Genomic DNA, 56,700 nt, shown 5'->3' on the forward strand with positions numbered 1-56,700 from the left:
AGAGCCGGCGCTGACCGACCGGCGGTCGGGCTCTGCGATCAGATGGTCAGGCCGGCGTCGCTGAGGATCGGGCCCGCCAGCAGCAGGGCTCCGGCGACGAGCGCGACCACGTTGACCAGGGCGAAGAAGGTCACCCAGAAGAACGCCGGGAACGGGGTGAGCCCGGCGAGCTGATCGGCGTCGGAGGCGGGCATCCGGCCGCGGGAGCGCAGCCGTTGCAGCTCCACCACCGGCCGCAACCCGCCGAGCAGCAGGAACCACACCCCGGTGTACGCGAACGCGGCCTGCACCTGCGGGGTGGCGTACCACGAGACTGCGAGCACCAGGGCGCCGGTGACCAGCAGCGACACCACGCCGAAGGCATTGCGGATCATGACCAGCATGGCGAGCAGCAGCGCCACCGCGACCCAGAGCAGCAGGGTGATCCGGTTGCCGCCGAGCAGCCAGGCACCGGCCAACCCGACCAGCGGTGGGGCGACGTAGCCGGCGAGCAGGGTGAGGATCATCCCCGGCCCGGTGGGTCGGCCGGCGGAGAGCGTCAACCCCGACGTGTCCGAGTGCAGCCGGATGCCGCGCAGCTTACGGCCGGTGAGCAGGGCGATCAGCGCGTGCCCGCCCTCGTGGGCGATGGTGATGGCGTTGCGGGCGATCCGCCACGGCAGTCGGGTGCTGACCACCACCAGCGCGACGGCCGCGGTGATCAGCACCAGCAGCGAGGGCGGGTCCGGCTGTGCGCCGAACAGCGTGTCCCACAGGTCGCCCAGCCCGTCGATCGACATCATGGGGCGCGAGCCTACCGGCGGCGTTCGGTGTCGGTCCCGGGCCACCGCCTCGTATCGTGTGAGACTGATCGGGTGGCGAGCGGAGCGGGAGCTGAGCGCACGTGAGCGCAGCGCCCCTGGAGCCGCATGTCGGACTGTGGACCGAGGCCGACTACTTCGCCCTGGGCGAGACGCCTGACCGGATCGAACTGCTCGACGGGAGCCTGCTGGTCAGCCCTGCCCCGAGCCGACGACACCAGCGGGTGTCGCGTCGACTGGCGAACAGCATCGAGACGGCAGCAAATCCTCACGGTCTATCGGTCTACGATGTGATCAACGTCCGGCTCGGCATCGATCGGGTCGTCATTCCGGATCTCGTCGTGACTGATGTCGACGACGAGGGCACCTTTCTCGACGCCGATCGAGTGTCTCTCGTCGGTGAGGTCGTCTCGCCGGGTAACGCCGCCGCCGACCGCCTGCTCAAGATGCAGCTCTACGCCATCGCGCGGATCCCTTGGTACCTGCTGGTCGAACAGGACGGCGACTGGCACTCCCTGCGGCTGTTCCGGCTCGACGGCGGGCACTACGTCGAGGACCAGGTGGCCAAGCCCGGCGAGACGCTGACCATCGTGGAACCGTTCCGCTGGCAGCTCGACCCAGCCGCCCTGCGCTGACCCGGTTCACCGCGAAGTCGCCGGGCCACCGACACCCGTCGGTGAAAGTTTCTTCAGTAACTCTTGTGATCTAGGGCACTAACCTCCAAAGATGGGCGTCAATAGAAGACGTCCTTGGAGGCAGCCATGGCCCGTACCAGATCACCGCTGCGCCGCGTGCTCGCGGCCGGCCTCACCGTCCTCGCCACCGCCGCGGCGGCCCTGGTCGCGACCGCCGGTCCGGCGGCCGCGGCGACCACGCCCGGCATCGACGTATCCCGCTACCAGGGCACCATCAACTGGACGAGCGTCCGCAACGCCGGCATCCAGTTCGCCTTCATCAAGGCCACCGAGGGCACCAGCTACAAGGACCCGAACTTCAACGCCAACTACGTCAACTCGTACAACGCCGGGGTGATCCGCGGGGCGTACCACTTCGCCCGGCCGAACATCTCCGCCGGTTCGACCCAGGCGAACTACCTCGCGTCCAACGGCGGCGCCTGGTCGGCCGACAGCCGGACGCTCCCCGCCGCATTGGACCTCGAAGCCAACCCGTACGCGGGCGGCTACTGCTACGGGCTCAGCACCACCGGCATGCGCAACTGGGTGCAGGACTTCCTGAACACCTACCGCTCCCGCACCGGCCGCTACGCGGTCATCTACACCACGACCAGCTTCTGGAACCAGTGCACCGGCAGTTGGACCGGCCCGTGGGCAAACCACCCGCTCTGGCTGGCCCGCTGGTCGAGCACGCCTGGCACGCTGCCGGCCGGCGCTCCGGTGTGGAGCTTCTGGCAGTACACGAGCACCGGCGTCGTCTCCGGGATCAGCGGCAACGTGGACCGCAACTACTGGAACGGTGACCGCACCCGGCTGATCGCCCTGGCCAACAACACGCCCTGATCCACACGGTCCGCCCGCCTGGGGAGGCAGTTGGCGGCAGCGGGATCGGCTGTCACCTCACGGTCGACAATCGGTCCGGCTGCCGCCACGCCACCGGTACGGGGTCAGGCCCGCCGTCGGCTCATGACCGGCACCGCCACCGGCGCGTCCTCACGCACCAGAGCGCCCCGCCGGGTCAGCTTCCACACGCCCACCCCGCAGACGGCAACGGTCACGACGCTGAGCAGTGCGATGAACGCCCCGATGCCCGCGCTGACCAGCAGCAGGACCACGTCACCGAGTGCGACGAGCATCCACAGTGCCAGCCGGGGCCGAGCGTCCCTCCGTCGGTAACCCATGTCGTACCTCCTTCCGTCGTCGAAGGTCAGGTACCCAGGACGACGGAAGGTCATGCGAATCAGTTTCGTACCGGTGCGAATCCCGCCGCTCAGTCCTGGCGGTCGGGCACGAACCCCTTGGCGATCCGGTCGAAGTTCGGCAGGTTGGCCTGCCAGTCCTTCTCGGCGATCTCCCACCGCAGGGCGTACCCACGATTGCTGGCCGTCACGAAACCGCGGTTGCGGACGTGGATCCTGGTCCCGTCGCGGGTCTCCAGCCACTCCCAGTCCGCGCAGGTCTTCCAGAAGTCGCAACGCCTGATGTCGATGTACTGGTAGTCGTTGACGAGGTTCTTACGAGATCCCTCAAGGCTCTTCCAGTCGGCGTACGCGTCCTTCTTCGGCGTCGGCGTCCACTGCACGAGCAGCTCGCCCGGCCCGTTGGACTGGTCGAAGACGATCGTGTTGCCGTCGACCTGTCGGCGTACCCAGCCGTCGGGCAGCGGCAGGCTGAAACCAACGGGGTCCCGGTGCAGCTTCCAGCCCGGCGGCAACGCGTTCGGATCGACCGAGGGAGTTGCCGACGGCGTGGGACTCGGAGCGCTGCTGGTGGGCGGGGGCGCCGCCGGCGCGGACGTCTGCGCGGGCGCCGACGTCCCGGCGGCCCCGGTCGGGCCGGCCTGCGGGGTGTCCTCGTCCTTGCCGCCGAGCTTCGGCACGATCACCGCGAGGCCGATGAGCAGCAGGACCACCACGGCCCCGATCAGCAGGTTGCGTCGGTTGTTGTTCGGCTTCGTGCCGTCCGACGGCGGCACCGCCGCGCGCCCGACCGGGTCCACCGCCGCAGGCATGACCGACGTGGGAGTGGTCGGCCTGCGCTGCTCCGGTGCCACCGGTGGGCCGTCGACCGCGGTCGGCTCGTCGTCGGCCACCGTCGTACCGCCGCCGGGTGAGTCGTCCGGAGCCGCGGCGCTCGTCGCCGGCTCGGCGGCTGAGACCTCCGGGCGGTCGATCGTGGCGGTCGGTTCCGCGGGCACGGCCGCGGTCGGGTCAGCGTCCGCGCCGGAATTCACGACGGCCGTCGGCGTCGCGTCGGCGGCGGAGGTCGCGGCGGGGGTCGCGGCAGCAGCCGCCGGCGGCGGGGTGGGCGCCGGCGGTGACACCGGCTGGTCGGCGCGGTCCTCGGCAGGTCGCGGTGCCGGCACGTGCGGCGGGCGCGGTTCGCGTGGACCGTTCGGCCCTGGCCGGCGTACGCCATCAAGCAGCGAGATGCTGCGCGCCCGCTTGCCCCCGGCGCGGCGCAGAAGCCTCTCCGCCACCTCGGCGGTGATCCGCTCGTCCGGGTCCTTGCGCAGCAGTCCGTTGAGCACGGCCTTGAGCGGGCCGGCGTTCTTCGGCGGCGGTATCGGCTCGGTGGCCAGCGCGGCCAGCGTGCCGATCGCGGACGGGCGGGCGTACGGCGACTTGCCCTCGACCGCCGCGTAGAGCGTCGCGCCCAACGACCACAGGTCGGCCTCCGGCCCGGCGGTGCCGTCCCGGGCCCGCTCCGGCGAGATGTACGCGGGCGAGCCGAGCACCATGCCCGTGCGGGTGACGTTCGGGTCACCCGGAATGGTGGCGAGACCGAAATCGGTCAACACCACCCGCCCGTCGTCGCCGAGCAGCACGTTGCCCGGTTTGACGTCGCGGTGCATGACGCCCGCCTTGTGCGCCGCGTTGAGGGCGCCCAGCACGCCGAGCCCGATCTCGACCGCGCGGGCCGGCGACACCGGCCCGTCCTCGGCGAGGGTGTCCTGCAACGACTTCGACGCCACGTACTCCATGACGATCCACGGGTCGCCGTCGGTGCGCAGCACGTCGAAGATGCGCACGACATTGACGTGGTTGAGCCGGGCGATGGCCCGCGCCTCCCGCAGCGAGCGCTCGCGCATCTCGCGGCGCTCCTCGTCGGTGAGGCCGGGCGGCGGCACCAACTCCTTGATGGCGACGTCCCGGTGCAGCACCTCGTCGCGCGCCTTCCACACCCGACCCATGCCGCCCTGGCCGAGCGGCGACAGAAGCCGGTATCGGTCAGCGACAAGTTGGGGAAGCGCGTTCGACATCGGTGAGACGGTACCCGGAGCGCCCGACTGTCACACCGCCGGCACGCCACTGTGCGTTCCCCGCAACTTCGCGCCGCGTACCCTGGCGTCATGTCTGCCGAAGAGCCCCTGTTCCGGGTCGTCCGCGGCGTGCCCACCGCCGAGGAACTCGCGGCCCTGGTCGGGGCGATCGTCGTCCGGTCCCGCCCGGCCGCCGCCCCCTCGCCGGTGGCCGCGTCCACCTGGGCGCGCAGCGGTCGACCGGCCGGCACGGCGCTCGCGGCCGGTCCCGGCGGGTGGCGCTCCGCCGGCCTGCCCCGCTGACCCGAACCGCCGCGCGGGGGCTGCCAGGGTCGCTCCCAGCCGTTAACCTCACTCAGGGAAACGGTGCAGTGACGGTAGGGAGGATCGATGATCCCCGAAGAGGACCAGCCGACGGCCTGGCTGCGTAACTACGGCGGCATCGAGGCCGACATCCGACAGCTCCGGGAGTTCGCCGACCGGCTCGCCGCCGAGGTCGAGAGCAACTACGCGCCACACCTGTCGTACATCGCCGACGACATGTCCGCGAAGGTGCCCAACCCCTGCGACGCCTTCATCGAGCTCGTGACGTTCCTGCACGCACACCACGAGACGCAGCAGGCCACGACCGACATGGTGTACGCGGTCCGCGGCGCCACCGGCCACCTGGCCGCCGCCGCAGACCGGGTCGCCACCCAGTACGCCGACACCGACGCCTTCTCCGCCGCCCGGGTGGGGGACGTCCAGCGGGCACTCGCCGACCCGACGACGGTCCTGCCCGGCGGCCCGACGCCAATGCTCAGCGATCCAACCGGCCCCGGCAGCGAAAGGCCGGTGGTCCTGCCGTGATCGAACGGGGCAGCGGCCGCACCTCCGGCGTCACCGACTGGCAGCTGATGGACGTCAACAGCATGTGGGCGTGCCTACAGGACCACGACACCGCCAACCACTGGAAGCAGGTCGCCGGCTGGCGCAAGGTCTGCGACCTGGCGCAGATCCACCTCGGCCGCCTCCAGGAATACCGGCGCGGCCTCGCCGAGGCGTGGCCACCGCAAACCAGCGCCGCCTCCAGCACATACCTCGCCCAGCTCGACGAGCTGATCGACAAGGTGCGCCGCACCCACGACGCCGCGGCCGCCAACTACACCGCACTGTCCGCCGCCACCCAGGCCATCGGCACCACCCGCGCCGAACTCCGCAAGGTCTACGAGGAGTACGCGGCCAAGCTCCAGCAGAAGCAGGCGTACGAGGCGACGGCCGCCGACCCGAAGGCGATCATGGGCAGTCGGGTCACCGAATCACCCGTGGCCGACGGTGAGCTGGAACGGCTGAACACGCAGGCCCGCGCCATGATGTTCAACCTCAGTGGCGAACTCCAACAAGCCCAAGCCACTCTCCAAAAACCACCAGCGCGGCCTGCACCCCGAGTTGACGAACAGCTCTCTACTACGGCAGCAGATACAGCTCCGATAATCCCTCCGATTGTTCCGGTTCCCTTGTCGGCATCGAAGCCCAATATGGCGGTCGACCCGCAGTCGAGTACCCCGCGTGTCGAGCGAGTGCCGATCGCGACTGGAATGGGGCCCGTACTTGGCGGTGCCACTGCGGCACCAGCGACGCCAATCCAAGACCTGCCCCGCACCCCACAATTGGGCTCCGTTAACACACCATCTAGTGTGGGTCCGCCCTCAACGCTCGGACCTATGCCCAAGGTGCCGAGAGCGCTCAGGCCGTCAGCGGAGCAACGCGGGCCGATGGGACGATCAATGCCCGAGACCACGAAGGGTGGGGCCAACCCGACGGCATCACCCCGCCCGATGCCGCCAGGGGGTTTGATCGGTGGAACACCTGGGCTAGGGCTTGGCCAGCCAGGCATAAACCCTACGTCGCCTCGTCGCGTCAATCCCATAGGTGGTGTCATCGGTGGCGGCGGCGCTGGCACGGCGCCGGCAGGAGGAGCAGGCTCACGGCCTAGCGCTCCTCGCACTCACGGTGGCATGAATGGCTTTGCTCCCCTTGGCGGCTCCCCTGGCATAGGTACCGGATCAAGCATTAATAGCCCACATGGTCGACCTAGCCAGCGGGATCAGCGTGACGGCGACGGCGAGCCCCATCGGTGGGACCCGGACCACCCGTGGAAAACGGACCAAGGAGTAGCCCCAGTGGTACGCCCGCCGGAGGAGGACGGCCCAATCGACCCTGGCCCCGCCCTCGGCCTTCCTCGGTGAGATCCCATCTCGTCCTCACCCTTCTGGTTGCGTTGGGCCTTCCGGTGGGAGCCGCAACACCGACGTCACAACCGGCTCGCCAGATCAATGAGGACCAGTGGCACTTGAACTACCTCAAGGTTGCCGATGCACACAAGATTAGCCAAGGCGAGGGGGTAACCGTTGCGCTTCCTGATAGTGGCGTGGAGTTACATCAGGACCTGCGGGATAATGTCCTGATCGGAAAGGACATAATCGCTGGAGGCAGCGGCGATGGCCGGACAGACAGAGATGGCCACGGCACGGGGATGGCCGGTCTAATTGCCGCGCACAGCGAACGGGGCTTAGGAGCTTCCGGTGTCGCACCCAAAGCTAAAATCTTGCCAATCTTTTGCTCGCCCCCAGGCTTAGATGGAGACACAGACGCACTTGCGTCTGCGATCGAATATGCAGTCAGCAGCGGCGCGGATGTCATCAGCGTTTCGATTACTGGAGGATCTAGTGCACGACTGCAGCAGGCGGTCAGAATCGCCGCACAAGCTGACGTCATTGTCGTGGCCGGAGCCGGAAACGCACCTCGGGAACAGCTTGTCGGTTACCCTGCACGATACCCAGAGGTGATTGCTGTCGGTGGGATAGATCGAGACGGTAATCATGCTGCGATCTCCGTGACTGGACCGGAGATCGATGTGGTCGCGCCGGCGGTTGACATCTACAGCACGAGCATCAACGGCAAGTACCGCAAGGGCACCGGCACCTCCGACGCGACGGCCATCGTGGCGGGAGCCGCAGCCCTCATCCGGTCCAAGTACCCCTACCTGCCCGCGCAGGAGGTGGCGCACCGCCTGACGGCCACGGCCGTCGACAAGGGTCCGCCTGGGCGCGACGACGAGTACGGCTATGGCGTGATCGACCTGGTGGCGGCGCTGACGGCAGACGTACCCCCGTTGGGGTTCGAGTCGGCGAGCGCGCCGGCCGGCGGTGGCCCGACCACGACGGCCGCCGCCCGGCCGGGCGACGACGACGGCGCGACGGTGCGGGGTCTGGCGACCCTCGGCGTGATCGTGGCCGCCGGTGCGGTGTGGGCGCTGGCGGTGCGGCGGCGTCGGCGCGGCGACGATCCGCCTCCCCGAATCAGTCGCTGAGCGGGAGATGGCGCGGCGATCGACTCGGGATCATTGATGTCGGGGTGTCAGGGGTGGTGGGACAGCCCGATATCAAGGAAGTGGAGTGGATCATGGCGTGGGCGTGTATAGCGGGAGTGGCCGCGACCGCAGCCGGTTGGAAGGTCGTGGCGGGCGGGGTGGCCGGGGTGGTGAGCCGGTAACGTCGGTCGGGTGTCTGTTTCCCTGCCGCTCCGCCTCGTGCTCGCCTCGGCGAGCCCTGCCCGTCGCAAGTTGCTCCAGGCCGCCGGCATCGAGCCGGATGTGCTGGTCAGCGGGGTGGATGAGTCCCTGGTAGTGACCGAACGAGCCGAGGACCTGTGCCTGGAGTTGGCTCGGCTCAAGGCGCAGGCGGTGCTGACCCGGCTGAGCCCGGCCGCCGACCAGCGGACGCTGGTGATCGGCTGTGACTCCGTGCTCGCGTTCGATGGGGAGATCCTCGGCAAGCCGGCCGATCCTGCGGACGCCACCCGGCGGTGGCAGCGGATGCGGGGCCGCAGCGGCGTTCTGCACAGTGGGCACTGTCTGATCGACGTCGCCGCCGGGCGTCGGGCGGAGGCGGTCGCCTCGACCACCGTCCACTTCGCCGACATCAGCAACGACGAGATCGCCGCGTACGTGGCCAGCGGTGAGCCGCTGGCGGTGGCGGGCGCGTTCACCATCGACGGGTTGGGTGGGGCGTTCGTGGAGCGGATCGAGGGTGACCCGGGGACGGTGGTCGGGCTGTCGATGCCGCTGCTGCGCCGGCTCCTCGCCGAGTTGGGTCTACGGGTCACCGACCTGTGGACGAAGGTCGCGCCGGGCGGCCAGACCGTCGAGCCGCTCGGTAACGTCCCGTCATGACCACCAAGTCGATCCCGCTCACCGACGAACTGCACGCATACCTGGTCGCGCACGGCTCCCCGCCGGACGAGATCATCCGGGACCTCGCGGAGGAGACCCGGTCGGTGCTGCCGGAGCACGCCACCATGCAGGTGGCCCCGGAACAGGCCGCGTTCCTGACCTTCCTCACCAGGCTGCTCGGTGCGCGACAGGCCGTCGAGGTCGGCACGTTCACCGGGCTCTCGTCGCTGGCGATCGCCCGGGGCCTGCCCGAGGATGGGCGGTTGACCTGCTTCGACATCTCCGAGGAGTTCACCGGCATCGCCCGGCGCTACTGGTCCCGGGCGGGGGTGCAGGACCGCATCGACCTGCGGATCGGCCCGGCCGGGGACACCCTGCGGGAGTTGCCCCACGAGCGGTACCTGGACTTCGCGTTCATCGACGCGGACAAGACCGGCTACCCGATCTACTGGGCGGAGCTGGTGCCCCGGATGCGTGCGGGCGGGGTGATCGCCGTCGACAACGTGCTGCGCGGCGGCCGGGTGATCGCGCCGCAGAACGAAGCCGACCGGGCCATCGCCGCCTTCAACGACGAGGTCCTGGCCGATGTGCGGGTTGACCCGGTCATGTTGCCGGTCGCCGACGGACTGACCCTGGCCCGGGTGCGCTGAGCGCCGGTATCCCCTCAACGCGGATATCGGGGTGTCCCCGTGTGAGGACACCCCGATATCCAGTGAAAGCCAGAAGGCATGCGTCAGCGGACGCTGCGGGCGAACTGGCGGGCGGCCCAGACGACCCCCGCCGCGGCGAGCACCGCCGTGATGCCCAGGCCCTGCCAGACCTTGTCGCTGCCCAGGTCGCCGGCGAACAGCGCCCGGGTGCCGTCGACCGCCCAGGAGAACGGGTTCCAGTCGGCGATGCCCTGCAACCAGCCGGGTGCGAAGGTCAGCGGCAGCAGGATGCCGGAGAGCAGCAGCACCGGCTGCGCCACCGTGTTCATCAGCGGGGCCAGGGCGTCCTCGCTCTTGACCTTGAGCGCGACGCCGTAGGAGACGGCCGAGGTCATCAGCGCGATCAGAGCCAACATCAGGTACGCCAGCAGCAGGTCCCCGATGAACACCCGCAGGTCGAACAGGAGCGCCAGCAGGGTGATGATGACGGCCTGCGCCATGAGCGAGACCACATCGCGCAGCGAGCGGCCGAGCAGCAGTGCGAGCCGGCTGATCGGGGTGACCCGGGAGCGTTCGATGACCCCGGCGCGCAGCTCGGCGATCAGGCCGAAGCCCTGGAACAGGCCACCGAAGATGGCCAGCAGCACCAGCAGACCGGGTACGAAGATCTTGTAGGCGGCGGCCTGGGTGGGCGCGTTCAGCGCCGGCTTGAGCAGCGGGGCGAAGAGCAGCAGGTACATCACCGGCTGGAAGACGCCGACGAAGACCCAGACCGGGTTGCGCAGCAGCAGCTGGGTCTGCCGCTGGAAGATCAGCCAGGTGTCACGGGCGAATTTCATGAGTCGTCTCCGGGTGGTCAGGACTCGCGCAGCGAGCGGCCGGTCTTGGTGAGGAAGACGTCGTCCAGGCTGGGCCGGTGCAGCTCGATCGAGCGCAGGTCCAGCCCGGCCTGGTCGAGCCTGCGCAGCACCTGCGGGATCGCGGTGGCGCCCTCGTCGACGTAGAGGCGCAGGCCGCCCTCGTCGGCGGTCTCCAGCTTGTTGACGTACGGCTCGGCGTCGAGCAGCTGGGCGGCCTGTGGGGTGGCGGCCAGGTCGAGGCCGACCAGCACCACGTCGCCGGAGATCTCCCGCTTGAGTTCGGCCGGGGTGCCCTCGGCCACCACCTCGCCGTTGTCCATGATCGCGATCCGGTCGCAGAGCGCGTCGGCCTCGTCCAGGTAGTGCGTGGTGATGAAGACGGTCATCCCGTCGCGGCGGAGCCGTCGGATCTCATCCCACATGTGCGCGCGGCTCTGCGGGTCGAGGCCGGTGGTCGGCTCGTCCAGAAAGACGATCTTCGGCTCGTGGATGATGCCGAGCGCGATCTCCACCCGCCGTCGCTGACCGCCGGAGTAGGTCTTGCACTTGCGGTCGGCGTACTCGGTGAGCTGGAAGGCGTCCAGCGCGCGGGAGGCGCGCTGTTGCGCGTCGGCCTTGCCGATGCCGTACATCCGCGCGTGCAGCACCAGCTCCTCGCGGGCGGTCGACTCGTCCCAGGTGCTGCCGCCCTGCGGGACGTAACCGATCCGGCGGCGCACCTCGGCCGGGTCCTTGCGCAGGTCGGCGCCGGCGATGGTGGCCTCGCCACCATCGGGCTCGATCAGCGTCGCGAGCATCCGCAGCGTGGTGGTCTTGCCGGCGCCGTTCGGGCCGAGGAAGCCGAAGATCTCACCCTCGGCGACCTCGAGGTTGACGCCGCGCACGGCGTCCACCGTCTTCGTCTCTCGACCCGCGCGGGAGCGGAACGACTTCCGCAGCCCCCTGGTCTCGATCATCTCTGCTCCTGGTCGTCCGGGCCGGCGGCGGCCGGCCGTCGAGAGGGGACGACGCCGGACGGCGCACTCCCCCGCTGTGCCGACAGCAGGCTAACGCGATATAGCTCTTATGGTCAACGTTGATTATTTCGCGTCGGACGCTCCGTCGGTCCACTGCGGCCAAACCTCGGCGTTCTCCAGCTCAGCAGGCAGGTACGACACTCCGGATTCGATCTTCTCGGCGATCCGCTCGCACCAGGCCATCTCCGCCTCCGCCCGCGCCGACCAGAGCTCGAACATCCACCCCACGTGTACGGGCTTGGTGTTGCGCACCCAGTCCGACTGCAGGGAGGCGCGCATCGACTCGATGCCGGCGCGCAGCAGGTTGGCCCGGTTGCGCAGGGCCGCCGCCGCCTCCGACCGCGGCATCGCGGGCAGGAAGGAGAACGCCGCCGTGAACGGGTCCACCGGCTCGGAGAAGTTCCACCAGAGGTTGCGCAACAACGTCTCGAACTCGTCCTCCCCCTTGGCGGTCACCTCGTAGGTGGTACGTGCCGGACGGGCACCCACCTGCTCGATGGCGACGGCACGCAGCAGCCCTTCCTCGGTGAGTTTGCGCAGCGCGTGGTAGATCGACCCGGGCTGCACGTTGGCCCACTTGTCGGCGCTCCAGCTCAACAGCTCGCGGCGCACGTCGTAGCCGTGCACGGGCTGCATCCACCGCACCAGCCCGAGGATCATCATCCGAGTCGCAGACACCGCACAAGCGTATTAGCCAAGTTTGACTAGGGGCGGCAGGGACAGTGCGGCATCCCACACTGAGCGATCGTTAGGGCCGCCAGGGTGGCCGATACACTCCCGGTCAGTAACCTGCCGGGAGGAGCCACGAAGGTGCGCAAGGTACTTATCGCCAACCGCGGCGAGATTGCCGTCCGGGTGATCCGCGCCTGCCGCGACGCCGGCCTGGGCAGTGTCGCGGTGTACGCGGACTCCGACCGCGACGCCCTGCACGCCACGCTCGCGGACGAGGCGTACGCGCTCGGCGGGGACAGCGCGACCGAGACGTACCTGCGCATCGACAAGCTGCTCGACGTGGCCGCCCGGGCCGGCGCCGACGCCGTGCACCCCGGCTACGGCTTCCTGTCCGAGAACGCCGACTTCGCCCAGGCCGTCATCGACGCGGGGCTGACCTGGATCGGCCCCACCCCGCAGGCGATCCGGGACCTGGGTGACAAGGTCACCGCCCGGCACATCGCCCAGCGGGCCGGCGCGCCGCTGGTCCCCGGCACCCCGGACCCGGTGGCCAACCCGGACGAGGTGATGGCGTTCGCCGTCGACCACGGTCTGCCGGTCGCCATCAAGGCCGCCTTCGGTGGCGGCGGGCGCGGCCTCAAGGTGGCCCGGACCATGGAGGAGATCCCCCAGCTGTTCGAGTCGGCGACCCGGGAGGCCGTGGCGGCGTTCGGCCGGGGCGAGTGCTTCGTCGAGCGCTACCTGGACCAGCCGCGGCACGTCGAGGCGCAGGTCCTCGCCGACCAGCACGGCAACGTGATCGTGGTCGGCACCCGGGACTGCTCGTTGCAGCGCCGGCACCAGAAGCTGGTCGAGGAGGCACCCGCGCCGTTCCTCACCGACGCCCAGCGCGCGCAGATCCACGACAGCGCCAAGGCGATCTGCCGTGAGGCCGGCTACCACGGCGCCGGCACGGTGGAGTACCTGGTCGGCGCCGACGGCACCATCTCCTTCCTGGAGGTCAACACCCGGCTCCAGGTCGAGCACCCGGTCACCGAGGAGACCGCCGGCATCGACCTGGTCCGCGAGCAGTTCCGGATCGCCGACGGGGAGAAGCTGCGGATCACCGAGGACCCGACGCCGCGCGGGCACTCCATCGAGTTCCGGATCAACGGCGAGGACCCGGGCCGCAACTTCCTGCCCGCCCCGGGCACCGTCACCGCGTTGCGGCTGCCCACCGGCCCCGGCGTGCGGGTGGACACCGGCATCTCGGCCGGGGACGTGATCGGCGGCAACTTCGACTCCCTGCTGGCCAAGGTCATCATCACCGGTGAGACGCGGACCGAGGCGCTGGAGCGGGCCCGCCGCGCCCTCGACGAGATGGTGGTCGACGGGATGGCCACCGCGCTGCCGTTCCACCGGCTCGTGGTGCGGGACGAGGCGTTCACCGCCGAGCCGTTCACCGTGCACACCCGGTGGATCGAGACCGAGTTCCACAACACCGTGCCGCCGTTCGGCGCCGCAAGTGCCGCCGAGGCGCCGGCCGAGCGCGAGACCGTCGTGGTCGAGGTGGGTGGCAAGCGGCTGGAGGTCAGCCTTCCCGCCGGCTTCGGCGGGGGTACGACCACCGCGGCGCCAGCCACGCGCAAGCCGACCCGGCGCGGCGGCGGGGCCAAGGCCGGCACCCCGGTCGGTGGCGACGCGCTCACCTCGCCGATGCAGGGCACCATCGTCAAGATCGCAGTCGCCGACGGTGACACCGTGGCCGAGGGTGACCTGGTGGTGGTGCTGGAGGCGATGAAGATGGAGCAGCCGCTGCACGCCCACAAGGCGGGCACGGTCAGCGGGCTCACCGCCGAGGTCGGTGCCGTGATCACCGCCGGCGCCGCGATCTGCACCATCGCCTGAGCTGTCCGGAAGGCCCCTGACGGCCCCGGCGGAGGTCGGCCCGACGTACCGGGCGGGAGGCGTCGGCGGTCAGCGGAGGGTCTCGGCGGCGACCGCGCGGACGGCGGCGGTCAGGGCGTTCAGCACGTCCGACTCCAACCTCCAGTGCTGCCAGTAGAGCGGGACGTCCAGGTGCCGGCCCGGCGCGAGGTCGACACAGCGACCGGCGGCCAGGTCGGCCTCGGCGATCTGTTCCGGCACCAGACTCCAGCCGAGCCCGAGCCGGATCGCCTCACTGAAGGCCGGCACGGACGGCACGTAGTGCACCGGCGGGTCGAGCGGCCGGCCGGCCACCGCCCGGATGAAGCGGTGTTGCACCCGGTCCTTCCGGTCGAAGACGACCATCGGCGCGCCGGCCAGCGCGTCCGGGGTGAGCCCCTCGGCGAAGTGGGCGGAGGCCAGCTCCGGCGTGGCCAGCGCGCGGTAGCGCATGGCGCCCAGCGGTAGCACCCGGCAGCCCTGCACGGCCTCCCGTTGGGCGGTCACCGCCGCCGTCACCGAACCGTCCCGGAGCAGCTCGGCGGTGTGGTCCTGATCGTCCTGACGCAGGTCGAAGAAGAGCCCCGCCCGCTGCGGCAGTCGGGCCAGGGCGGCGGGAAACCAGGTGGCGAGCGAGTCCGCGTTGACCACCACAGCGACCCGGATGCGTCCGCCTCCGGCCAGCGGACCGCGGGCGTCGGCCAGCGCCTCCAGTTCGAGCAGCGTGAGCTGACCGGCCAGGCGCAGCAGCGGCCGGCCGGCCTCGGTCGCCACGCAGGGTCGGGTCCGGCGGACCAGCACCTGGCCGACGGTCTCCTCCAGTGCCTTGATCCGTTGGCTCACCGCGGACGGCGTGAGGTGCAGCAGCCGGGCCGCCGCCTCGAAGCTGCCCTCCGCGACCACCGCGGCGAGCGTCCGCAACTGCGCCGAGTCGAGACCTTCCATCAGATCAGCTTAAGCTACGTAAAAATGTTTAGCTGGACTGCATTCGCCTCGCGGTCCTAGCGTCGATGCGTGCTCACCTCCGCCGTCGCCGGCTTCTCGATCTCCATCGCGCTCATCGTCGCCATCGGCGCCCAGAACGCGTTCGTCCTGCGTCAGGGTCTGCGCCGAGAGCACGTCGTCGCCGTTGTGCTGACCTGCGCCGTGTCGGACGCGCTGCTGATCGCGGCGGGCGTCGCCGGGATCGGCACGCTGGTGACGGGCCGGCCGGGCGTGCTGACGGCGATCCGGTGGGGCGGCGCGGCGTTCCTGCTCTGCTACGCGGCGCTCGCCGCCCGCCGTGCCCTGCGTCCCGGCGCCCTGGTGCCCACCGAACGGCCGCCGGCCACGCTGGGGGCCACCCTGCTCACCTGCGCCGCCTTCACCTACCTGAACCCGCACGTCTATCTCGACACCGTGCTCCTCCTCGGCGGGGTTGCCCAGCAGCACCCACACCGCTGGGTCTTCGGCGCCGGGGCGGCCCTGGCCAGTGTGGTCTGGTTCACCGCGCTCGGCGTAGGCGCGCAGCGCCTCGCCCCGCTGCTGGCCCGTGCCGGGGCCTGGCGGGTGCTGGACGCGCTCATCGCCGTCGTGATGACCGGGCTCGCCGTGGCGCTCCTGCTGGGCTGACCCCCTGTGGCGGGGCGACGACGGCGGGAGTGTTTTCCGTGACCACCGGCGGCAGGACGGGCCACGAGCGGGAATGATGGCCAGGTGCAGTTCCTTCACGGCGCGGTCCCCGCGCACGACCTGACCTACACCGACGTCTTCATGGCGCCGGGCCGCTCCGACCTGGGTTCCCGACTCGATGTCGACCTGTCCACCGGCGACGGCACGGGCACCACCATCCCGTTGGTGGTGTCGAACATGACCGCGGTCGCCGGCCGGCGGATGGCCGAGACGGTGGCCCGGCGGGGCGCGATCGCGGTGATCCCGCAGGACATCCCGATCGAGGTGGTCGCCAACGTCGTCGCCTGGGTCAAGCAGCGGCACCTGGTCTACGACACCCCGATCACCCTGGGCCCGACCGAGACCGTCGGCGACGCCATCCACCTGCTGCCGAAACGCGCACACGGCGCGGTGATCGTGGTCGACGAGGCAGGCCGCCCGATGGGCGTGGTCACCGAGGCGGACACCATCGGCGTGGACCGGTTCGCCCAGTTGCGGCACGTGATGTCCACCGAACTGCACACCGTCCCGGCGGACGCGGACCCGCGTACCGGCTTCGACCTGCTCTCGGCGGGTCGGCGCCGACTCGCACCCGTGGTGGACGCCGACGGCCGGCTGGTCGGGGTGCTGACCCGGCAGGGCGCGCTGCGGGCCACCCTCTACACCCCGGCGGTGGACGACCAGGGCCGGCTGCGGATCGCCGCCGCCGTCGGGATCAACGGTGACGTCACGGGCAAGGCCGCGGCACTGCTCGAGGCAGGGGTGGACACGCTGGTCGTGGACACCGCGCACGGCCACCAGGCACGGATGATCTCCGCACTGCAGGCGGTCCGCAAGCTGGACCCGGGGGTCCCGGTGGCAGCCGGCAACGTGGTCACCGCCGAGGGGGTACGCGACCTGGTGGAGGCGGGCGCCGACATCATCAAGGTCGGTGTCGGCCCGGGGGCGATGTGCACCACCCGGATGATGACCGGTGTGGGCCGGCCGCAGTTCTCCGCCGTGCTCGACTGCTCCGCCGCGGCCCGCGAGCTCGGCCGGCACGTCTGGGCCGACGGCGGCGTGCGGCACCCGCGCGACGTGGCGCTCGCGCTCGCCGCCGGCGCCTCGAACGTCATGATCGGATCCTGGTTCGCCGGCACCTACGAGTCCCCCGGTGACCTGTACACGGACGCCGACGGTCGGCGGTACAAGGAGAGCTTCGGGATGGCCTCGGCGCGGGCGGTCAGCGCCCGTACCGCCGATGACAGCCCGTACGACCGGGCGCGCAAGGCGGTGTTCGAGGAGGGCATCTCCTCGGCCCGGATGCACCTGGACCCGGCCCGGCCGGGCGTCGAGGACCTGATCGACGAGATCATCGCCGGGGTGCGCAGCGCCTTCACCTACGCCGGTGCACGGGACCTGGCGCAGTTCCACGAGCGGGCGATCGTCGGCGTGCAGAGTGCCGCCGGTTTCACCGAGGGAATGCCGCTGCCCACCAGCTGGTGAGCCCAGGGGGCGTCCACGTCAGGTGACGAGCCGGCGCAGGACGGCTCGGGCGGCCTCGCGTGGGTCTTCGCCGACCCGGTCCGGCAGCGCGCCCGCCAGCCAGAGGGTCGCGAAGCCGTGCGCGATCGACCAGGCCGCGAGCGAGTCCCGGTCGGGATCGGCGGGCGTGCCACGGGTCGGCAGTGCGGCCACCCCGGCCCGCAGTGCCGCCCGGGCCCGCCCCTGGGCGGTGACCACCTCGGCGTCGTCGGTCCGGTAGAGCTCGGGCCGGAACATCACCTCGAAGTGCGCGCGGTGCCGGACGGCGAAGTCGACGTACGCGACACCGGCTCCCAGCAGGTCGTCCCGCGCCTCGCTCAGCGTCTGCGCCAACAGGTCGAAGCCCTGGGCGGCCAGCGCGGTGAGCAGGCCGGCCTTGTCGCCGAAGTGGTGCGCGGGTGCGGCATGCGAGACGCCGGCACGCCGGGCGAGGTCGCGCAGGCTCAGCGCGCCCGGCCCGACCTCCTCGATCGCCTCCAGTGCGGCGGCGAGCAGGGCGCGGCGCAGGTCGCCGTGGTGGTACGCGCGCGTTCCGGTCATGTTCGTGATCCTATCTTGCCATTGACAAGATGCCCCTCCGGACCGCAATCTTGTCACCGACAAGTTCGTGGAGGAGGATTCGATGGCACCCCTGATCGCCCTGGTGGTCGGCACCGCCCTGGCCCGGCTGATCGGCGTGGCCGGCGTCGACGCGCTGGACGGCTGGCACCCCGCCCTGCGGGTCGGGCTGGCCCTGATGTTCGTGGTGACCGGCATGGCGCACTTCGTCGGCCGACGGCGCGCCGACCTGATCGCGATGGTCCCGCCTCGCCTGCCCGGACCGGGACTGCTCGTCACCCTGACCGGCGTGCTGGAACTGGTCGGCGCGATCGGCTTGCTGCTGCCGGCGACCGCCCGCCCGGCGGCGGCCGGACTCGGCCTGCTGATGCTCGCGATGTTCCCGGCCAACGTCTCGGCCGCCCGCCGCGGGCTGACCCTCGCCGGGCAACCGGTCACCCCGCTGGGCACGCGCACCGCCCTGCAGATCGTGTTCGTGGCCACCGCTGCGGCAATTTCGTTTGGCCCCTGACTATCAGGGCGCTAACGTGCCTCTCGTGGAACTCGTCACTCTCCAGGATGTGCCGCTCGGCCGGCTGCTGGTGGTGGCCGGGCACCTCGTCGGGCAGCGGTGGAACCGCTACCTCGCCGAGGAGCACGGCCTCACCCAGGCCGGCATGGTGACGCTGATGACCCTCGCCCGACACGGCGAACTGCCCCACCGGGAGGTCGCCGAGAAGGGCTTCGTCCGCCCGGCGACCCTGACCGGCATCGTCGACACCTTGGCCCGCGACGGGTTGGTCGAACGGCAGCGCGACGACAGCGACCGCCGCAGCGTCCGGCTCGCCATCACCCCCGCCGGCCGGGAGCGGGTGGCCGCCCTCACCACGTTGATGCACTCCGGACGCCCGCTCACGTCGGTCGACGCCGACCCGGCGAAGGCCCAGGTGATCCGGGAGTTCCTGCTCGAAGTCATCGGCAGCGGGGACGACCCGCGGATGACCGGACGCGACACCGAACCGAAGGATCCGGCGTGCTGATCCGACTGCTGCGCGACAATCTGCGCCCCTACCACCAACCGTTGACGGCGGTGGTGCTGCTCCAGTTCGTCGGCACCATGGCCTCGCTCTACCTGCCCAGCCTCAACGCCGACATCATCGACCAGGGCGTGGCCCGGGGCGACACCGACTACATCGTGCGCACCGGCGGCTGGATGCTGCTGGTCAGCCTGATCCAGATCATCTGCTCGATCGCCGCCGTCTACCTGGGTGCGCGGATCGCGATGGGCTTCGGCCGGGACGTCCGCGCGTCGCTGTTCGGGCACGTCAACCGCTTCTCGGCCCGCGAGGTGGCCCGGTTCGGCGCGCCGTCGCTGATCACCCGCAACACCAACGACGTGCAGCAGGTCCAGATGCTCGTGCTGATGAGCTGCACGATGCTGGTCGCCGCGCCGATCATGAGTGTCGGCGGCGTGGCGATGGCACTCCGGGAGGACCTCGGGCTCTCCTGGCTGATGCTGGTCAGCGTGCCGGTGCTGGCCGTCGCCCTCAGCATGATCATCCGTCGGATGGTGCCCGGCTTCCGCCTGATGCAGACCCGGATCGACACGGTCAACCGGGTGCTGCGCGAGCAGATCACCGGCATCCGGGTCGTCCGCGCCTTCGTCCGCGAGCCGTACGAGACGGACCGCTTCGGCGTCGCCAACGCCGACCTGACCGCCACCGCCCTGCGTACCGGTCGACTGCTGGCCCTGATCTTCCCGGTGGTCATGCTGGTGCTGAACGTCTCCAGCGTGGCCGTGCTCTGGTTCGGCGCGCAGCGGGTCGACGCCGGAGCGATCCAGGTCGGCGCTCTCACCGCCTTCCTGCAGTACCTGATGCAGATCCTGATGGCCGTCATGATGGCCACCTTCATGCTGATGATGGTGCCCCGGGCCTCGGTCTGCGCCGAGCGGATCGTCGAGGTGCTGGACACCGACTCGTCGGTGGTCCCCGCCGCCGCCCCGGTCACCGAGCTGCCCACCCGCGCGGAGCTGGAACTGCGCGGAGTGCGCTTCCAGTACCCGGGCGCGGTCGAGCCGGTCCTGCGGGACATCTCCTTCCGGGCCACCCCGGGCACCACCACGGCGATCATCGGCAGCACCGGCGCCGGCAAGACGACCCTGCTGTCGCTCATTCCCCGCCTGGTCGACGTCACCGCCGGCGCGGTGCTGGTCGACGGCGTGGACGTGCGCGACCTGGCACCCGACGAGCTGTGGCGGCGCATCGGCCTGGTGCCGCAGCGGCCGTACCTGTTCACCGGCACCGTCGCCAGCAACCTGCGCTACGGCAACCCGGACGCCACCGACGACGAGTTGTGGGCGGCGCTGGAGATCGCCCAGGCCCGCGAGTTCGTGGCCGAGATGCCCGGCGGGCTGGACGCCCCGATCGCCCAGGGCGGCAGCACCGTCTCCGGTGGGCAGCGGCAACGCCTGGCCATCGCGCGGGCCCTCGTGCGGCAACCGGAGATCTATCTCTTCGACGACTCGTTCTCCGCGCTCGACCTCGGCACCGACGCGCGGCTGCGCGCGGCGCTGCGCCCGGTCACCGCCGACGCCGCCGTGGTGATCGTGGCCCAGCGGGTCTCCACGATCGTCGACGCCGACCAGATCATCGTGCTCGAGGACGGAGGGGTCGTCGGAGTGGGACGACACGAGGACCTGCTGGAAACCTGCCCGACGTACGCCGAGATCGTGTCCTCCCAGCAGACGGCGGAGGTGCCGGCATGAGCCAGCCCGACGAGCCGCGGACCGCGGCCGTACCCAGTCAGAAGCCGGCCGGCGACGCGCGGACGCCGGGAGGCGACGCACAGCAGCCCGGCGGCGGCGCGCCGACGCCGAAGCGGCTGCCGCCCGGCGGCCAGCGCGGCGGCCCGGGGTGGATGACCGCCGGGATGCCCGCCGAGAAGTCGATGAACTTCGGGCCGTCCGCCCGGCGGCTCCTCGGCCGGCTGCGCCCGCACCGGCTGCACCTGACCGCCATCGTCACGCTGGCCGTGGTGAGCGTCGGGTTCAGCGTCGCCGGGCCGAAGATCCTCGGCCACGCCACCGACCTGATCTTCAGTGGGGTGATCGGTCGGCAACTGCCGGCGGGCACCACCACCGAGCAGGCCGTCGCGGCGGCCCGGGCCAGCGGCAACGACAGCTTCGCCGACATGCTGGCCCGGATGGACGTGGTGCCCGGGACGGGCATCGACTTCACCGCCCTGAGCCGGGTGCTGCTGCTGGCGCTCGGGCTCTACCTGGCGGCGAGCCTGCTGATGTGGTGGCAGGGCTGGTTGCTCAACGGTGTCGTCCAGCGCACGGTGCTGCGCCTGCGCGCCGAGGTGGAGGAGAAGCTCAACCGCCTGCCGCTGCCCTACTTCGACCGGCAGCCCCGCGGCGAGTTGCTCAGCCGGGTCACCAACGACATCGACAACATCTCCACCAGCCTCCAGCAGACGCTGAGCCAACTGCTCACCTCGCTGCTGACCGTCGTCGGCGTGCTGGCCGTGATGTTCTGGATCTCGCCCCTGCTGGCCCTGGTGGCCCTGGTCGCGGTGCCGCTGTCGGTGCTGGTCACCCAGCGCATCGCCAAGCGCTCCCAGCAGCAGTTCATCGCCCAGTGGAAGCACACCGGCGAGCTGAACGGCCAGATCGAGGAGGCGTACACCGGTCACGAGCTGGTGAAGGTCTTCGGCCGGCAGCGTGAGGTGGAGGCCGCGTTCCACGCCAAGAACGACGAGCTGTTCCGGGCCAGCTTCGGCGCCCAGTTCATCTCCGGGATCATCATGCCGTCGATGATGTTCATCGGAAACCTCAGCTACGTGGCGATCGCCGTGGTCGGCGGGCTGCGGGTGGCCTCCGGGACGATGAGCCTCGGCGACGTGCAGGCGTTCATCCAGTACTCGCGCCAGTTCACCCAACCCCTCACCCAGCTCGCCTCGATGGCCAACCTGCTCCAGTCCGGGGTGGCGTCCGCCGAGCGGGTCTTCGCGGTGCTCGACGCCGACGAGCAGACCCCCGACCCGGCGAAGCCGGCCCGGGTCGCCGACCCGCACGGCCGCGTCGAGTTCGAGCACGTCTCGTTCCGGTACGAGCCGGACAAGCCGCTGATCGCCGACCTGTCGCTGGTCGCCGAGCCGGGGCACACGGTGGCCATCGTCGGCCCGACCGGCGCCGGCAAGACCACCCTGGTCAACCTGGTGATGCGGTTCTACGAGCTGGACGCCGGGCGGATCACCCTCGACGGGGTGGACATCACGACCATGCGCCGCGACGACCTGCGCGGACGGATCGGCATGGTGCTCCAGGACACCTGGCTCTTCGGCGGCACCATCCGGGACAACATCGCCTACGGCCGGCCGGACGCGACCGAGGAGGAGATCATCGCTGCGGCCCGGGCCACCTTCGTCGACCGGTTCGTGCACAGCCTGCCGGACGGCTACGACACGGTCATCGACGAGGAGGGCAGCAACGTCAGTGCCGGCGAGAAGCAGCTCATCACCATCGCGCGGGCGTTCCTCGCCGAGCCGTCCCTGCTGATCCTGGACGAGGCGACCAGCTCGGTGGACACCCGTACCGAGGTGCTGCTGCAACGGGCGATGGCCGCGCTGCGCTCGGACCGGACCAGCTTCGTCATCGCCCACCGGCTCTCCACCATCCGGGACGCCGACCTGATCCTCATGATGGAGAACGGCCGCATCGTCGAGCAGGGCACCCACGAGCAACTGCTCGCCGCCCGAGGCGCGTACCACCGCCTGTACCAGTCCCAGTTCACGGCCGCCGTGGTGGACGAGGAACCCGCGTCCCCCCAGCCCGCGTCGATCTAGGGCGGATCATCGTGAACGGAGATCCACTCACAACGATTCGCCCCGGATCGACGGGTGGGTCAGCTCGCGGGCAGGAGGTCGGTGGCGCGGAGGGCGACCTGGTTGGTGATCAGGGTCAGTGCGGCGGCGGCCGGCATCGGGGGCAGGGTGCGGCCGTCGCGCAGGCGCAGGGCGAGACGGTCGTCGGCCGCCTCACGGGCACCCAGCACCCCGAGGTACGGCACGCGCCGGCGGGCCGCGTCCCGGATCCGGGCGCCCAGCGAGCCGGCGACGTCGACCTCGACCCGCAGCCCGGAGTCGACGGCCCGGCGCGCCAGCTCGGCCGCCGCGTCGACCTGCCCGCCGTCCACCGGCAGCAGCACCAGTTGGACCGGCGCGTACCAGGCCGGGAAAGCGCCCTCGTGCACCTCGATGAGGTACGCGAACAGCCGCTCCATGCTGCCGACCAGGCTGCGGTGCACCATCACCGGCCGGCGTCGGCTGCCATCAGAGTCGGTGTACGACAGGTCGAACCGCTCCGGCTTGTCGAAGTCCAGCTGGATGGTGGAGATGGTCGACTCCCGGCCCGCCGCGTCGACGATCTGGATGTCGATCTTCGGGCCGTAGAACGCCGCCTCCCCCGGCGCCTCGACGTACTCCACCCCGGCCAGCGCACCCCGGAGCAGATCCTCGGCGCGAGCCCACTGCGCGTCGTCGCCGACGTACTTCCCACCCGGCCCCCGCAGCGACAGCCGGAAACCCGCCGGGCGGACGCCGAGCGCCGCGTGCGCGGAGCGGATCAGGCCGAGGATCTCCACCACCTCCTCGCCCACCTGGTCGGGAGCGCAGAAGGTGTGCGCGTCGTTCAGCGAGATGGCGCGTACCCGGGACAGGCCGCCGAGCACACCGGAGCGCTCCGAGCGGTACATCCCGCCCAGCTCCGCGATCCGCAGCGGCAACTCCCGGTAGGAGCGGCCCCGCGCCCGGAACACCAGTGCGTGGTGTGGGCACAGCGCCGGCCGGAGTACGAACTCGTCGTCGGCGCTCAGGCGCATCGGCGGGAACATGTCGTCGGCGAAGTAGCCGAGGTGCCCGGAGAGTTCGAAGAGTTCGCGCTTGCCCAACGGCGGCGAGTAGACGTGCTGGTGGCCGGAGCGGCGTTCCAACTCCCGGACGTACTCCTCGACGGCGTGCCGGGCGGCGGCGCCGGCCGGCAGCCAGATCGGCAGGCCGGCGCCGGCCAGCGGGTCGGAGACGAAGAGGTCCAGCTCCCGGCCGAGCTTGCGGTGGTCGATCATGTCGTGCTCCTGGATCGGGTACGACCCGGAGGCGACCTGGACTCCGAACGCCGCGCGGCCCTCGGGGGCGGATCGCCCCGGGGCCTGGTCGACGGTGGTTACGTCAGAGCGGCGCGCCGGGGACACCCGGCGTCGTGGTCACCACTACCGCGCTGCGCATGCGGCGACGGTACTCGTCGGGCGGTCAGGGACGCACCCGGATTTGTCATGGTGAGAGCGGGGGCGGGCCGCCGGCGCGGGACCCGCCGGCGGCCCTGGGCGGCCCGAATCGTCAGGAACGGGGGACCCGACGGGCGGGGCCGCGCGGACAACGGTACGCCGACGGACGCCGATCCGCCGACCCCGTCGGAGCGCGGTGGGACGGTCACCGGGCCGTCACCCGAGGACGGTTCGCCTCGTTGTACCGGGGTGGCCCGGCCGTGTCGACGGTCACGACCCTACGGGGCTGTCCACGGTGACGCCGGACACGCCGTCAGGCTCAAGACACCCAATTGGCCGCATCCGGCGAGGTGGCAGGCGTGCCCGAACTACTGACTGACGTCGCGTCGCCGACGTGGGCGTACCTCGCGCTGCTCGGCCTGCTGATCGCGGACGCCTTCGTCCCGGTGATCCCCACCCAGATCATCATGATCACCAGCGGCGCGCTCACCGTCTACGGGGGGCTCAGCCTGCCCGTCACCATCGCCGTTGGCGCGCTGGGGGTGTTCGCCGGCGACCTCGCCTGCTACCTGCTCGGTCGAGGTGCGCCGGACCGCCGGGCACCCCGGCACTCCGAGCCGAGCCGCGCCCGACGGGTTGCCAATCGCGTCACCCAGGGGCTGCGACAACCCGGGCCACTGGTCATCCTGCTGTGCCGGTTCGTGCCGGGCGGTCGCATGGCGGCCTGCTTCTCGGCCGGCCGCAGCCGCTACCCGTACCGCCTGTTCGTGCTCTACGAGGCCGTCGCCGCGCTGGGCTGGGCCACGTACGGCGCCCTGGTCGGCCACCTGGGCGGCACCGCGCTGACCGAGTCGGCATGGCGGCTGGCCATCATCGCCACCGCCGCCGCGGCCGGGTTCGCCGCTGCCGGGTGGGCCATGACCCTGGTCAGCGCCCGGCACGCCCGCGCGGCCGCCGGAGCCGACATCCCCATCGACTGAGTGTCGCCCAACTCTGCCGGTATAAGCTGGGCTTATATTGACAGGATGTGGGACGTCAAGCTTCACCCTGCGGTCGAGGAGTGGTTCCTCAACCTCTGCAGGACAGATCCCGCCAGCGCCGACCTCATCAGTGAGGCCATCGACCTCCTCGCCGAACATGGGCCGGCGCTCGGGCGTCCCTTGGTCGACCGTCTCAAGGGCAGCTTGTTTCACCACATGAAGGAGCTGCGGCCCGGTTCCGCCGGCCCCACGGAGGTACGCATGATCTTCGCCTTCGATCCACTTCGAGAAGCTGTCTTCCTGGTCGCTGGCGACAAATCGGACCAGTGGCAGAGTTGGTACCAGACGGCGATCCCGTTGGCGGACGACCGGTTCCAGGAGCACCTCTCCAGCCTGAAGGAAACACAAAGATGACCGGTGGAGCTGATTGGCGAGACGTCAAGGCAAAGGCCCGAGAGCTTGACCCGTCCTGGGAGCATCCAGACCGGGTCGCCCGACGGGCTCAGCAGCGCGAGCAGATGTTGGCATCGGTCAGCGGCGCGCAGCTGGCGGAGATCCGCAAGCATCTCGGGATGACCCAGGCCCAACTCGCCGAGGCGGCGGGCCTGACCCAGGCAAGGATCAGCCAGATCGAAAATGGTGAGCACACCAGTCTGGAGACCCTCCGTGCGTACGTCACCGGCCTGGGGGGCCACCTCGACATCGTCGCCCGCATCGGGAACATCCAACTGAACGTCGCCTGATTCCCAGAAACAGGTCTGGCCGCTGTCGGGGTGCCTCTAGGGGTGGTCCCGGGGAACGAATTCGGTGGCCGTCCCGGATCCGGCTGGGGCCTCCCCGACGACAGGCTGAGGCATGCCTGGAACCCGGAGCACCGGCCTGCTCGCCCTCGGCGGGATCGCCCTGGCGGCACTGCTCACCGTGATCGGCCACCTCGAAGTCAACGACGACCTCAACCCGTGGGCGCTGACCGTCAGCGACTTCGCGGTCTCCGACCGGGGTGGCGCCATCGACGTCGCGATGGTGGTGCTCGCGCTCGCCACCGTGGCACTGCTGTACGGGCTGCGCCGCACCGCGCCACCCCAACCGGCCCCCGGCCGACCGACGGAGCTGCTGCTCGGCGCGTGGTCGGCCGGGCTGCTGCTGGCCGCGGTGGTGCCGACGAACGAGCCCGGCACCGCCATGACCACCGCCGCCTACCTGCACCGGTACGCCTCGGTGGTCGCCTTCCTGGCGCTGCCCGCCGCCGGCTGGCTGCTCGCCCGACGGCGGGACCTGGCCCCCGCCGCCCGGACGCTGCGCACCCTCGTCGTGCTCAGCCTGGCACTGGCGGCGGCGATGATCTGGTCCGCCTACCCGGGTGACCGGCTGCTCATCGGCCTGGCCGAGCGTCTGCTCATCCTCACCGAGGTCGCCGTGCTCGGCACCGTCGCGGTGACCCTGACCCGGGCACCCGTCGCCCGGTGGAGCGTCACTCCAGCTCGTGGAGCATGAGCTGGCGGGCCGCCTCGGTGATCGAGCCGGAGAGGCTGGGGTAGATGGTGATGGTCTGCGCCAGCTCGTTGACGGTGAGGTTGTTCTCCACCGCCATGGTGATCGGCAGGATCAGCTCGCTGGCCTTCGGGGCGACCACCACACCGCCGACGACCTGGCCGCTGGCCGGCCGGCAGAACAGCTTGACGAAGCCGTCGGAGAGGTCGTCCATCTTGGCCCGGGCGTTGCCGGACAGTGGCAGCATCACCTGCCGGGCGGGCACCTTGCCGGCGTCCACCTCGTCCTGGGAGACACCCACGGTGGCCAGCTCCGGGTCGGTGAAGACGTTCGCCGCGACCGTCCGCAGCCGCAGCGGGCGGACCGCCTCGCCCAGCGCGTGCCACATCGCGATGCGGCCCTGCATGGCGGCGACGCTGGCCAGCAGCAGCACGCCGGTGCAGTCACCGGCGGCGTAGATGCCGGGCACGTTGGTGCGGGACACCCGGTCGACCGTGACGTAGCCGCCCCGGCCCAGCTCCACGCCGTACTCGGCGAGGCCCAGGTCGGCGGTGTTCGGGATCGAACCGACCGCGATCAGCGCATGCGAGCCGGAGACCTTGCGACCGTCGGAGAGCTCCACCTCGACGCCGTCGGCGGTACGCCGCACCGCGTCGGCCCGGGAGTTGTTGAGGATGCTCATGCCCCGGTTGCGGAACACCCGCTCGATGGCCGACGCGGCGTCGGCGTCCTCGTGCGGCATCACCCGGTCCCGGCTGGAGACCAGGGTGACCTGGACCCCCATCGCCAGGTACGCGCTGGCGAACTCGGCGCCGGTCACACCGGAGCCGACGACGATCAGGTGCTCGGGCAGCTCGGGCAGGTCGTAGACCTGGCGCCAGGTCAGGATGCGCTCGCCGTCCGGGACGGCGGTGGGCAGTTGGCGGGGCGTCGAGCCGGTGGCCACCAGCACGGTCGACGCCGCGATCGAGTATTCCTCGGCGCCGTCGGCCGGGGTGACGATGACCCGGTGGGTGTGCCCGAGGGCGTCCTCGCCGAGCCGGGCGGTGCCGGCCACGAAGGTCACCCCCGCCTTGAGCAGCTTGGCGTGGATGTCGGCGGACTGCGCCAGCGCGAGCCGCTTGACCCGCTCGTGCACCGCCCGCGCGTCGACGGTGACCGCCTCCAGGCCGTCCGAGTGCACCCCGAACTCCTCGGTGTCCCGGTAACCGGTGACCACCTGGGAGCTGGCGATGAAGGTCTTCGACGGCACGCAGTCGGAGAGCACGCAGGCCCCGCCCGCCCCGTCGGCCTCGACCACGGTGACATCGGCGTCGAGCTGGGCGGCGACCAGCGCCGCCTCGTACCCGGCCGGCCCCCCGCCGATGATCACGATCCGGCTCACAGCGTTCGCCCTTCGTTGATGCTCACAGTGACTTTCTTCTCCCGAACGCATCCGACACGCACAGTCGTATTCTCCCCCACCCGCCCGCCGGGCTATCGTCATCGCCGTGCGTCATCACGCCGCCTACGGCTCAAACCTCGACCCCGCCCGGATGCGTGCCTACTGCCCGCATTCGCCGATGGTGGGCACCGGCTGGCTGGAGGGGTGGCGGCTGACCTTCGCCGGGGCGGACCAGATCGGCTGGGAGGGCGCGGTGAGCACCCTGGTCGAGTCCCCCGGCGACCGCGTCTTCGTGGCGATCTACGACATCCACCCGTACGACGCGGCCCAGCTCGACGAGCTTGAGGGGGTCGCCGCCGGCACGTACCGCAAACTGCACGTCCGGGTCTCCACCCTCGACGGCGACGTGACCGCGTGGATCTACGTCTTCGACGGGTACGAGGGTGGCCTGCCGACGTCGTGGTATCTCTCGGAGATCGCGAACGCCGCCGAGAAGGCGGGCGCGCCGGACGACTACGTCACCGAGCTGCGGTCCCGCCCCACCGGCACCGCGTCGGCGTAGCGCGTATCGCACGCGCCCAGTCTGCTACCGTCACCGCCCGGACCGACCGTCGGCCCCGGCCGGGGTCGTCAATCACACACCGGCGGCCGGGACGATCACCTCGTACATGTCGGTCCACCGGATCTCCCGCAGGCCCACGGACCGGTAGAGCGACAGCGGGGCGGTCGGGTTGGTGAGGTCCACCCCGAGGCCGGCCGCCTGCCGGCCCTTCTCCGCGTAGCGGGCGAAGGCGCGGCGCAGCAGCGCGCCACCCACCCCCCGCCGACGGTACGCGGGCAGCACGGACAGGCTCCGCACGAAGCCCTCCTGCTGGTCGAGCGCCTGGTCCGAGGACTGCAACGCACCGGCCGGCATCCCGTCCACCTCGGCGACGAACCACTCGTCCCAGGCGGTCACGTCACCGATTCGGGCCCGCCACCGCTCGTACGACAGCGGCTCGTGGTCCGGCGTGTCGCCGAAGGCGATGTCGTGGATCCGGTGGAACTCGCGCAGGTCGGCCTCGTCGTCGGGGCGGACCTGTCGCACCGTCACGCCGGGCGGCGGGGGCGGGTCGGCGGGCAGGTCGGCCAACGGCCGGCTCATCCGGACGTACCGCTTCGCCAGGGTGAATCCGGCCGCTCGCAGGTCGCGTTCCCAGTCGCGTTCGGGCGCGAAGACCGCGCACCGGACGGCGAGCGCCGGCAGCCCCCGCTCGGCCGCCCGTTCGGCGACCCGGTCCAGTTGCCGGGCGAGCAGCGGCGCCCGCACCGCGGCGGCGCGCTCCGGGTCGACGTAGACCTCCACGAACTCCCGGCCGACACCGGTGGGATTGTCCACGGTCGCCCAGCCGACGACGGTGTCGTGCGGGTCCACCGCCAGCCAGGAGTCCCGGGACGGGTCGAAGAAGGGGGCGGTCAGCGACTGCGCGACGTCCTCGGCGTCGAAGTCGGGATGGCCGATGGCGAAGGTGTCGGCGGCGTGCACCACGGCGAGGATGGCCGGAACGTCGTCGAGGGTGGGCCGGCGCGTGGTCCAGCCAGCGGGAAGCGTCACGGCAGGTGATCCTGGCAGCCGGCCGCCGCGGGCGCCGCTCATTTTCCCGGTTCAGGCGGCGGCGAGGTCGGCCCGGGTGCGGTGCAGCAGCTCCACCAGCTCCGCGCCGTCGGCGGGGCCGAGCGCCGCGAACGCCGGCGCGGCCAGCCGGTTGGTCACCGCCTCCGCCCAGAGCCGCCGACGCACCAGCGGCCCGACCGGCGGGTACGGCGGCGGCCAGCCGCAGGCCACGGCGCCCGCCTCCCCCTCCGGCCCGGCCAGTACGGCCTCCAGCGGCGTCATCCCGGCGGCACGCACCGCCAGCAGGTAGGCGCCCGTGAAGTGTTCGCGGAGCAGTCGCAGCCCGGCGGCGCTGCGGGCACCGGCGGAGAGATCCGGCAGTGGCATGGCCCGCCACGCGGCGAAGAGTGGCATGCCGCTGGCGTCCGCCGCCGCCACCGCCCGCTCGACCAACCCGGCCAGCCGCTCGGTGCCGGGCAGCGCGCCCAGCCGTTGCGTCCCCCACCGGCAGCACTCGCCGAGGCTCGCGGCGGCCACCTCGGCCGGCCGCAGGACCCGGGCGGCAGCGTCCCAGCCGTCGGCGACCGCGTCCGGCGCGACGAAGCCGAGGGCGGCGGCGGCGGTCTCGGCCCGTACGTCGCCGAGCGCGCCGGCCCTGCCGCTGATGTAGAAGGCCCAGCCGGAGATGCCGAGCAGCCGGGCCCGGCGCAACGTGGTCGGGCACCGGCTGAAACCGTCGCCCAGGTCGAGCACGACCGGTTTGCTGGCGGCGGCGACCTGCTCCGGCGTCATCCGAGGGCCGCCCCTGGGCGCACCGGCCCGCCGGCCACGGCGGCTTCCCGATCAGGGACGGCCAGCCCGGGACGGCCCGCCCACTCGTCGTCGTCCATCGATGGTCAGTCTGCCGGGCCACCGCCCGCGTCCGCAGCCCCCTCTTCGGCCGCCAACGCCTCGACCGCCGCCTCGACCTCGCCCGCGCGTCGTCGGGCCACGGTGACCGCCCGCTCGGCGGCGCGTCGGGCCAGCTTGGCCCGGCTGAGATCCTGTTCCGCGACCGCCCGCCGCCTCTCCAGCTCGGCCAGCTCGGTCTCGATCTGGTCGAGTACGTCGGCGCCGTCGCGTTCCTGCCCGGTCGCCTCGGTCAACTCGGCTTCGGCCCGTTCCTGGTCGGTGCGGGCTCTGGCCAACTCCCGATCGAGTGCCCGGCGCTGCCGGTCCCGCTCGGCACGTGCTGCCCGCTGCGCCGCCCGCTCGGCGCGCTCGGCGGCCCGATCGGTGCGCGGGGCCGCCTCGGGGCGGGTCCTCTGGGCGCCGGGCCGGCGGGCCGGGCGTTCCGCGGCCGGCTCCTCCTCCTCGTCGGCGGTGACCAGCCGCAGCTGGGGCCGGGGCACCTCGCCGAAGCCGGCGTAGTTGGCCGCCCGGAGCAGCCGCCCGGCACGGACCTGCTCGGCGACCTCGGTGTCCGAGAGCGCGGCGTTCAGGGTCGCCTCCACCTCGGCCAGTGGCAGCTTGCCGGCCGGCGGGGCGTCCGGCTCCGCCGCGGCGAGCTTGCGGACCTCGGCGACCAGGGAGGCCACCACCGCCCGACGCTGCGCGGACAGCTCCCGTAGGCGCGGCCCACGCAGCTCCCGCTGGGCGGCGCGCATCGCGTCGGCGAGCTGGACCAGGTCGGTGACCAGTTCGGGACGGTGGATGGCGAGCAGGTTGACCAGCCAGGCGGCCACCGTGGGGCGGCGGAGCCGGGCCAACTGCCGGGCGGTGGCCGGGTCGCCGGCGCGGCGGGCCTCGGACACGGCGGCGTCCCGGGCGGCCACGAACCGCTCCGGTGGGGTGCGGTAGAGCTGTTCCACCAGCTCCGGTGAGGGGCCGGGCATCGCGTCAGACGTCCACCCGGCTACCGGGTTCCAGACGCTGGTACTCGGTGCCGGACAACGCGGTGTACTGCCGGTTGAGCACGCCCAGCCCGTTGTCGTTGAGCAGCGCGTCGTGTAGCGCGTACGCCCGGCGTGGGGCGACCGCCCGGATGAACTCGACCACCTCGGAGAACTTCGACCAGGGAGCGTGGATCGGCGCGAAGAGCGTGTCGATCGGGGTCTCCTCCGGCACCACCAGCGAGTCGCCCGGGTGGTAGACCACGTCGTTGATCAGGAAGCCGACGTTGTCCACCACCGGGATGTCGGGGTGGATCACCGCATGCTGACCGCCGTACGCGCGGATGGCGATCCCGGCGGCGGTGAACGAGTCGCCCGCCGCGACCGGGTGCAGCGCCTCGGCGGCGTCACCGAGGGGGCCGGCGAGCGAGGCGGGGCCGTGGATCGGGAGCGGTCCCCGGTCGAGCCGCAGACGCACCGCCGCCAGGTCGAGGTGGTCGGGATGTTCGTGGGTGACCAGCACCGCGTCCGCACCGTCCAGCGCCGCGGGGTCGCTGAACACGCCGGGGTCGACGACGAGCACTCCCCCGTCGTGTTCCACCCGGAGGCAGGAGTGGGCGTACTTGGTGAGCCGCATCGTGACTCCTCGATTATCGAATCGTGACGTCCTCAGCGCAGTCTGCCGGAACCAGCGGGCGAGCGCGCCGCGTCCGAGGTATCGCACACGGGCTGACGACGATGGGAGCGGGGATGGACATACAGGCGGGTAGGCGCCACGGCGCACTGCTGGCGGCGACGGCACTGGCGGCGGCACTGGCGTTGACGGGGTGCGGCGCCGGTGACGACGGGGCGCGGGACACGGCCGGCTCGGCGGCCGAGGCACCGGCGGCGAACGGCGGCGGCGCCGAGAAGGACAGCGCCGCGGGCGCACCGCAGGCCGCCGGGGCCGGCGCACCGGACCTGCGGATCGACCAGCGGGCGATCATCTACACCGGAACGATGCGGGTCCAGGTGGACGATGTGGACGTCGCCGCCCGCGAGGTCGCCGCCGTGGTCACCCGGGCGGGCGGCTTCATCGGTGGCGATCAGCGGCGCAGTGCCGAGGCCGACGCGGTGGCGGAGTTGCAACTGCGGGTGCCGGCGGCGAAGTTCGCCGGTGCGGTGGAGGAGATCGCGAAGCTCGGCCGGCAGCAGAGCCGGGAGATCAGCACCCAGGACGCCACCGAGGAGACCATCGACCTGGACGCACGGATCACCAGTCAGCGGGCCCGGGTGGACAGTGCCCGCCGGCTGCTCGCCCGCGCCACCTCGATCACCGACCTGGTCTCGCTGGAGAACGAGCTGGGTCGCCGGGAGGCGGACCTGGCCTCGCTGGAGGCCAAGAAGCGGCGCCTCGCCGACCTGACCGCCCTCTCCACGATCACCGTGTCGCTGGCCGGCCCGGCGGCGAAGACGACCGAGGAGAAGGCCGAAACCGGCTTCCTCGTCGGCCTGAAGGGCGGCTGGGCCGCTTTCGTCGCCTCGCTGACCGTCCTGCTCACCGTGCTGGGCGCACTGCTGCCCTGGCTGGTGGCGCTCGGCGTACCGCTGGCGGTCCTGCTGCTGGTGCTGCGGCGGCGGCGGAAGGATCCGGCCCTGGTCGCACCGGTCAGCGCGCCGCCGCCAGTGCCCGTAGCGCGGTCTGCACCATGACGCGTACGCCGGCCGGGATGGCCCGCTCGTCCACGTCGAAGGACCCGCGGTGCAGGTCGACGTTGGGGCCGGAACGGCCGACGCCGAGGCGGGCGAGGGCGCCGGGGACGTACTCCAGGTACCAGGAGAAGTCCTCGCCGCCCATGCTCTGCGGCGTCTCGGCGATCCCGTCCGGACCGAGCGCGGCGGCGGTGGCGGCGGTCAGCACCTGGATGGCCCGGGAGTCGTTGCTCACCGGTGGCCGACCCCGCAGGTACTCCAGGTCGACCGTGGCGCCGGTCGGGGCGATCACGTCACGGACCACCTGAGCCACGATCTTGGGAGCCTGCTCCCATGTGTCGCGGTCCATGACCCGCAGGGTGCCGGAGGCGGACGCCTCGGAGGGAATGACGTTGTAGCGGGTGCCGGCCGAGGCGTGGCCGAAGACCAGCAGCAGTCCGCTGTTGGCCGGCACCCGGCGGCTGACCAGGGCGGGCACTTCGGTGATCAACCGGCCGAGCGCGTCGACCAGGTCGACGGTCAGGTGCGGGCGGGCGGTGTGCCCACCCGGGCCGGAGAGCCGGACCGTGACGTTGTCGGCGGCCGCGGTGATCGGGCCGACCCGCAGGCCGACCTGGCCCACCGGCAGGTTCGGGTCGCAGTGCAGCGCGAAGATCTGCACCACGTCGTCCAGGCCGCCGGCCTCGATGACCTCGAGCGAGCCGCAGGGCAGGATCTCCTCGGCCGGCTGGAAGATGAGCCGGACCCGGCCGTCCAGCTCGCCGAGGTCGGCGAGCTGGGCCAGCAGCATGCCGACGCCGAGCAGGATCGTGGTGTGCACGTCGTGGCCGCAGGCGTGGCAGACGCCCTCCACGGTGGACCGGTAGGGCACGTCCTTGGGGTCGTGCAGCGGCAGGGCGTCGATGTCGGCGCGCAGCGCGATGACCGGGCCGTCCGGGCGGCCGTCGACGTCGCAGATCACACCGTTGCCCTTGGGCAGCAGCCGTGGGTGCAGCCCGGCCAGCGAGAGCTCCCGGGCGATCAGGGCGGCCGTTTCGAACTCCGTGCCGGACAGCTCAGGGTGCGAGTGGAGGTGACGGCGCGTAGCGATCAGCCCGGGTACCCGGAGCGCGAGGAGGTGGTCCAGGTCGCGGGGCAGGGGCTGGGACCCGGGCGGCGTCTCCGGCCAGGACGACGCCAGCTGGCTGCCCGTGGGCAGCGTCAACGCACTCGTCACGTCGAATTCTCGATCACTAGAGATGGATGGATCATCGGGAACAGCAGACAGCCTAGACCTCCGGCGGTGACGCTGCGCAACCTCGTTACGGTAATGATCAGACCGCGAAGCGTCACGTATGCCCTGCTGAGGGCGCTCGGAGATCTGCGGGACAGCAGGTAGATCGCGGTCGAACGCCGTCATCTGCCCCTCACCTCCTACAACGCGTAACCGATCTCGGCGGTCACGAATCCGGCGCCACTCGCGGGCCCACGTTGCGAATTGTCGCATTAGTCGGGGTGATGAACTGACACTCCGACAATTAGCCGACCACGCTCCGCAACGAGCCGGAAAAGACGCTCACACGCGCTCGTCCGCCATGACCGCACACGGTGTGCGTCCCCGTTCACCCGGTCGGGTTACCCCCGAACCTGGTCGGCACACACCCGGACGCCGTCGGGGGCCGCGCCGCCTCCGGCCCGGCCGGGAGGATCCGCTTCCGACTGTAGCTCCGTCACGACCGAACAAACACGCGCTGACCTGGGGAAACGCTCGGACAGCCGATCAGAACCGATCGGTGGGACGGTACAGGCCCCACGCCTCGCGCAGCGTCCCGCAGACCTCGCCCACCGTGGCCCGGGCCCGCAGCGCCTCCTTCATCGGGTACAGCACGTTCTCCGTGCCGTCGGCGGCGGCCCGCAGCCGCGCGAGGGCACCCGCCACCGCGTCGGCGTCCCGCTCGGCGCGCAGCCGGGCCAGTCGCTCGGCCTGTGCCGCCTCGATCGTCGGGTCGACCCGCAGAGGCTCGTACGGCTCCTCCTCGTCCACCGCGAACCGGTTGAGCCCCACCACCACCCGCTCACCCGAGTCGATCTCCTGGGCGATCCGGTACGCGGACTGCTCGATCTCCCGCTTCTGGAACCCGGCCTCGATCGCGTCGACCGCCGAACCGTGGTCGGCCACCCGCTCCATCAGCTCGACGGCGGCGGCCTCGATCTCGGCGGTCATCGCCTCCACGACGTACGAGCCGGCGAACGGGTCGACGGTGGCGGTCAGGTCCGTCTCGTACGCCAGCACCTGCTGGGTCCGCAGCGCGAGCCGCGCGGCCTTCTCGGTGGGCAGCGCGATCGCCTCGTCGAAGCTGTTGGTGTGCAGCGACTGGGTGCCGCCGAGCACCGCGCCCAACCCCTGCACCGCGACCCGGACCAGGTTCACCTCGGGCTGCTGGGCGGTGAGCTGCACGCCGGCGGTCTGGGTGTGGAAGCGCAGCATCATCGACTTCGGATCCTTGGCGCCGAAGTCGTCACGCATCAGCCGGGCCCAGATCCGCCGGGCGGCGCGGAACTTCGCGACCTCCTCCAGCAGCGTGGTGCGGGCCACGAAGAAGAACGACAGCCGGGGTGCGAAGTCGTCCACGGCGAGCCCCGCCGCCAGCGCCGCCCGGACGTACTCCACGCCGTTGGCGAGGGTGAACGCGATCTCCTGCGCGGGCGTCGCGCCGGCCTCCGCCATGTGGTAGCCGGAGATGGAGATCGTGTTCCACTTCGGCACCTCCTTGCGGCAGTACGCGAACGTGTCGGCCACCAGGCGCAGCGACGGCTTCGGCGGGAAGATGTACGTCCCCCGGGCGATGTACTCCTTGAGGATGTCGTTCTGGATCGTGCCGTTGAGCGCCGAGCCGGGGACGCCGTTCTCCTCGGCGACGAGCTGGTAGAGCAGCAGCAGCACCGACCCGGGCGCGTTGATGGTCATCGAGGTGGAGACCTTGTCCAGCGGGATGTCGGCGAAGAGCAGCCGCATGTCCTCGATGGAGTCGATGGCGACACCCACCTTGCCGACCTCACCGTGCGCGATCGGCTCGTCCGAGTCGTAGCCCATCTGGGTCGGCAGGTCGAACGCGACCGAGAGGCCCATCGTGCCGGCGCGCAACAACTGGTGGTACCGCGCGTTGGACTCGGTGGCGGTGCCGAAGCCGGCGTACTGGCGCATGGTCCACGGGCGCGAGGTGTACATCGTGGGGTAGACACCCCGCGTGTACGGGAACTCGCCCGGGCCGCCCAGGCGGGAGTCCAGGTCCTCCGGAAGGTCGGCCGCCGTGTAGAGGCCCTTGATCGGAAAACCGGACTCGCTTGACCGCCGTTCGCTCATCCCCGGATGGTAGGACGCGTGGGCGCGTCGTCGGGTGAGGGATACCGCACAGTGCGTCTCCACGGGTCGACGGGAGGTGAACGGCTGGGCACGTTCTGTTGACTTAGGTAAACGTCCGCCGCGTCGGCTTTCGCATCGGGCGTCGGAACCAGCAAGATAGGGGGGTTGTGTCCCAGCCCCCCTCGATTTCCCCCGGTGGCTTTTCTGTGACTCAGATCCCGACGTGGAGCGGCGGACCCGTAGGTTCCGCCAACGGACGTGCGGCGCCCGGCACCACCATTGGTGGCCGGTACTCGCTGCGGTCCTCGGTGGGCAACGGCGGCATGGGTACGGTGTGGCGCGCCACAGACACACTGCTGCGTCGGGACGTGGCGGTGAAGGAGGTCGTCCTGCCCCCGGGGCTGGCCCCCAGCGACCGCGACGCCATGTACGAACGCACCCTGCGCGAGGCCCGCGCGGCGGCCGCCATCCAGCACCCCGCCGTGGTGCAGGTGTACGACGTGGTCACCGAGGCCGGCCGGCCGTGGATCGTGATGGAGCTGCTGGACGCCCGCAGCCTCGCCGACATGGTGATCGAGGACGGGCCGGTGGCTCCCCGCGCGGTTGCCAAGATCGGCATCGCGCTGCTCGGCGCGTTGGAGGTCGCCCACGCGATCGGCGTGCTGCACCGCGACGTCAAGCCGGCCAACGTGCTGATCTGCACCGACGGGCGCTGCGTGCTGACCGACTTCGGTGTCGCCCGGATGCCCACCGACGTGCAGCTCACCACCCCCGGCATGGTGCTCGGCTCGCCGCACTTCATCTCGCCCGAGCGGGCCATGGGCCAGGAGTTCGGGCCGCCGAGCGACCTCTTCTCGCTGGGCGTGACGCTCTACACGGCGGTCGAGGGGCGGCCCCCCTTCGACAAGGGCGACCCGATCGAGACCATGCACGCCGTGGTCGAGGATCCGCCCGCGCCACCGCAGCGCAGCGGGCCGCTGACCCGGGTGCTGATGGGCCTGTTGGAGAAGGACCCCGCCCGTCGGCTGGACGTGCACACCTCCCGCTCCATGCTGCGCGAGTTGCTCGCCGGCCCGTTGGGCAGCACCGCCACCGCCGTGCACTCGGTCACCGACCCGTACGCCGTGGTGCCGGTGCAGCAGCGCCCGGTGCCCGTCCTCCCACCGGCCCAGCCGGAGCCGAAGCCGGACAGTCAGATCGGTGGTCCGGCGATGCTGGCCCCGGGTGAGTCCCTGACCGACCGGCTGGCCGCGCTGCGCCGGGGTGAACGCCCCCAGCCGGCTGGCACGGCCGGCACCGGGCTCGACGAGACCAGCGCCGACGCCTTGGCCGGCCCGCTGCACACGCCCACCGGCGCGATGCCCACGCCCGGCCGACCGGCCGCCGGGCGCACGTACGGCGGCAACGCGGACGCCACCCAGCGGGTGGACGCCGGCGCGCACCCGGACGCCACCCAGCGGGTCAGCTACGGCAGCCGGTCCGACGCCACCCAGCAGGTCGGCTTCGGCGGCGCGCCGGAGGCCACCCAGCGCATCGGCGGCACCTACGGCGGCGGCAACCAGTGGTCGGTGCCCGGCACCGGCCAGCCCTGGGCCACGCCGCCTGCCGCGTCCGGCGGTGGCGGCGCCCTCGGCAAGGTCCGCGCCACCGGTGGCCAGCTGGTCAGCACGGTCAAGGGCTGGCCGCGCAAGGTGCAGCTCGCCGCGGCCGGTGGGTTGGCCGTGGTGCTGCTGCTCAGCGTCGTGGCCCTGACCAGCGGCGGCGACGAGCCCCCGCCGAGCACGCCGCAGGCCCAGGCCACCCCGTCCGCCCCGGCCGGCCCCGGGGTGGAGATGCAGGAGCACTCCGCCCGGGGCGTCCAGGTGATGGTGCCCAAGGGCTGGAAGAAGGCCACCGGCGGCAGCTACACCGACTACATCGACCCGGAGGACGAGGGTCGCAAGATCCGGATCCTCACGGAGAAGTGGACCGGTACGCCCACCCGCTGGGCGGAGAGCGCGCAGAACTTCCTCCGCACCAAGAGCACGTCCTGCAAGAAGCCGTACGAGCAGGTCGCCATGAACGAGCGCGAGTCGGCGGGCAGCCCGGGTGTCGAATTCGAGTACACCTGCGGCAACGGCGGCGACATGCGCCACGGGGTGTGGCACGCGGTGGTCAACGACGGCAAGGCGTACTCGTTCTACCTGTCCTCCAGCGACGCCCGGTACGGCGAGAGCAAGCCGATCTTCGACGAGATGGTGCGCACGTTCCAGCTCACCGGCGACGGCTGAGCCGGAGGGAACCGACAGCGGTGATCCGCCGCCGTGCTATCAAGGGGCATGGCGGCGGACACCACTGACATCGACGACATTCGCGAACGAGCCCGGCGCTGGCTCGCCGACGACCCGGACCCGGCCAGCCGGGCCGAGCTGACGGCGGTCCTCGACCGGCTGCCGGCGAGCGCCCCGGAGCTGGCCGACCGGTTCGCCGGGCCGCTGACCTTCGGCACCGCTGGCCTGCGCGGGCCGCTGCGCGCCGGCCCGAACGGCATGAACCTCGCCGTGGTCACGCAGGCCGCCGCCGGCCTGGTCGGCTGGCTCGCCGCCCAGGGCGGCACCGGCCCACTGGTCATCGGGTACGACGCCCGGCACGGCTCCCGGGAGTTCGCCGAGCGGACGGCCCAGGTGGCCACCGGCGCCGGCCGGCCGGCGCTGCTGCTGCCCCGCCCGCTGCCCACGCCCGTGCTGGCGTACGCGGTGCGCCAGCTCGGTGCGGTCGCCGGCGTGATGGTCACCGCCAGCCACAACCCGCCGCAGGACAACGGCTACAAGGTCTACCTGGGTGCGGAGCTGGGCGGGGAGCTGGGTGCCGGAGCGCAGATCGTGCCGCCCGCCGACTCCGGTATCGAGGCCGCCATCCGGGCGGTCGGTCCGCTGACCCGGGTGCCGCTGGGTCCATCCGGCCAGGTGCTCGGTGACGACCTCGTCGCCTCGTACGTCGAGCGGGCCATCGCGGTGATCGCGCCGGACGGACCACGGGACCTGACGGTGGCGTACACGCCGTTGCACGGGGTGGGCGGCGCGGTGCTCACCGCCGTCTTCGCCCGGGCGGGCTTCCCGGTGCCCGGTGTGGTGCCGGACCAGGCCGAGCCGGACCCGGCGTTTCCCACCGTGTCGTTCCCCAACCCGGAGGAGCCGGGGGCGGTGGACCGGCTGATCGCGTTGGCCGACTCCACCGGCGCCGACCTCGCCATCGCCAACGACCCCGACGCGGACCGCTGCGCCGTGGTGGTCCGCGACGGCGTGAGCGGAGGCCGGCAGGGCTGGCGGATGCTGCGTGGCGACGAGGTGGGCGCGCTGCTCGCCGACCACCTGATGCGCCGTGGGGTCACCGGGCTGTACGGCACCACCATCGTCTCGTCGTCACTGCTGCGGGCGATGTGCGCGGCCCGGGGGCTGCCGTACGACGAGACGCTGACGGGCTTCAAGTGGATCGTCCGGGCCGGCGGCGGACGTGCGCCGCTGGTGTACGGCTACGAGGAGGCGCTCGGCTACTGCGTCGCCCCGGAGCATGTGCGGGACAAGGACGGCATCACCGCCGCCCTGACCGTGGCCGAGTTGGCTGCCGGCCTCAAGGCGCAGGGTCGTACGCTGACCGACCGGCTGGACGAGCTGGCCGCCGAGTTCGGCGTGCACCACACCGACCAGCTCTCCGTGCGGGTGGACGACCTGCGGGAGATCGCCCACGCGATGGCCCGGATCCGCGCGGCCACCCCCACCACGTTGCTGGGGCAACCGGTCGACAGCACGCGGGACCTGCTGCCGGAGGCGGACGTGGTGATCCTGCGCACCGCCGCCGCCCGGGTCGTGATCCGCCCGTCCGGGACGGAACCGAAGCTCAAGGCGTACCTCGAGGTGGTCGAGCCGGTGCCCGACGGCGACGTCGCCTCCGCCCGCGCCCGCGCGGAGGCGGCGGTCGCGCAGCTGCGCGCCGAGATCGCCACGGCCCTCGGGGTCTAGGCCGGGCGGGGAAGGGATCAGCGGCGGGGGCCGAGGGCGGCGTCGACGGCCCTGCCCAGGGCGGCGACGACCAGGCCGACCGAGGGGCGGACCACCGAGTCGTCGATGCTCACCTCGCCGGAGAACCCGGCGCCGGTGGCGATCTCCTCCAGCCGGCGGCGGGCGTCGGCGGCGGCCTCGCCGGTCACCCCGAGCGCCGACTCCATTCGCAGCACCACGACCAGGGTGGCCAGCGCGGCGGTCCGCTCGTCCGGGGCAGCGCCGCCGGTCAGCGCCTCGGCGAGTCGCAGCCGGGTCTCCGCCTCGACGGACCGGTCCACGACCGGGTAGCGGTGCACGTGGATGAAGCCCAGCTCGGTCTCGTCGATGTCCCGGACCACGCCCTGCTGGCACAGGTCACCGAGGATCCGGTCACGCAGGCCGTGCCGCAGGCGCTGCACCCACGAGGCCGGGGTGTGCGGGGTGTCGGCGGCGATCCGGCCCAGCACCTCGTCGGTGACCGGCTCGCCGGTGGGCCTCGGGTCGACCACGGTCAGGGATCCGTCGGCGTACGCGATCCGGCCGGCGAGGGCCAGCTCGACCAGGACCGCGGCGGCCATGCCCAGGTCCAGGCTGATCCTCGGCATGGTCGCCTTGCCGGTCGTGTCGTCGTAGGCGAGGAGAAGCAGCTCCTCGGCGAGCGCAACACCAGTCATGGCCGGAAACGGTAGCGGGTTCGCGCACCACCGCGCGCGAACCCGCCGGACCCGGCACCGACCGGGTAAGGACTCAGAAGCGGGGCATGCCGCCGAACTGGCGGTCGCCGGCGTCGCCGAGCCCGGGGACGATGAACATCCGGTCGTTGAGCCCCTCGTCGATCGAGGCGGTGACGAGCCGCAACGGCAGGCCGGAGCGTTCCAGCCGCTCGATGCCGACCGGCGCGGCGAGCACGCAGAGCACGGTGATGTCGGTGCAACCCCGGTCGGCCAGCAGCCGGCAGCAGTGCTCCAGCGAACCGCCGGTGGCCAGCATCGGGTCGAGCACCAGCACCGGCAGGCCGGACAGCTCCCGGGGCAGCGACTCCATGTACGCGCGCGGCTCGTAGGTCGCCTCGTCCCGGGCCAGGCCGACGAAGCCCATCGAGGACTCGGGCAGCAGGCCGAGCGCGGCGTCCGCCATGCCCAGGCCGGCCCGCAGCACCGGCACCAGCAGCGGCGGGTTGGCCAGCCGGGTGCCCTCCGTGCCGGTGACCGGCGTCTGCACCGGGTACCGCTCGACGGGGAAGGAGCGCGCCGCCTCGTACACCAGCATGGTGGTCAGTTCGTGCAGCGCCGCCCGGAACGTCGAGGAATCGGTGCGCGCGTCCCGCATGGCGGTCAGCCGAGACTGGGCCAGCGGGTGGTCAATGACGTGTACGTCCACGATCGCTCAACCTACCGGTCCGTCCGGCGCGGCGTTACGGCTGCGGTCGGACCAGCGACGCCGCTCACGCCGACCCACCCGCCGGCCCACCCGTCGCGCTCGCGTGAGCAAGATCACTCGGCGGTCCGGTGCGTAGACTTCCGGGCATGACGGCGACAACGACGTCGGCCCGGTCGGAGCTCTCCGAGCTGGGACGATCCGAGACCGCTCTGCGGACCTTCCTGCACGGCCTGCCGGGCGTGGACCAGGTCGGCGCGGAGCAGCGGGCGGCACAGCTCGGCACCCGCTCCATCAAGACCACCGCCAAGGCTCAGGCCATCGACCTGGCGATCCGCATGGTCGATCTGACCACCCTGGAGGGGGCGGACACCCCCGGCAAGGTGCGCGCGCTGGCCGCGAAGGCGCTGCGCCCGGACCCGGCCGACCCGTCGTGCCCGCACGTCGGCGCCGTCTGCGTCTACCCGGCCATGGTTCCGCACGTCGCCGAGGTGCTGCGCGGCAGCGGTGTGCACCTGGCCAGCGTGGCGACCGCCTTCCCGTCGGGCCAGGCGCCGCTGGAGATCAAGCTCGCCGACACCCGGGCCGCCGTCGCGGCCGGCGCCGACGAGATCGACATGGTCATCAACCGGGGTGCGTTCCTGGCCGGGCGGTACAAGGAGGTCTACGACGAGATCGTGGCCACCAAGGAAGCCGCCGGGGACGCCCACCTCAAGGTGATCCTGGAGACCGGCGAGCTGGCCACCTACGACAACGTCCGTCGGGCCTCCTGGCTGGCCATGCTGGCCGGCGGCGACTTCATCAAGACCTCCACCGGCAAGGTCCCGGTCGCCGCGACGCCGCCGGTGACCCTGGTGATGCTGGAGGCGGTCCGCGACTTCCGGGCCGCCACCGGGCGGCAGGTCGGCGTGAAGCCGGCCGGCGGCATCAAGAACACCAAGGACGCGATCAAGTACCTGGTGATGGTCAACGAGACCGTCGGCACGGACTGGCTCGACCCGGACTGGTTCCGCTTCGGCGCGTCCAGCCTGCTCAACGACCTGCTGATGCAGCGCACCAAGCTGACGACCGGCACCTACTCCGGTCCCGACTACTTCACCCTGGACTGATAGCCGATGTTCGAATACGCACCCGCCCCCGAGTCCCGCTCGGTGGTGGACCTCAAAGCCTCGTACGGGCTGTTCATCGACGGTGAGTTCGTCGACCCCGCCGACGGCGGCAGCTTCAAGTCGATCAACCCCGCCTCCGAGGAGGTGCTGGCCGAGGTGTCCGAGGCCGGCACGCAGGACGTGGAGCGCGCGGTACGCGCCGCCCGGAAGGCGTACGAGAAGGTCTGGGGCCCGATGCCGGGCCGGGACCGGGCCAAGTACCTGTTCCGGATCGCCCGGCTCATCCAGGAGCGCTCCCGCGAGCTGGCCGTGCTGGAGTCGCTGGACAACGGCAAGCCGATCAAGGAGTCGCGCGACGTCGACCTGCCGCTGGTCGCCGCGCACTTCTTCTACTACGCCGGCTGGGCCGACAAGCTGGAGCACGCCGGCTTCGGCGCGAACCCCCGGCCGATCGGCGTCGCCGCGCAGGTCATCCCGTGGAACTTCCCGCTGCTCATGCTGGCCTGGAAGATCGCCCCGGCGCTCGCGGCCGGCAACACGGTGGTGCTGAAGCCCGCGGAGACCACCCCACTGACCGCGCTGCTCTTCGCCGAGATCTGCCAGCAGGCCGAGCTGCCGGCCGGCGTCGTCAACATCATCACCGGCGCCGGCGACACCGGCCGGACGCTGGTCGAGCACCCCGGCGTGGACAAGGTCGCCTTCACCGGTTCCACCGACGTCGGCCGGGCCATCGCCCGGTCGGTCGCCGGCACCCGCAAGAAGCTCACCCTGGAGCTGGGCGGCAAGGCCGCCAACATCGTCTTCGACGACGCGCCGATCGACCAGGCCGTCGAGGGCATCGTCAACGGCATCTTCTTCAACCAGGGGCACGTCTGTTGCGCCGGCTCCCGGCTGCTCGTCCAGGAGAACGTCGCCGACCGGGTGCTGGAGTCGCTGAAGCGGCGGATGGCCCAGCTGCGCGTGGGCGACCCGCTGGACAAGAACACCGACATCGGTGCGATCAACTCGGCCGCCCAGCTGGAGCGGATCCGCGAGCTGTCCGACGCCGGCTCCGCCGAGGGCGCCGAGCGCTGGTCCCCTCCGTGCGAGCTGCCTGACCGGGGCTTCTGGTTCGCGCCGACCATCTTCACCGGCGTCACCCAGGCGCACCGGATCGCCCGCGAGGAGATCTTCGGCCCGGTGCTGTCGGTGCTCACGTTCCGCACCCCGGCCGAGGCCGTCGAGAAGGCCAACAACACGCCGTACGGGCTGTCGGCCGGCATCTGGACCGACAAGGGTTCCCGGATCCTCTGGATGGCCGACCGGCTCCGCGCCGGCGTCGTCTGGGCCAACACGTTCAACAAGTTCGACCCCACCTCGCCGTTCGGCGGGTACAAGGAGTCGGGCTACGGTCGCGAGGGCGGCCGGCACGGGCTGGAGGGCTACCTCAATGTCTGAGCGGGTCGCGGTACGCAAGACGTACAAGCTCTTCATCGGCGGGAAGTTCCCGCGCAGCGAGTCGGGACGGTCGTATCTCGTGCAGTCCTCGAATGTGTCACTGGCCTCCCGCAAGGACGCCCGGGACGCGGTGGTCGCCGCCCGCGCCGCCGTGAAGGGCTGGGCCGGCGCGACCGCGTACAACCGGGGTCAGATCCTCTACCGGGCCGCCGAGATGCTGGAGGGCCGCCGCGAGCAGTTCGTCGCCCTGGGCATCCCCGGCGACGAGGTGGACGCCGCGGTCGACCGCTGGGTCTGGTACGCCGGCTGGGCCGACAAGCTGGCCCAGGTGTACGGCGGCGCCAACCCGGTCGCCGGCCCGTACTTCAACATCTCCGCGCCCGAGCCGACCGGCGTGGTCGCGGTGGTCGCCCCGGAGCGTCCGGCGCTGCTCGGTCTGGTCAGCGTGATCGCCCCGGCGATCGTCACCGGCAACACGGTGGTGGTGGCGGCATCCCCGAGCGAGCCGCTGGCGGCGGTGACGCTGGCCGAGGTGCTGGCCACCTCCGACCTGCCCGGCGGAGTGGTCAACATCCTCACCGGCAGGATCACCGAGACCGCGCCGACGCTGGCCGCGCACATGGACGTCAACGCGATCGACCTGACCGGGGTCACCGACGCCGACCTGGCGGCCGACCTGGAGGTCAAGGCGGCGGAGAACCTCAAGCGGGTGCTCCGGCCGGCGCCGGCCGACCACGACTGGTCCGCCGACCCGGGCGTGACCCGGATGACCACCCTGCTGGAGACGAAGACGGTCTGGCATCCCAAGGGGGTGTGATGCTGTCCCCGGCCCTGGGGTTTTCCGGGGAGCCCCGCCCGCTCCGGGCGGTCAGGCTTGATCCCTACGCGGGCGGGGCTCCCCGGAAAACCTGACGTGGTCCGTGCCCGCGCGGGTGTTCGATCTTGCTGGCCGGTGCCCCTCGTGGGGTCACCGGCCAGCGGTGTGTCGCGGCTCCGTGCAGCTTCGCCTGAAGTTGCTGCCTCCGGGGCGACTGAGGCAGCAACTTCACCGTTCTTGTGCAGATCTTGGCCGCTTCGGTGGGGGTCTACTACCGGGGGTAGGATTGGGGGGTGACTCGGTTGGGCGATCTTGAGCGTGCGGTGATGGACGTGCTGTGGGACGTGGTCCCCGGCACGTCGGACGGAGTGACCGTGCGCGAGGTGGCCGACGCGCTCGACGGCCGCGAGCTGGCGTACACCACGGTGATGACCGTGCTGGACCGGCTCGCCGGCAAGGGCATGGTGCAGCGGGAGCGGGAAGGCAGGGCCTGGCGGTACCGGCCCGCGGCCAGCCGCGAGGCGCACATCGCCCAGCTCATGCTCGACGCCCTCGACCTGGGCGGCAGTCGGGACGCCGCACTGGTGCGCTTCGCGCGCTCGGTGACCGGCACGGAGGCCGAGGTGCTGCGTGCGGCGCTGGGGAGCGAGGCCGGGCTGACCGGCGCGGACTCCACCAGCGGCCGAGCTGGCGCCGAGCTGACCGACCGGGTGGACGGGCCGGCGGGCCGGCGGGCGGCCGACGAGGCAGCGGAGCGGTAGGGCACGCGCCGTGGCCTACGCCGTGCACTTCGCCGCCACCATGCTGGCCTGCTATCTGACCGCTCAGGTGCTGGCCCGGTCCACCTGGACGTGGCGCAGCCCCCGGGTGGCGATCATCTGCTGGCAGGCGGTCGGGCTGGCGGTCGGCCTCTCCGCGATGGGCCTGCCGATGGCGCTCGGGGTGACCGCGTACGACCTCCCGACCGGGAGCGCGCTGCTCGCCCTGACCACCGACCTCGCCCACGGCACCCTGCCGGTCGGGGTGACCGCCTTCCACCTGGCCGGCGTGGGTGTGGGCTTCGGCATCGGAGCGGTGCTGGTCACCACGACCGTGCGCAGCATCCACGGCACCGTACGCGCCCAGCGCCGCCACCGGGACCTGCTCACGCTGGTCGCCCGGGACGACCCGGCCGCCCCCGGAGCGCTGGTGCTGGACCATCCGAGCGCCGCGGCGTACTGCCTGCCGGGGGTGAAGCCGCAGGTGGTGGTCAGCGCGGGCACGCTGAGCCTGCTGGATCGTGCCGAACTGGCCGCGGTGCTCACCCACGAGCGCGCTCATGCCAACGAGCGCCACGACCTGGTGCTGCTGCCCTTCACCGCGCTCTGCCGCGCGTTGCCGTGGTTCCGCTGGGTCCGCGACGCCCACGAGCGGGTCGCCCTGCTGGTCGAAATGCGCGCCGACGACAAGGCGCGCGAGCTGCACGCCGAGGCGCCGCTGGCGGGCGCGCTGCGCCGGTTCGCCGCCGCCGGTCACCGGATCACCCCGGCGGGCGCGCTGGGCATGGGCGACCGCGACCTGGACGTACGCGTGCAGCGGCTGCTGGTCAGCGACCAGCCGCCCCGGGTGCTCGGTGCCACGGCCCTCGCGATCGCCACGATGCTGGTCGCCCTCCCGATCAGCCTCTTCCTGAGCTGACCCACCCGCACCCCCCACGCCGCGCACCGCCCGGCCCGCGTGCGCCTTTCTCCATGATCGAGCGCGATCCTCGAACCCATAACTACTACAACTTGTCGTAGGATTATCTACGACAGGGTGTAGTAGCCGACATGTAGCCAAGCTACGTGTAGGGTTGCTACGACAAGGGAGCCAACGCTTACGGAGACCCGGTCATGGACACGCTGCTCCTCGCCCGTCTGCAGTTCGCCACCACCACCTCGATCCACTTCCTGTTCGTGGTCGTCACACTCGGGCTGGTCACCCTGCTGGTCGGGATGCAGACCGCCTGGGTCATCACGGGCAACCCGGCATGGGAGCGGCTCACCCGGTACTGGGGCCAGCTCTACGTGATCAATTACGTGCTCGGCATCGCCACCGGCATCGTGATGGAGTTCCAGTTCGGCCTGAACTGGAGCGGCCTGTCGCGCTACGTCGGCAACGTCTTCGGAGCCCCGCTCGCCATCGAGACGCTGGTGGCGTTCTTCCTGGAGTCCACGTTCCTCGGGATGTGGATCTTCGGCTGGCACCGGCTCCGCAAGGGCGTCCACCTCGCGCTGCTCTGGGGAGTGGCCCTCACCGCGTACGCCTCGGCGTTCTGGATCATGGTGGCCAACTCCTGGTTGCAGAACCCGGTCGGGTACGAGCTGCGCGACGGGATGGCCCACCTCACCGACTTCGGCGCGCTGTTGACCAACCCCAGCCTCGGCATGGCGTTCGGGCACGTGGTCTCGGCCGCGCTGCTGGTCGGCGGGATGTTGATGGCGGCCGTCAGCGCCTGGCACCTGATCCGGCGTACCCCCGACTTCGTGCTCTTCCGCACTTCGCTGCGGATCGGGCTGGTCACCGCGGCGCTGGCGATCACCCTGGTGCAGGGCTTCGGCTTCGCCCAGTTCGGCCCGGTCGGCGCGGTGCAGCCGACGAAGTTCGGCCAGGGCCCGGAGGCCCAGGCCATGGTCGCCGAGTGGACGGCCCGGTTCGGCCCGGGCGACTACACGCCACCGGTGCTCGCCAGCGTCGGGCTGGGCTTCATGATCCTGATCGGCCTCACCCTCGGCTGCGTCTGGCTGCTGCTCCCGCTGCTCTTCCGGGACTGGATCATCCGGCTGCGTTTCCCGCTCTGGCTGATCCTGCTCGCCCTGCCGCTGCCGTTCGTCGCGGTGATCCTGGGCTGGATCTCCCGGGAGGTGGGCCGCCAGCCCTGGGTGGCGTACGGGCTGCTCCCCACCGAGCAGGCCGTCTCCCCCGTCGGCGCACCGGTGATGCTCGCCTCGCTGATCGGCTTCAGCCTGCTGCTGGGCACCCTCGCCGTCACCAACTGGGTCCTACTGGCGCGGCACGCGGCGCGCGGCGCGGTCGACCCGGCGCTCGGCCGCCCGCCGGCGCCGCCGAACGAGCCGGCCCACCCCGAACCCGCCCTCGCCTGAGGAGATGACCGTGGACCTCGCCTGGTACGCCCTGCTCGGCCTCTTCTTCGGCGCCTACCTGGTGCTCGCCGGCTACGACTACGGCGTCGGCCTGCTGCTCGCCCGGGGCGGTGGCCCGGCCGGGCGGCGGGCGGCCCTCACCGCGCTCGGCCCGTTCTTCCTCGGCAACGAGGTCTGGCTGGTGGCCGCCGTGGGCATCCTCTTCGGCGCCTTCCCGATCCTGGAGGGCGAACTCCTCTCCGGCTGCTACCCGGCGGTCGCCGGCGCGCTGGCCGGGGTGATCCTGGTGACCGCCGGGGTGCAGTTGCGCAGCCGACCGACCGACGAACGGATCCGGGCCCGTTGGGACCGCGTCGTGGTGGTCGGCAGCGTGCTCGCCGCGCTGGGCTGGGGTGTGCTGCTGGCCGCGCTGCTGCAGGGCGTACCCCGCCAGGCCGACGGTCACGTCGCCGGGGTGTCGCATCTGGCCACACCGTTCGCGGCAGCCGCCGGGCTGGCCATGGTCGCCCTGATCGCGGTGCACGGTGCGACCTTCCTCACCCTGCGACTGCCGGCCGCCGACGCCGCCGTGGTCGGCCGGTCCGCCCGCCGCCTGGTGCCGGTGGCGCTCACCGCGGTCGCCCTGGCCACCGTCGTGGGCCTGCTCTCCGCCCGGGTACGCGAGTCGGTCCAACGGCCGGCGGTGGCCGTACTCCTGCCGGTGCTGCTGGTGGTGGCGCTGCTGGTCGCCCGCGCGGCGCTGGCCCGGCGCCGACCGGGGTGGGCTCTGGTCGCCACCGGCGCGGCCCTGGCGCTGCCGGTGGCGCTGGTCGCGGCGGCCCTCTGGCCCTACGTGCTGGTGTCCACGACCGACCCGGGCGCTTCCCTGACGGTCGCCGACGCGGCCGCCAGCGCACCGACGCTGCGGCTGCTGGGCTGGGTGGCGCTGCCGCTGCTGCCGGCCCTACTAGGCTTCCAGGCGATGTGCTGGTGGGTTTTCCGGGGACGGACCGACGGCAGGGCACCGGTGTACTGGTGAACCGCCGTCCCTTCGACCCGCGTCTGCTGCGCCGGGTCCCCGCGGCCCGGCGCGACCTTGCCGTGCTCGCGCTGCTCGGCGTCCTCGCCGCCGGGCTGATCGTGGCGCAGGCCACCGCGCTGGCCACGGTGCTGGCGGCCGCCTTCGACGGCCGGCTGGACCGGCCGGCGCTGGCCGGGTTCGTGCTCGCGGTCGCTGCGCGTTCCGTGCTGGTGTGGGCGCAGGGCACCGTCTCGGCGCGGGTCGCCGCGACGGTCAAGGCCGCGCTGCGGGCCGACCTGCTCGGCGCGGTGGGTCGGCACGGGCCGGGCTGGGTGGCCGGGCAGCGGGCCGGACAGCTCGCCACCCTGGCCGGGCGTGGGCTCGACGCGCTGGACGCCTACTTCACCGGCTACCTGCCGCAACTGGTGCTGAGCGTGACCGTGCCGCTCGCGGTGCTGGCCCGGGTCGTCTTCGCCGACTGGAGCTCGGCGGTGATCATCGCGCTGACCCTGCCGTTGATCCCGGTCTTCGGCGCACTGCTCGGCTGGCAGGCGCAGGCCGCCACCGAGCGGCAGTGGCGTCGCCTCTCCATGCTGGGCGGGCACTTCCTGGACATGGTCGCCGGGCTGCCCACGCTGCGCGCCTTCGGACGGGCGCGGGCGCAGACCGAGGTGGTGCGGCGGATGGCCGACGGGCACCGGACGGCCACCATGAAGACGCTGCGGATCGCCTTCCTCTCCGCGCTCGTGCTGGAGCTGGTCGCCACCCTGTCGGTGGCCCTGGTCGCGGTGCCGGTCGGCATCCGGCTCCTCGGCGGAGGGCTGGCCCTGCAGACCGCGCTGCTGGTGCTGCTGCTCACCCCCGAGGCGTACCTCCCGCTGCGGGCCGCCGGCAGCCGCTTCCACGCCAGCATGGAGGGGCTCACCGCGCTGGACGAGGCGCTCACCGTCTCGGCCGCGCCCGCCGCACCCCGCGCGGCCGAGGGAGCGGCCACCCCGGACGGTCGGGGCGAGATCCGGTTCGAGTCGGTGACCGTGGCCTACGAGCGGACCACGGCGCTGCGCGACGTGACCCTGACCATCCGGCCCGGCGAGCGGATCGCCATCATCGGGCCCAGCGGCGCCGGCAAGAGCACCCTGCTCGGCCTGCTGCTCGGCTTCGTGACGCCGACCGGCGGCCGGATCACCGTGGACGGCGTCGACCTCGCCGCCGCCGACCCGGACGCCTGGCGCCGGCAGGTGGCCTGGGTGCCGCAACGTGCCCACCTCTTCGCCGCCTCGCTGGCCGACAACATCCGGCTCGGCGCGCCGGACACCACACCGCAGGCGCTCGCCGCCGCCGTGAATGACGCGGCTCTGGACGACGTGGTGGCCGGTCTGCCGGACGGGCTCGACACGCTGCTCGGCGAACGCGGGCACGGGCTCTCCAGCGGCCAGCGGCAGCGGGTGGCCCTGGCGCGGGCGTTCCTCCGGGACGCCCCGGTGGTGCTGCTCGACGAGCCCACCGCCCGACTCGACACCGCAGCCGAGGCGGTGGTGCTCGACGCCACCCGCCGGCTGGTCGCCGGGCGGACCGCGCTGCTGGTGGCGCACCGGCCGGCGCTACTGGCCGACGCCGACCGGATCCTGCGCATCGAGGACGGCCGGGTCACCGAGCTGACCCCTGAGCCGACCGGGAAGGTGACCCGATGAGCGCGGCACCCGAGCCGCTGGCGCCCGGGCCGGGCCCGCTGGACGCGGTCCCTGAGTCGCCGGCCGGCGACGCCCCCACCGGGCGACTGACCGCCGAGCGGGTGGTGCTGCGGCTGGCCCGGCCGTACCTGGGCCGGCTCGTCGGCGCGGGGCTGCTCGCCGCCGCCACCGAGTTCGCCGGGCTCGCCCTCATGGCCACCGCCACCTGGCTGCTGATGAGCGCCGCCGGCCGACCGCCGCTGGACCGGCTCACCGTGGCGATCGTCGCGGTCCGGGCGCTCGCCATCAGCCGGGGCGTGTTCCGCTACACCGAACGGCTCGCCGGGCACGACGCCGTGCTGCGCATGATCACCGACGTCCGGGCCCGGGTCTTCGCGACCCTCGCCGGCCGTCGCACCGCCGGGCACCGCTCGGGGGACGTGCTGAGCAGGCTGGTCTCCGACGTCGAGGCGGTCCAGGACCTGCTGCTGCGGGTCCTGGTGCCGGCCTCGGCGGCGGCCGTGGTCGGGTTGTCGGCCGTGGTCGGGGCGGCGCTGATCTCGCCGCCGGCCGCCGGTGTGCTCGCCATCGGCCTGCTCGTCGCCGGGTTGGCGCTGCCCGCGCTGGCCACCGCGGTCACCCGGCGCAGCGCGGCCGAGGTGGCCCCGCTGCGCGGCGCGCTGGCCACCGACGCGATCGACCTGACCCACGGTGCCGCCGACCTGGCCGCGTTCGGCGCCACCGACACCGCTCTGCGCGCCGCCGAGCAGCGGGCCGGCCGGCTGGCCCGGCTGGAACGCCGGTTGGCCGCCACCGGGTTCGCGGTGGACGCGGCGGGGGTGCTCGTCGCCGGGCTGACCGCCGCCGCGGTCGTGCTGACCGCGCTGGCCGCCGACGTGCCGGGGGTCCTGATCGGCGTGCTGGCCGTCGGCACGCTGGCGGCCATCGAGGTGGCGCTGGCCCTGGTCGCCGCGGCCCGCCAGTGGACCCAGCTCCGGCCCGGCCTGACCCGGGTCGCCGCCCTGCTGGAGGCGGACACACCGCCACAGCCTGTCGAGGGCACGCCGGACACGGTCGACGGCGTGGACCTGGCCGGCCCGCACGAGCTGAGCTTCGTCGACGTGACCGTGCGGTACCGGGCCGGAGCCGCACCCGCCCTGGACCGGGTGAGCCTGGATCTGCCGCCCGGGCGGCGGATCGCCGTGGTCGGCCCGAGCGGCGCCGGCAAGAGCACCCTGGCCGCCGTGCTGACCGGCGCGGTCCGGCCCACGTCCGGCCGGGTCACCCTGGACGGCCGCGACCTGTCGGCGTACGCCGAGGACGAGCTGCCCCGCGCCGTCGGTGGACTGCTCGCCGAGGCGTACGTCTTCCACGCCACGGTTCGCGAGAACCTGCTGCTCGGCCGTGCCACCGCCGGCGAGGAGGAGCTGACGGCCGCGACAGCCGCCGCCGGCCTGCTGGACTGGGTACACGCCCAGCCTGCGGGTTGGGACACCCTGGTCGGTGAGGAGGGCGGCCAGCTCTCCGGCGGCCAGCGGCAACGGCTGGCGCTCGCCAGGGCCCTGCTCGCCGCGCCGCCGGTGCTGGTGCTCGACGAGCCCACCGAAGGGCTGGACCCGAGCGCCGCGGACGCCGTGCTCGCCTCCGCCCTCGCCGCCACCCCCGCCGGGCACTCGGTGCTGCTGATCAGCCACCGACTCAGCGGGCTGGCCGAGCTGGACGAGATCGTCGTTCTCGACGCCGGCCGGGTGATCCAGCGCGGCCGGCACTCCGACCTGGTCGCCGCACCCGGTTGGTACCGGGACCAGTGGCTGCTCCAGGCGGCGGCCGAACGCGGGTACCTGGCACTCGCCCCCTGACCCGTCTCCGGGCTCGACCAGGGTTTTCCCGGACGTCGGCGCGCCCGCGTCCGTGACAGGGTGGTGTCATGCCGCACTGCGAGGACGTGTTGGTGGAGGAGCACCTCCGGGAGCTGGCCACCCGGTTGCAGGGGCCGGCGCGACTGAAGTCCGACCTGCTGACCGAGGCCCGGCACGGGCTGCTGGACGCCGTCGAGGCGTACCGGGAGGACGGGGTGCCGGCCACGGAGGCGCAACGGCGTGCGGTGGCGGAGTTCGGCTCACCGGCGCAGCTCGTCCCCTCCTGGCAGGCCGAGCTGGCGGTGGGGGCGCTGCGCGGGCTCTCGCTGCGGATGCTGGCGATCGCCGGGGTGCTGGTGGTGGCGGGCGACCTGACCTGGCACGGTGCGAGCTGGAGCGACGGCCCGCAGCCGCCCGCCGTCTACCGGCTGCTCTCCGCCTCGGTCGACTGGATCTGGATGGGGGCGCTGCTGCTCGCCGTGGCCGGCCTGGTGGTCGTGACGGTGAGCGCCCGCTCCGCGCGGCCGGGCCTGGCGTTGGCGCAGCGCGTGGTCGGCGCCGGCCTGACCGGCATCCTGCTCCTCGGCATGCTGGCCGGCACCGCACTCTTCGCCTGGTCGATCGGGCTCTGGGACGCGGCGCTGACCTGGCCGCCGATGATCATCGGAGTGGTGCTGGCCGGCGCCGCCTACTTCTCGCTGGCCCGCGCGGCGCGCGGCTGGTTGCGGGCCACCGCCCGCTGACCGGGCGGGCGGCTCAGGCCGGGGTGCCGGGGGGTGGGCCGGCCGGGTCGAGGAACTGGCCGACCGTCGTGCGGAACTCGCGCCAACCGGCGCGCTCACCGGCCAGTGCCCGTCGGCCGTCGTCGGTGAGCTGGTACGTCCGCCGCTCCCGACCGTTGACCGTGCTCCAGGTGCTCGCCACGTGCCCGGCGCGCTCCAGCCGCCGCAGCGCCGGGTAGATGGTGCCGGTCGGCAGGTCGAGGTTGCCGTCGCTGCGCGCCCGCAGCGCCTCGATGATGGCGTAGCCGTGCAGCGCGCCCTGTTCGAGAACGGCGAGCAGCAGGGCGTCGAGGTGGCCGTGCAACTCCTGCGCCTTCATGCGTAGCAACGCTACTTGTCAGACGGCCGGTCCGCCACCGGCAGCCACCCGGACACGCCAGCGGTAACCTGCGGCTGTCAGCGGCGACCCGCAGGCCCGAGCCGGTGCACCGCTCGGCCATCGGGGTGCGGGCTCCGGTCACCCAGGGCCGCCGACTAGGGTATGTGCCCAGAGTCACTCGCCGGTCGGAGACGCCGGCGGGTGGGCAACCCGAAGCACACGGAGGTCAGCGTGGCCCGCCAGTCGCCCCAACGGCCCGACGCCGACGAGCCCGAGCTCGACGACACCACCGGTCCGGCCGAGCCAGACGACGCCGACGAGTCGGACGAGACCGGCCGCGCGTCGGCGTCGAGCGACCGGTCGCTCTGGGACGAGGTGCGGATCGACCCGGTGGAGATCGACCTGCCCGCCGGCACCGGCTTCACGCTGCGGGCCTACCGGCCGGCGGGGGAGCTGACCCCGACCGACGTGACCGAGCGCGACCAGGACGACCCGTTCCTCGCCCGCCGTCAGGTGGTCGAGGACGAGGACGACGAGACCGTCGTCATCCTCGACGAGGAACTGGCCGAGGAGTTCGCCGACAGCGACGAGGAGGAGCCGTCGCGCCGTCGCCGCGACGGCGCCACGGACGCCGACGCGACCGACGACGACGATGAGGACGAGGACGTCGCCGACGAGGCGGACGACGAGGAGGTGCCGGTCTTCCTCACCCACCGGGGCAAGCTGCTGCTGTTCAAGACCCCCGAGTCGTTGGTCAGTTTCATCCGATCCGGTGCGCCCAACGATCTGTCCCAACTGGACAGCTGGAATGAATTGGCCGAACGGGTGGAGCCGGCCGACATCGCGCCGCTCGACGAGGACACCTACGAGCTCGACCTCGTGGTGGAGAACCTGCGCGGCGGTCACGACACCTGGGACTCGACCCTCCTGATCAAGGCTGGCGAGGCCGCCCGTGACCTGTCGTACGCGTTGCGGCTGCCTGCGGTCCTGGACATGCTCTCCGCGGACTCCAGCCTGGACGACCTGGACGAGGCGCTGCGGGCCACCGTCAACGGCGGCATCGGCGGTTTCATGGGCCGACGGCGGCTGAAGAAAATCGGGGCACAAACCGCAAGTCTGGGTTGGCGCACCATTGTCGGCAAGATCTCTGCGGTCGTGGACTGGCGCGACTGACCCGTACCGGGGAGCATCAGTTGCTGGCAGAGGAAAGACCTGTCCCGGGAGGAGGACGACGCCGTGGCGCTCGTGCGCGTGTACTGCGGTCTGGCCTCGGCGGACCCGGCTGATCGACCGGCCTCGGCCGGTTCGACGCTGACGTCCGCTGTGGTCGACGACGCAGGCCGTCTGCTGCATGTCTGCGAGATCGGCGACGACGCGGCTGGTTACGCCCGGCTCGTCGCGCTGCTCGTGGAGCGGTCGGGCGGGCCGAGCGGTGCGGCCATCGCCGCCGACAGCGACGACCACACGGTCACCTCGCTGTTGAGCGCGGCGGGTCGACCCCTGGCGATCGCCGACGACGACTCGGTGGACGACTTCGCCGAGCGGTTCGCCGACGACGACTCCCTGGAGGAGATGCAGTCCCCGCCGGCGGAACGCCGGGCCGTCGGCCTCGCCCGCGCACTGCAGGCGGGTGCGCTCTCCGCGGTCACCCTGCCGGCACCCCGGGACCTGGCCGGCTACAAGCAGGTGCTCTCCGCGCACGCCGCGCTGGCCAGCGGTCGGCACTCCGCCGCCGTGGCGCTGCGCGAGGTGCTGCGCGAGCTGTACCCGGCGGCGCTACGGGCCTACCCGGATCCGGCTGAGCCGGTCTCGCTGGCCGTGCTGGACGCGCTGCCCGAGCCGGGCATGCTCGGCGGCACCGTCGCCCGGGGTCGTGAGGTCTCGGTCGCCGCCGACGCCATCGCCGCCCACCTCGCCGCCGACGGCGTGGCCGACGCCGAAGAAATCAACGAGGCCGTCACCGCCCTCCAGGTGGCCATCTCCGAGACGCCCCGCCGCGCCGCCGTGAACCGGGCTCTCACCTCTGCGGTGGCCGAGACGGTCCGGCAGGCGGTCGCCTCCGTACGGGCCTGCGACGCCGGGTGCGAGGCTCTGGTCAGTGCGCTCAGCGCCCGGGTCAGCACCCCCGCGCCGGCGCCCGGCCGTCGCGCCGCCGCCCGTCGTGGCGAGTCGGTCGGCGAGCTGGCCGGCGCGCCCACCAGCGGCACCGGGTTGCGAGCGGTCCGGCCGAACCCGGCCGCCGCCGAGCCCGCGCCCACCGGTGGCCGGCGCAGCCGTCCCGAGCCGGTTCCGGGGGGCGCCCCGCTGGCGTCGCCCCGCCCGCTCGGACCGCCACCCGTCGCCCCGGCACCGGTCACGCCGCCTCCGGTCGCGCCCGCTCCGGTGGCCCCGGCCGCGCACGCCGGTCCGCCGGTGTCCGCCCCGCCCGGGCGCACCGAGTTCACCCAGAGCCGCATCGACGGTCCGACCAACCGACCGGTCTCCTCGCCGCCGCCCCCGCCGCCCGGGATCACCCCGATCGCACCGGCGCAGCGCGGCACGGTGCCACCGGCCGAGGCCGGCGAACCGTTCCGGCCGACGCTGACCACCGCCGCGATCAACAACGCGCGGGCCGAGCGGCAGCGCACGGTCATCCCACCGCGCCCGAAGACCAACGGTGATCTCCGATCGAGCCCTCTGCAACGCCCGGTCGTCGACGAGCCGCCCACCGGTGGTTTCAGCGCCACCGATCTCAGCATCCCGGTGCCCACGCCCCGGCCCGGTCAGGAGTCCGCGCCGCCGGGCTCC

The 56,700-nt window shown here is 72.3% G+C and carries 53 protein-coding genes (1 of these 53 only partly in view); 34 read left to right on the forward strand and 19 right to left on the reverse strand.

The annotated features are described in order from the left end of the window. Window positions 1-38: 38 nt before the first annotated feature. Window positions 39-782: a M50 family metallopeptidase gene (locus tag ACTWLT_RS06335; RefSeq protein ID WP_445317510.1), complete on the reverse strand. Its 744-nt coding sequence runs from the start codon at window positions 780-782 to the stop codon at window positions 39-41. A gap of 101 nt (window positions 783-883) precedes the next feature. Between ACTWLT_RS06335 and ACTWLT_RS06340 the strand changes: the two genes are divergently transcribed. Together ACTWLT_RS06340 and ACTWLT_RS06345 are read left to right on the forward strand one after the other, a co-directional pair. Beyond that, window positions 884-1,435: a Uma2 family endonuclease gene (locus ACTWLT_RS06340; RefSeq protein WP_445317511.1), complete on the forward strand. Its 552-nt coding sequence runs from the start codon at window positions 884-886 to the stop codon at window positions 1,433-1,435. A gap of 126 nt (window positions 1,436-1,561) precedes the next feature. Further along, complete coding sequence (locus ACTWLT_RS06345; protein WP_445317512.1) at window positions 1,562-2,317, forward strand: GH25 family lysozyme; 756 nt, start codon at window positions 1,562-1,564, stop codon at window positions 2,315-2,317. A 104-nt stretch (window positions 2,318-2,421) separates the two neighbouring features. Here the strand turns inward: ACTWLT_RS06345 and ACTWLT_RS06350 are convergent, their stop codons facing one another. Next, a complete protein-coding gene (locus ACTWLT_RS06350) occupies window positions 2,422-2,655 on the reverse strand; it encodes a hypothetical protein (RefSeq protein ID WP_252415809.1) in 234 nt (77 codons plus the stop codon). Between the two features lie 89 nt (window positions 2,656-2,744). Then, window positions 2,745-4,736 (reverse strand): serine/threonine-protein kinase, encoded by a 1,992-nt coding sequence (locus tag ACTWLT_RS06355; protein ID WP_445317513.1) that lies wholly within the window; start codon window positions 4,734-4,736, stop codon window positions 2,745-2,747. A gap of 90 nt (window positions 4,737-4,826) precedes the next feature. On the opposite strand from ACTWLT_RS06355, the gene ACTWLT_RS06360 reads away from it, so the two are divergent. The 5 genes from ACTWLT_RS06360 (at window position 4,827) to ACTWLT_RS06380 (ending at window position 9,599) form a co-directional block, all read left to right on the forward strand. Continuing rightward, window positions 4,827-5,039, forward strand: coding sequence for an acyl-CoA carboxylase subunit epsilon (locus ACTWLT_RS06360; protein ID WP_445317514.1), 213 nt, complete (start codon window positions 4,827-4,829; stop codon window positions 5,037-5,039). Between the two features lie 87 nt (window positions 5,040-5,126). Continuing rightward, entirely contained in the window at window positions 5,127-5,585 is a 459-nt protein-coding gene (locus ACTWLT_RS06365) for a hypothetical protein (protein WP_445317515.1), read from the forward strand. 1,375 nt (window positions 5,586-6,960) lie between these two features. Continuing rightward, window positions 6,961-8,088 carry a type VII secretion-associated serine protease mycosin gene (gene mycP, locus ACTWLT_RS06370; protein WP_445317516.1) on the forward strand — a complete coding sequence of 376 codons (1,128 nt, stop codon included), beginning with the start codon at window positions 6,961-6,963 and terminating at the stop codon, window positions 8,086-8,088. A 192-nt stretch (window positions 8,089-8,280) separates the two neighbouring features. Continuing rightward, window positions 8,281-8,949 carry a Maf family protein gene (locus ACTWLT_RS06375; RefSeq protein WP_445317517.1) on the forward strand — a complete coding sequence of 223 codons (669 nt, stop codon included), beginning with the start codon at window positions 8,281-8,283 and terminating at the stop codon, window positions 8,947-8,949. Next, a complete protein-coding gene (locus tag ACTWLT_RS06380; protein ID WP_445317518.1) occupies window positions 8,946-9,599 on the forward strand; it encodes an O-methyltransferase in 654 nt (217 codons plus the stop codon). Before ACTWLT_RS06375 ends, ACTWLT_RS06380 begins: the two co-directional genes overlap by 4 nt. Before the next feature lie 83 nt (window positions 9,600-9,682). Here the strand turns inward: ACTWLT_RS06380 and ACTWLT_RS06385 are convergent, their stop codons facing one another. The 3 genes from ACTWLT_RS06385 to ACTWLT_RS06395 form a co-directional block, all read right to left on the reverse strand. After that, complete coding sequence (locus ACTWLT_RS06385; protein WP_445317519.1) at window positions 9,683-10,438, reverse strand: ABC transporter permease; 756 nt, start codon at window positions 10,436-10,438, stop codon at window positions 9,683-9,685. A 17-nt stretch (window positions 10,439-10,455) separates the two neighbouring features. Next, on the reverse strand, window positions 10,456-11,415 hold the full coding sequence (locus ACTWLT_RS06390) for an ATP-binding cassette domain-containing protein (RefSeq protein ID WP_252415818.1): 960 nt from the start codon (window positions 11,413-11,415) through the stop codon (window positions 10,456-10,458). 123 nt (window positions 11,416-11,538) lie between these two features. Next, window positions 11,539-12,138: a PadR family transcriptional regulator gene (locus ACTWLT_RS06395; protein ID WP_445317643.1), complete on the reverse strand. Its 600-nt coding sequence runs from the start codon at window positions 12,136-12,138 to the stop codon at window positions 11,539-11,541. Between the two features lie 147 nt (window positions 12,139-12,285). Between ACTWLT_RS06395 and ACTWLT_RS06400 the strand changes: the two genes are divergently transcribed. Next, window positions 12,286-14,034, forward strand: coding sequence for an acetyl/propionyl/methylcrotonyl-CoA carboxylase subunit alpha (locus tag ACTWLT_RS06400; protein WP_445317520.1), 1,749 nt, complete (start codon window positions 12,286-12,288; stop codon window positions 14,032-14,034). Window positions 14,035-14,103: 69 nt separating this feature from the next. Here ACTWLT_RS06400 and ACTWLT_RS06405 read toward each other — a convergent pair whose 3' ends face one another. Continuing rightward, window positions 14,104-14,997 (reverse strand): LysR family transcriptional regulator ArgP, encoded by an 894-nt coding sequence (locus tag ACTWLT_RS06405; protein WP_445317521.1) that lies wholly within the window; start codon window positions 14,995-14,997, stop codon window positions 14,104-14,106. Window positions 14,998-15,066: 69 nt separating this feature from the next. Between ACTWLT_RS06405 and ACTWLT_RS06410 the strand changes: the two genes are divergently transcribed. Together ACTWLT_RS06410 and ACTWLT_RS06415 are read left to right on the forward strand one after the other, a co-directional pair. Continuing rightward, window positions 15,067-15,663, forward strand: coding sequence for a LysE/ArgO family amino acid transporter (locus tag ACTWLT_RS06410; protein WP_445317522.1), 597 nt, complete (start codon window positions 15,067-15,069; stop codon window positions 15,661-15,663). A gap of 84 nt (window positions 15,664-15,747) precedes the next feature. Beyond that, a complete protein-coding gene (locus tag ACTWLT_RS06415) occupies window positions 15,748-17,187 on the forward strand; it encodes a GuaB1 family IMP dehydrogenase-related protein (RefSeq protein WP_252415822.1) in 1,440 nt (479 codons plus the stop codon). An 18-nt stretch (window positions 17,188-17,205) separates the two neighbouring features. On the opposite strand, the gene ACTWLT_RS06420 is transcribed toward ACTWLT_RS06415, so the two are convergent. After that, window positions 17,206-17,766: a TetR/AcrR family transcriptional regulator gene (locus ACTWLT_RS06420; RefSeq protein ID WP_252415823.1), complete on the reverse strand. Its 561-nt coding sequence runs from the start codon at window positions 17,764-17,766 to the stop codon at window positions 17,206-17,208. Between the two features lie 82 nt (window positions 17,767-17,848). On the opposite strand from ACTWLT_RS06420, the gene ACTWLT_RS06425 reads away from it, so the two are divergent. The 4 genes from ACTWLT_RS06425 to ACTWLT_RS06440 all read left to right on the forward strand — a co-directional run bounded on the left by ACTWLT_RS06425 (window position 17,849) and on the right by ACTWLT_RS06440 (window position 22,611). Continuing rightward, window positions 17,849-18,295 (forward strand): DoxX family protein, encoded by a 447-nt coding sequence (locus ACTWLT_RS06425; RefSeq protein WP_445317523.1) that lies wholly within the window; start codon window positions 17,849-17,851, stop codon window positions 18,293-18,295. Between the two features lie 25 nt (window positions 18,296-18,320). Next, the gene (locus ACTWLT_RS06430; RefSeq protein ID WP_252415825.1) at window positions 18,321-18,803 is read left to right on the forward strand and encodes a MarR family winged helix-turn-helix transcriptional regulator; all 483 of its coding nucleotides are present in this window, start codon (window positions 18,321-18,323) and stop codon (window positions 18,801-18,803) included. Further along, window positions 18,797-20,530, forward strand: a complete 1,734-nt coding sequence (locus ACTWLT_RS06435) for an ABC transporter ATP-binding protein (RefSeq protein WP_252415826.1) — start codon at window positions 18,797-18,799, stop codon at window positions 20,528-20,530. The genes ACTWLT_RS06430 and ACTWLT_RS06435 overlap by 7 nt, the downstream gene beginning before the upstream one ends. Before the next feature lie 152 nt (window positions 20,531-20,682). Further along, window positions 20,683-22,611, forward strand: a complete 1,929-nt coding sequence (locus ACTWLT_RS06440) for an ABC transporter ATP-binding protein (RefSeq protein WP_445317644.1) — start codon at window positions 20,683-20,685, stop codon at window positions 22,609-22,611. Between the two features lie 59 nt (window positions 22,612-22,670). Here ACTWLT_RS06440 and thrS read toward each other — a convergent pair whose 3' ends face one another. Beyond that, window positions 22,671-23,888 carry a threonine--tRNA ligase gene (gene thrS, locus ACTWLT_RS06445; protein WP_445317524.1) on the reverse strand — a complete coding sequence of 406 codons (1,218 nt, stop codon included), beginning with the start codon at window positions 23,886-23,888 and terminating at the stop codon, window positions 22,671-22,673. Between the two features lie 518 nt (window positions 23,889-24,406). Here thrS and ACTWLT_RS06450 point away from each other — a divergent pair. The 4 genes from ACTWLT_RS06450 (at window position 24,407) to ACTWLT_RS06465 (ending at window position 26,521) form a co-directional block, all read left to right on the forward strand. Further along, a complete protein-coding gene (locus ACTWLT_RS06450) occupies window positions 24,407-25,027 on the forward strand; it encodes a DedA family protein (RefSeq protein WP_445317525.1) in 621 nt (206 codons plus the stop codon). A gap of 45 nt (window positions 25,028-25,072) precedes the next feature. Then, window positions 25,073-25,441, forward strand: coding sequence for a type II toxin-antitoxin system RelE/ParE family toxin (locus ACTWLT_RS06455; RefSeq protein WP_445317526.1), 369 nt, complete (start codon window positions 25,073-25,075; stop codon window positions 25,439-25,441). Next, complete coding sequence (locus tag ACTWLT_RS06460; protein ID WP_445317527.1) at window positions 25,438-25,770, forward strand: helix-turn-helix domain-containing protein; 333 nt, start codon at window positions 25,438-25,440, stop codon at window positions 25,768-25,770. The genes ACTWLT_RS06455 and ACTWLT_RS06460 overlap by 4 nt, the downstream gene beginning before the upstream one ends. A gap of 112 nt (window positions 25,771-25,882) precedes the next feature. Continuing rightward, on the forward strand, window positions 25,883-26,521 hold the full coding sequence (locus ACTWLT_RS06465; protein WP_445317528.1) for a DUF998 domain-containing protein: 639 nt from the start codon (window positions 25,883-25,885) through the stop codon (window positions 26,519-26,521). Here the strand turns inward: ACTWLT_RS06465 and ACTWLT_RS06470 are convergent. Next, window positions 26,499-27,902: an NAD(P)H-quinone dehydrogenase gene (locus ACTWLT_RS06470; RefSeq protein WP_252415830.1), complete on the reverse strand. Its 1,404-nt coding sequence runs from the start codon at window positions 27,900-27,902 to the stop codon at window positions 26,499-26,501. The two genes, ACTWLT_RS06465 and ACTWLT_RS06470, sit on opposite strands and share 23 nt — an antisense overlap. A gap of 106 nt (window positions 27,903-28,008) precedes the next feature. On the opposite strand from ACTWLT_RS06470, the gene ACTWLT_RS06475 reads away from it, so the two are divergent. Continuing rightward, window positions 28,009-28,464: a gamma-glutamylcyclotransferase family protein gene (locus tag ACTWLT_RS06475; protein ID WP_252415831.1), complete on the forward strand. Its 456-nt coding sequence runs from the start codon at window positions 28,009-28,011 to the stop codon at window positions 28,462-28,464. Between the two features lie 72 nt (window positions 28,465-28,536). Here ACTWLT_RS06475 and ACTWLT_RS06480 read toward each other — a convergent pair whose 3' ends face one another. The 4 genes from ACTWLT_RS06480 to ACTWLT_RS06495 form a co-directional block, all read right to left on the reverse strand. Next, complete coding sequence (locus tag ACTWLT_RS06480) at window positions 28,537-29,496, reverse strand: GNAT family N-acetyltransferase (RefSeq protein WP_445317529.1); 960 nt, start codon at window positions 29,494-29,496, stop codon at window positions 28,537-28,539. 51 nt (window positions 29,497-29,547) lie between these two features. After that, the gene (locus ACTWLT_RS06485; RefSeq protein WP_445317530.1) at window positions 29,548-30,288 is read right to left on the reverse strand and encodes an SCO6745 family protein; all 741 of its coding nucleotides are present in this window, start codon (window positions 30,286-30,288) and stop codon (window positions 29,548-29,550) included. A gap of 104 nt (window positions 30,289-30,392) precedes the next feature. Then, window positions 30,393-31,370 carry a hypothetical protein gene (locus ACTWLT_RS06490; RefSeq protein ID WP_445317531.1) on the reverse strand — a complete coding sequence of 326 codons (978 nt, stop codon included), beginning with the start codon at window positions 31,368-31,370 and terminating at the stop codon, window positions 30,393-30,395. A 4-nt stretch (window positions 31,371-31,374) separates the two neighbouring features. Then, entirely contained in the window at window positions 31,375-32,004 is a 630-nt protein-coding gene (locus ACTWLT_RS06495; RefSeq protein WP_252415835.1) for an MBL fold metallo-hydrolase, read from the reverse strand. A 92-nt stretch (window positions 32,005-32,096) separates the two neighbouring features. On the opposite strand from ACTWLT_RS06495, the gene ACTWLT_RS06500 reads away from it, so the two are divergent. Then, a complete protein-coding gene (locus ACTWLT_RS06500) occupies window positions 32,097-33,059 on the forward strand; it encodes a DUF4349 domain-containing protein (RefSeq protein WP_445317645.1) in 963 nt (320 codons plus the stop codon). On the opposite strand, the gene ACTWLT_RS06505 is transcribed toward ACTWLT_RS06500, so the two are convergent. Next, window positions 33,016-34,275 (reverse strand): amidohydrolase, encoded by a 1,260-nt coding sequence (locus ACTWLT_RS06505; protein WP_252415836.1) that lies wholly within the window; start codon window positions 34,273-34,275, stop codon window positions 33,016-33,018. The two genes, ACTWLT_RS06500 and ACTWLT_RS06505, sit on opposite strands and share 44 nt — an antisense overlap. Before the next feature lie 543 nt (window positions 34,276-34,818). Continuing rightward, a complete protein-coding gene (locus ACTWLT_RS06510; RefSeq protein ID WP_445317532.1) occupies window positions 34,819-36,402 on the reverse strand; it encodes an acyl-CoA mutase large subunit family protein in 1,584 nt (527 codons plus the stop codon). 206 nt (window positions 36,403-36,608) lie between these two features. Here ACTWLT_RS06510 and ACTWLT_RS06515 point away from each other — a divergent pair, with 206 nt between their 5' ends. Both ACTWLT_RS06515 and ACTWLT_RS06520 read left to right on the forward strand, forming a co-directional pair. Beyond that, window positions 36,609-38,672, forward strand: a complete 2,064-nt coding sequence (locus ACTWLT_RS06515; RefSeq protein WP_445317533.1) for a serine/threonine-protein kinase — start codon at window positions 36,609-36,611, stop codon at window positions 38,670-38,672. Window positions 38,673-38,720: 48 nt separating this feature from the next. Then, entirely contained in the window at window positions 38,721-40,400 is a 1,680-nt protein-coding gene (locus tag ACTWLT_RS06520; RefSeq protein WP_445317534.1) for a phospho-sugar mutase, read from the forward strand. A 17-nt stretch (window positions 40,401-40,417) separates the two neighbouring features. On the opposite strand, the gene ACTWLT_RS06525 is transcribed toward ACTWLT_RS06520, so the two are convergent. Together ACTWLT_RS06525 and upp are read right to left on the reverse strand one after the other, a co-directional pair. Further along, window positions 40,418-41,095: a GOLPH3/VPS74 family protein gene (locus ACTWLT_RS06525; RefSeq protein ID WP_252415840.1), complete on the reverse strand. Its 678-nt coding sequence runs from the start codon at window positions 41,093-41,095 to the stop codon at window positions 40,418-40,420. A gap of 73 nt (window positions 41,096-41,168) precedes the next feature. Then, window positions 41,169-41,801, reverse strand: a complete 633-nt coding sequence (upp, locus tag ACTWLT_RS06530) for a uracil phosphoribosyltransferase (RefSeq protein WP_252415841.1) — start codon at window positions 41,799-41,801, stop codon at window positions 41,169-41,171. Between the two features lie 146 nt (window positions 41,802-41,947). On the opposite strand from upp, the gene deoC reads away from it, so the two are divergent. The 10 genes from deoC (at window position 41,948) to ACTWLT_RS06580 (ending at window position 53,555) form a co-directional block, all read left to right on the forward strand. Next, complete coding sequence (gene deoC, locus ACTWLT_RS06535) at window positions 41,948-42,907, forward strand: deoxyribose-phosphate aldolase (RefSeq protein ID WP_252415842.1); 960 nt, start codon at window positions 41,948-41,950, stop codon at window positions 42,905-42,907. Window positions 42,908-42,913: 6 nt separating this feature from the next. Continuing rightward, window positions 42,914-44,344, forward strand: coding sequence for an aldehyde dehydrogenase family protein (locus tag ACTWLT_RS06540; RefSeq protein ID WP_252415843.1), 1,431 nt, complete (start codon window positions 42,914-42,916; stop codon window positions 44,342-44,344). Then, window positions 44,337-45,161 (forward strand): aldehyde dehydrogenase family protein, encoded by an 825-nt coding sequence (locus tag ACTWLT_RS06545; RefSeq protein ID WP_445317535.1) that lies wholly within the window; start codon window positions 44,337-44,339, stop codon window positions 45,159-45,161. The genes ACTWLT_RS06540 and ACTWLT_RS06545 overlap by 8 nt, the downstream gene beginning before the upstream one ends. A gap of 293 nt (window positions 45,162-45,454) precedes the next feature. After that, window positions 45,455-45,922, forward strand: coding sequence for a BlaI/MecI/CopY family transcriptional regulator (locus ACTWLT_RS06550; protein WP_445317536.1), 468 nt, complete (start codon window positions 45,455-45,457; stop codon window positions 45,920-45,922). Between the two features lie 10 nt (window positions 45,923-45,932). Further along, window positions 45,933-46,838 carry a M56 family metallopeptidase gene (locus tag ACTWLT_RS06555; protein ID WP_445317537.1) on the forward strand — a complete coding sequence of 302 codons (906 nt, stop codon included), beginning with the start codon at window positions 45,933-45,935 and terminating at the stop codon, window positions 46,836-46,838. A gap of 194 nt (window positions 46,839-47,032) precedes the next feature. Continuing rightward, a complete protein-coding gene (locus ACTWLT_RS06560) occupies window positions 47,033-48,283 on the forward strand; it encodes a cytochrome ubiquinol oxidase subunit I (protein ID WP_445317538.1) in 1,251 nt (416 codons plus the stop codon). Window positions 48,284-48,287: 4 nt separating this feature from the next. Next, window positions 48,288-49,301, forward strand: a complete 1,014-nt coding sequence (locus ACTWLT_RS06565; RefSeq protein WP_445317539.1) for a cytochrome d ubiquinol oxidase subunit II — start codon at window positions 48,288-48,290, stop codon at window positions 49,299-49,301. Beyond that, the gene (cydD, locus tag ACTWLT_RS06570) at window positions 49,298-50,974 is read left to right on the forward strand and encodes a thiol reductant ABC exporter subunit CydD (protein WP_445317540.1); all 1,677 of its coding nucleotides are present in this window, start codon (window positions 49,298-49,300) and stop codon (window positions 50,972-50,974) included. The genes ACTWLT_RS06565 and cydD overlap by 4 nt, the downstream gene beginning before the upstream one ends. Continuing rightward, entirely contained in the window at window positions 50,971-52,812 is a 1,842-nt protein-coding gene (cydC, locus tag ACTWLT_RS06575; RefSeq protein ID WP_445317541.1) for a thiol reductant ABC exporter subunit CydC, read from the forward strand. Before cydD ends, cydC begins: the two co-directional genes overlap by 4 nt. Before the next feature lie 68 nt (window positions 52,813-52,880). Further along, complete coding sequence (locus ACTWLT_RS06580) at window positions 52,881-53,555, forward strand: permease prefix domain 1-containing protein (RefSeq protein WP_252415851.1); 675 nt, start codon at window positions 52,881-52,883, stop codon at window positions 53,553-53,555. Window positions 53,556-53,568: 13 nt separating this feature from the next. Here ACTWLT_RS06580 and ACTWLT_RS06585 read toward each other — a convergent pair whose 3' ends face one another. Further along, entirely contained in the window at window positions 53,569-53,913 is a 345-nt protein-coding gene (locus ACTWLT_RS06585; RefSeq protein ID WP_252415852.1) for a PadR family transcriptional regulator, read from the reverse strand. A 201-nt stretch (window positions 53,914-54,114) separates the two neighbouring features. Here ACTWLT_RS06585 and ACTWLT_RS06590 point away from each other — a divergent pair, with 201 nt between their 5' ends. Together ACTWLT_RS06590 and ACTWLT_RS06595 are read left to right on the forward strand one after the other, a co-directional pair. Then, entirely contained in the window at window positions 54,115-55,086 is a 972-nt protein-coding gene (locus ACTWLT_RS06590) for a SatS C-terminal domain-containing protein (RefSeq protein WP_445317542.1), read from the forward strand. A 39-nt stretch (window positions 55,087-55,125) separates the two neighbouring features. After that, window positions 55,126-56,700 carry the 5' portion of a transposase gene (locus tag ACTWLT_RS06595; protein WP_445317646.1) on the forward strand. 822 nt of this gene lie beyond the right edge of the window, so the window shows 1,575 of its 2,397 coding nt (coding positions 1-1,575); the start codon lies at window positions 55,126-55,128; its stop codon lies off the right edge, out of view.

It is taken from the genome of Micromonospora yongxingensis (assembly GCF_052601155.1).

Bases quoted from the DNA above. Each gene is read 5' to 3' on its own strand.
- ACTWLT_RS06440 (WP_445317644.1), top strand. From the start codon at position 20,683: ATGACCGCCGGGATGCCCGCCGAGAAGTCGATGAACTTCGGGCCGTCC.
- ACTWLT_RS06560 (WP_445317538.1), top strand. From the start codon at position 47,033: ATGGACACGCTGCTCCTCGCCCGTCTGCAGTTCGCCACCACCACCTCG.
- thrS (WP_445317524.1), bottom strand. From the start codon at position 23,888: ATGATCGACCACCGCAAGCTCGGCCGGGAGCTGGACCTCTTCGTCTCC.
- ACTWLT_RS06585 (WP_252415852.1), bottom strand. From the start codon at position 53,913: ATGAAGGCGCAGGAGTTGCACGGCCACCTCGACGCCCTGCTGCTCGCC.
- ACTWLT_RS06405 (WP_445317521.1), bottom strand. From the start codon at position 14,997: ATGGAAGGTCTCGACTCGGCGCAGTTGCGGACGCTCGCCGCGGTGGTC.
- ACTWLT_RS06540 (WP_252415843.1), top strand. From the start codon at position 42,914: ATGTTCGAATACGCACCCGCCCCCGAGTCCCGCTCGGTGGTGGACCTC.
- ACTWLT_RS06465 (WP_445317528.1), top strand. From the start codon at position 25,883: ATGCCTGGAACCCGGAGCACCGGCCTGCTCGCCCTCGGCGGGATCGCC.
- deoC (WP_252415842.1), top strand. From the start codon at position 41,948: ATGACGGCGACAACGACGTCGGCCCGGTCGGAGCTCTCCGAGCTGGGA.
- ACTWLT_RS06335 (WP_445317510.1), bottom strand. From the start codon at position 782: ATGATGTCGATCGACGGGCTGGGCGACCTGTGGGACACGCTGTTCGGC.
- ACTWLT_RS06425 (WP_445317523.1), top strand. From the start codon at position 17,849: ATGGCACCCCTGATCGCCCTGGTGGTCGGCACCGCCCTGGCCCGGCTG.
- ACTWLT_RS06380 (WP_445317518.1), top strand. From the start codon at position 8,946: ATGACCACCAAGTCGATCCCGCTCACCGACGAACTGCACGCATACCTG.
- ACTWLT_RS06545 (WP_445317535.1), top strand. From the start codon at position 44,337: ATGTCTGAGCGGGTCGCGGTACGCAAGACGTACAAGCTCTTCATCGGC.
- ACTWLT_RS06390 (WP_252415818.1), bottom strand. From the start codon at position 11,415: ATGATCGAGACCAGGGGGCTGCGGAAGTCGTTCCGCTCCCGCGCGGGT.
- ACTWLT_RS06565 (WP_445317539.1), top strand. From the start codon at position 48,288: ATGACCGTGGACCTCGCCTGGTACGCCCTGCTCGGCCTCTTCTTCGGC.
- ACTWLT_RS06495 (WP_252415835.1), bottom strand. From the start codon at position 32,004: ATGCGGCTCACCAAGTACGCCCACTCCTGCCTCCGGGTGGAACACGAC.
- ACTWLT_RS06460 (WP_445317527.1), top strand. From the start codon at position 25,438: ATGACCGGTGGAGCTGATTGGCGAGACGTCAAGGCAAAGGCCCGAGAG.
- ACTWLT_RS06490 (WP_445317531.1), bottom strand. From the start codon at position 31,370: ATGCCCGGCCCCTCACCGGAGCTGGTGGAACAGCTCTACCGCACCCCA.
- ACTWLT_RS06355 (WP_445317513.1), bottom strand. From the start codon at position 4,736: ATGTCGAACGCGCTTCCCCAACTTGTCGCTGACCGATACCGGCTTCTG.
- ACTWLT_RS06455 (WP_445317526.1), top strand. From the start codon at position 25,073: ATGTGGGACGTCAAGCTTCACCCTGCGGTCGAGGAGTGGTTCCTCAAC.
- ACTWLT_RS06385 (WP_445317519.1), bottom strand. From the start codon at position 10,438: ATGAAATTCGCCCGTGACACCTGGCTGATCTTCCAGCGGCAGACCCAG.
- ACTWLT_RS06485 (WP_445317530.1), bottom strand. From the start codon at position 30,288: ATGACGCCGGAGCAGGTCGCCGCCGCCAGCAAACCGGTCGTGCTCGAC.
- ACTWLT_RS06360 (WP_445317514.1), top strand. From the start codon at position 4,827: ATGTCTGCCGAAGAGCCCCTGTTCCGGGTCGTCCGCGGCGTGCCCACC.
- ACTWLT_RS06395 (WP_445317643.1), bottom strand. From the start codon at position 12,138: ATGATGATCCTCGGGCTGGTGCGGTGGATGCAGCCCGTGCACGGCTAC.
- ACTWLT_RS06520 (WP_445317534.1), top strand. From the start codon at position 38,721: ATGGCGGCGGACACCACTGACATCGACGACATTCGCGAACGAGCCCGG.
- ACTWLT_RS06365 (WP_445317515.1), top strand. From the start codon at position 5,127: ATGATCCCCGAAGAGGACCAGCCGACGGCCTGGCTGCGTAACTACGGC.
- ACTWLT_RS06510 (WP_445317532.1), bottom strand. From the start codon at position 36,402: ATGAGCGAACGGCGGTCAAGCGAGTCCGGTTTTCCGATCAAGGGCCTC.
- ACTWLT_RS06580 (WP_252415851.1), top strand. From the start codon at position 52,881: ATGCCGCACTGCGAGGACGTGTTGGTGGAGGAGCACCTCCGGGAGCTG.
- ACTWLT_RS06420 (WP_252415823.1), bottom strand. From the start codon at position 17,766: ATGACCGGAACGCGCGCGTACCACCACGGCGACCTGCGCCGCGCCCTG.
- ACTWLT_RS06350 (WP_252415809.1), bottom strand. From the start codon at position 2,655: ATGGGTTACCGACGGAGGGACGCTCGGCCCCGGCTGGCACTGTGGATG.
- cydC (WP_445317541.1), top strand. From the start codon at position 50,971: ATGAGCGCGGCACCCGAGCCGCTGGCGCCCGGGCCGGGCCCGCTGGAC.
- ACTWLT_RS06345 (WP_445317512.1), top strand. From the start codon at position 1,562: ATGGCCCGTACCAGATCACCGCTGCGCCGCGTGCTCGCGGCCGGCCTC.
- ACTWLT_RS06525 (WP_252415840.1), bottom strand. From the start codon at position 41,095: ATGACTGGTGTTGCGCTCGCCGAGGAGCTGCTTCTCCTCGCCTACGAC.